This window comes from Marichromatium purpuratum 984 (genome assembly GCF_000224005.2).
GTDB lineage: Bacteria > Pseudomonadota > Gammaproteobacteria > Chromatiales > Chromatiaceae > Marichromatium > Marichromatium purpuratum.
The window spans coordinates 977,780-1,034,352 of record NZ_CP007031.1 but is presented as its reverse complement, the minus strand read 5'-3'; the positions used below and the strand labels follow the sequence as shown (position 1 = coordinate 1,034,352).

Annotated in this window: 50 protein-coding genes (1 of these 50 cut by a window edge); 28 read left to right on the top strand and 22 right to left on the bottom strand. The window is 68.3% G+C overall.

Features of this window, described 5'->3' with window-relative positions; all coding sequences use genetic code 11:
• Both MARPU_RS04740 and MARPU_RS04735 read right to left on the bottom strand, forming a co-directional pair.
• On the bottom strand, positions 1-498 hold the start of the coding sequence (locus tag MARPU_RS04740; protein WP_005220323.1) for a methyl-accepting chemotaxis protein. It extends 1,416 nt beyond the left edge of the window; 498 of the gene's 1,914 nt are visible here — the first part of the coding sequence; the start codon lies at positions 496-498; its stop codon lies beyond the left edge, outside the window.
• A gap of 101 nt (positions 499-599) precedes the next feature.
• The gene (locus tag MARPU_RS04735; protein WP_005220321.1) at positions 600-1,580 is read right to left on the bottom strand and encodes a calcium/sodium antiporter; all 981 of its coding nucleotides are present in this window, start codon (positions 1,578-1,580) and stop codon (positions 600-602) included.
• Between the two features lie 153 nt (positions 1,581-1,733).
• On the opposite strand from MARPU_RS04735, the gene MARPU_RS04730 reads away from it, so the two are divergent.
• The 3 genes from MARPU_RS04730 (at position 1,734) to MARPU_RS16520 (ending at position 4,500) form a co-directional block, all read left to right on the top strand.
• Entirely contained in the window at positions 1,734-2,243 is a 510-nt protein-coding gene (locus MARPU_RS04730) for a disulfide bond formation protein B (RefSeq protein WP_005220319.1), read from the top strand.
• An 84-nt stretch (positions 2,244-2,327) separates the two neighbouring features.
• Positions 2,328-2,984 (top strand): thiol:disulfide interchange protein DsbA/DsbL, encoded by a 657-nt coding sequence (locus MARPU_RS04725; protein ID WP_005220318.1) that lies wholly within the window; start codon positions 2,328-2,330, stop codon positions 2,982-2,984.
• A gap of 451 nt (positions 2,985-3,435) precedes the next feature.
• Positions 3,436-4,500, top strand: a complete 1,065-nt coding sequence (locus MARPU_RS16520) for a DUF3298 domain-containing protein (protein ID WP_005220316.1) — start codon at positions 3,436-3,438, stop codon at positions 4,498-4,500.
• Between the two features lie 94 nt (positions 4,501-4,594).
• Here MARPU_RS16520 and MARPU_RS04715 read toward each other — a convergent pair whose 3' ends face one another.
• Entirely contained in the window at positions 4,595-4,948 is a 354-nt protein-coding gene (locus tag MARPU_RS04715) for an HMA2 domain-containing protein (protein WP_005220315.1), read from the bottom strand.
• Between the two features lie 317 nt (positions 4,949-5,265).
• Here MARPU_RS04715 and MARPU_RS04710 point away from each other — a divergent pair, with 317 nt between their 5' ends.
• Entirely contained in the window at positions 5,266-5,616 is a 351-nt protein-coding gene (locus tag MARPU_RS04710) for a cupin domain-containing protein (RefSeq protein ID WP_005220313.1), read from the top strand.
• A 7-nt stretch (positions 5,617-5,623) separates the two neighbouring features.
• Here MARPU_RS04710 and MARPU_RS04705 read toward each other — a convergent pair whose 3' ends face one another.
• The 5 genes from MARPU_RS04705 to MARPU_RS17480 all read right to left on the bottom strand — a co-directional run bounded on the left by MARPU_RS04705 (position 5,624) and on the right by MARPU_RS17480 (position 9,512).
• Complete coding sequence (locus MARPU_RS04705; RefSeq protein ID WP_005220311.1) at positions 5,624-7,762, bottom strand: heavy metal translocating P-type ATPase; 2,139 nt, start codon at positions 7,760-7,762, stop codon at positions 5,624-5,626.
• A 71-nt stretch (positions 7,763-7,833) separates the two neighbouring features.
• On the bottom strand, positions 7,834-8,259 hold the full coding sequence (locus MARPU_RS17850; RefSeq protein WP_005220309.1) for a hypothetical protein: 426 nt from the start codon (positions 8,257-8,259) through the stop codon (positions 7,834-7,836).
• Entirely contained in the window at positions 8,256-8,432 is a 177-nt protein-coding gene (locus tag MARPU_RS04695; protein WP_005220307.1) for a hypothetical protein, read from the bottom strand. The genes MARPU_RS17850 and MARPU_RS04695 overlap by 4 nt, the downstream gene beginning before the upstream one ends.
• Positions 8,425-8,772, bottom strand: coding sequence for a magnetosome protein MamC (locus MARPU_RS04690; RefSeq protein ID WP_005220304.1), 348 nt, complete (start codon positions 8,770-8,772; stop codon positions 8,425-8,427). Before MARPU_RS04690 ends, MARPU_RS04695 begins: the two co-directional genes overlap by 8 nt.
• Complete coding sequence (locus MARPU_RS17480; RefSeq protein WP_005220303.1) at positions 8,769-9,512, bottom strand: hypothetical protein; 744 nt, start codon at positions 9,510-9,512, stop codon at positions 8,769-8,771. The genes MARPU_RS04690 and MARPU_RS17480 overlap by 4 nt, the downstream gene beginning before the upstream one ends.
• A gap of 267 nt (positions 9,513-9,779) precedes the next feature.
• On the opposite strand from MARPU_RS17480, the gene MARPU_RS17475 reads away from it, so the two are divergent.
• The 4 genes from MARPU_RS17475 (at position 9,780) to MARPU_RS04670 (ending at position 16,094) form a co-directional block, all read left to right on the top strand.
• Complete coding sequence (locus MARPU_RS17475) at positions 9,780-10,283, top strand: HMA2 domain-containing protein (protein WP_156929228.1); 504 nt, start codon at positions 9,780-9,782, stop codon at positions 10,281-10,283.
• A 224-nt stretch (positions 10,284-10,507) separates the two neighbouring features.
• Positions 10,508-12,892, top strand: a complete 2,385-nt coding sequence (locus MARPU_RS04680) for a phosphoketolase family protein (protein ID WP_005220299.1) — start codon at positions 10,508-10,510, stop codon at positions 12,890-12,892.
• Between the two features lie 76 nt (positions 12,893-12,968).
• The gene (locus MARPU_RS04675; protein ID WP_005220297.1) at positions 12,969-15,482 is read left to right on the top strand and encodes a glycogen/starch/alpha-glucan phosphorylase; all 2,514 of its coding nucleotides are present in this window, start codon (positions 12,969-12,971) and stop codon (positions 15,480-15,482) included.
• Positions 15,483-15,668: 186 nt separating this feature from the next.
• Positions 15,669-16,094 (top strand): type II toxin-antitoxin system VapC family toxin, encoded by a 426-nt coding sequence (locus tag MARPU_RS04670; protein WP_005220295.1) that lies wholly within the window; start codon positions 15,669-15,671, stop codon positions 16,092-16,094.
• Between the two features lie 37 nt (positions 16,095-16,131).
• Here the strand turns inward: MARPU_RS04670 and MARPU_RS04665 are convergent, their stop codons facing one another.
• On the bottom strand, positions 16,132-16,449 hold the full coding sequence (locus tag MARPU_RS04665) for a hypothetical protein (RefSeq protein ID WP_005220294.1): 318 nt from the start codon (positions 16,447-16,449) through the stop codon (positions 16,132-16,134).
• A gap of 169 nt (positions 16,450-16,618) precedes the next feature.
• Here MARPU_RS04665 and ruvB point away from each other — a divergent pair, with 169 nt between their 5' ends.
• Positions 16,619-17,659: a Holliday junction branch migration DNA helicase RuvB gene (gene ruvB / locus MARPU_RS04660; protein ID WP_005220292.1), complete on the top strand. Its 1,041-nt coding sequence runs from the start codon at positions 16,619-16,621 to the stop codon at positions 17,657-17,659.
• Positions 17,660-17,696: 37 nt separating this feature from the next.
• Positions 17,697-18,329, top strand: coding sequence for a trimeric intracellular cation channel family protein (locus MARPU_RS04655; protein WP_005220290.1), 633 nt, complete (start codon positions 17,697-17,699; stop codon positions 18,327-18,329).
• On the opposite strand, the gene MARPU_RS04650 is transcribed toward MARPU_RS04655, so the two are convergent.
• Genes MARPU_RS04650 through MARPU_RS04640 form a run of 3 tightly spaced genes read right to left on the bottom strand, consistent with a single transcriptional unit; the run spans position 18,308 to position 21,255 of the window.
• Entirely contained in the window at positions 18,308-18,982 is a 675-nt protein-coding gene (locus MARPU_RS04650) for a uracil-DNA glycosylase family protein (protein WP_005220288.1), read from the bottom strand. The genes MARPU_RS04655 and MARPU_RS04650 overlap by 22 nt on opposite strands.
• Positions 18,983-19,006: 24 nt before the next feature.
• Positions 19,007-19,582: a DinB family protein gene (locus MARPU_RS04645; RefSeq protein WP_005220286.1), complete on the bottom strand. Its 576-nt coding sequence runs from the start codon at positions 19,580-19,582 to the stop codon at positions 19,007-19,009.
• Positions 19,583-19,584: 2 nt separating this feature from the next.
• On the bottom strand, positions 19,585-21,255 hold the full coding sequence (locus MARPU_RS04640) for a glutamine--tRNA ligase/YqeY domain fusion protein (protein ID WP_005220284.1): 1,671 nt from the start codon (positions 21,253-21,255) through the stop codon (positions 19,585-19,587).
• Between the two features lie 513 nt (positions 21,256-21,768).
• Here MARPU_RS04640 and MARPU_RS04635 point away from each other — a divergent pair.
• Positions 21,769-22,074, top strand: coding sequence for a DUF1840 domain-containing protein (locus MARPU_RS04635; protein WP_005220282.1), 306 nt, complete (start codon positions 21,769-21,771; stop codon positions 22,072-22,074).
• Between the two features lie 138 nt (positions 22,075-22,212).
• Positions 22,213-22,962 carry a PEP-CTERM sorting domain-containing protein gene (locus MARPU_RS04630; RefSeq protein ID WP_005220280.1) on the top strand — a complete coding sequence of 250 codons (750 nt, stop codon included), beginning with the start codon at positions 22,213-22,215 and terminating at the stop codon, positions 22,960-22,962.
• A gap of 71 nt (positions 22,963-23,033) precedes the next feature.
• On the opposite strand, the gene gltX is transcribed toward MARPU_RS04630, so the two are convergent.
• On the bottom strand, positions 23,034-24,449 hold the full coding sequence (gene gltX / locus MARPU_RS04625) for a glutamate--tRNA ligase (protein ID WP_005220278.1): 1,416 nt from the start codon (positions 24,447-24,449) through the stop codon (positions 23,034-23,036).
• 279 nt (positions 24,450-24,728) lie between these two features.
• Here gltX and MARPU_RS04620 point away from each other — a divergent pair, with 279 nt between their 5' ends.
• Complete coding sequence (locus MARPU_RS04620; protein WP_025275107.1) at positions 24,729-25,100, top strand: Mth938-like domain-containing protein; 372 nt, start codon at positions 24,729-24,731, stop codon at positions 25,098-25,100.
• Between the two features lie 20 nt (positions 25,101-25,120).
• The gene (locus tag MARPU_RS04615; RefSeq protein ID WP_005220275.1) at positions 25,121-25,819 is read left to right on the top strand and encodes a hypothetical protein; all 699 of its coding nucleotides are present in this window, start codon (positions 25,121-25,123) and stop codon (positions 25,817-25,819) included.
• Here the strand turns inward: MARPU_RS04615 and MARPU_RS04610 are convergent.
• The 8 genes from MARPU_RS04610 to mtnA form a co-directional block, all read right to left on the bottom strand.
• Positions 25,798-26,664: a prephenate dehydrogenase gene (locus tag MARPU_RS04610; protein WP_005220274.1), complete on the bottom strand. Its 867-nt coding sequence runs from the start codon at positions 26,662-26,664 to the stop codon at positions 25,798-25,800. The genes MARPU_RS04615 and MARPU_RS04610 overlap by 22 nt on opposite strands.
• Positions 26,661-27,773: a histidinol-phosphate transaminase gene (gene hisC / locus MARPU_RS04605; protein ID WP_005220273.1), complete on the bottom strand. Its 1,113-nt coding sequence runs from the start codon at positions 27,771-27,773 to the stop codon at positions 26,661-26,663. Before hisC ends, MARPU_RS04610 begins: the two co-directional genes overlap by 4 nt.
• Before the next feature lie 141 nt (positions 27,774-27,914).
• Complete coding sequence (gene pheA / locus MARPU_RS04600) at positions 27,915-29,015, bottom strand: prephenate dehydratase (protein ID WP_005220272.1); 1,101 nt, start codon at positions 29,013-29,015, stop codon at positions 27,915-27,917.
• A 2-nt stretch (positions 29,016-29,017) separates the two neighbouring features.
• Entirely contained in the window at positions 29,018-30,202 is a 1,185-nt protein-coding gene (locus tag MARPU_RS04595; protein WP_005220270.1) for a 3-phosphoglycerate dehydrogenase family protein, read from the bottom strand.
• A 53-nt stretch (positions 30,203-30,255) separates the two neighbouring features.
• On the bottom strand, positions 30,256-31,341 hold the full coding sequence (gene serC, locus MARPU_RS04590; protein ID WP_005220268.1) for a 3-phosphoserine/phosphohydroxythreonine transaminase: 1,086 nt from the start codon (positions 31,339-31,341) through the stop codon (positions 30,256-30,258).
• Between the two features lie 33 nt (positions 31,342-31,374).
• The gene (gyrA, locus tag MARPU_RS04585) at positions 31,375-33,978 is read right to left on the bottom strand and encodes a DNA gyrase subunit A (RefSeq protein ID WP_005220266.1); all 2,604 of its coding nucleotides are present in this window, start codon (positions 33,976-33,978) and stop codon (positions 31,375-31,377) included.
• Between the two features lie 393 nt (positions 33,979-34,371).
• Positions 34,372-35,421, bottom strand: coding sequence for an EAL domain-containing protein (locus tag MARPU_RS04580; protein ID WP_005220264.1), 1,050 nt, complete (start codon positions 35,419-35,421; stop codon positions 34,372-34,374).
• Positions 35,422-35,531: 110 nt separating this feature from the next.
• Positions 35,532-36,587 carry an S-methyl-5-thioribose-1-phosphate isomerase gene (mtnA, locus tag MARPU_RS04575; RefSeq protein ID WP_005220262.1) on the bottom strand — a complete coding sequence of 352 codons (1,056 nt, stop codon included), beginning with the start codon at positions 36,585-36,587 and terminating at the stop codon, positions 35,532-35,534.
• A 70-nt stretch (positions 36,588-36,657) separates the two neighbouring features.
• On the opposite strand from mtnA, the gene MARPU_RS04570 reads away from it, so the two are divergent.
• The 4 genes from MARPU_RS04570 to MARPU_RS16515 all read left to right on the top strand — a co-directional run bounded on the left by MARPU_RS04570 (position 36,658) and on the right by MARPU_RS16515 (position 45,048).
• Positions 36,658-37,974, top strand: a complete 1,317-nt coding sequence (locus tag MARPU_RS04570; protein ID WP_005220260.1) for a TRZ/ATZ family hydrolase — start codon at positions 36,658-36,660, stop codon at positions 37,972-37,974.
• 265 nt (positions 37,975-38,239) lie between these two features.
• A complete protein-coding gene (locus MARPU_RS04565; protein ID WP_005220258.1) occupies positions 38,240-40,396 on the top strand; it encodes a tRNA(Met) cytidine acetyltransferase TmcA in 2,157 nt (718 codons plus the stop codon).
• Between the two features lie 151 nt (positions 40,397-40,547).
• Positions 40,548-41,207 carry a peroxiredoxin gene (locus tag MARPU_RS04560; protein ID WP_005220257.1) on the top strand — a complete coding sequence of 220 codons (660 nt, stop codon included), beginning with the start codon at positions 40,548-40,550 and terminating at the stop codon, positions 41,205-41,207.
• A 175-nt stretch (positions 41,208-41,382) separates the two neighbouring features.
• On the top strand, positions 41,383-45,048 hold the full coding sequence (locus MARPU_RS16515) for an ABC transporter substrate-binding protein (protein ID WP_005220255.1): 3,666 nt from the start codon (positions 41,383-41,385) through the stop codon (positions 45,046-45,048).
• Between the two features lie 7 nt (positions 45,049-45,055).
• On the opposite strand, the gene parE is transcribed toward MARPU_RS16515, so the two are convergent.
• Entirely contained in the window at positions 45,056-46,942 is a 1,887-nt protein-coding gene (parE, locus tag MARPU_RS04545; protein WP_005220254.1) for a DNA topoisomerase IV subunit B, read from the bottom strand.
• Between the two features lie 120 nt (positions 46,943-47,062).
• Between parE and MARPU_RS04540 the strand changes: the two genes are divergently transcribed.
• From MARPU_RS04540 to MARPU_RS04495, 10 genes are all read left to right on the top strand, one after another.
• A complete protein-coding gene (locus MARPU_RS04540; protein WP_005220253.1) occupies positions 47,063-47,305 on the top strand; it encodes an exodeoxyribonuclease VII small subunit in 243 nt (80 codons plus the stop codon).
• Positions 47,298-48,197, top strand: a complete 900-nt coding sequence (ispA, locus tag MARPU_RS04535; protein WP_005220252.1) for a (2E,6E)-farnesyl diphosphate synthase — start codon at positions 47,298-47,300, stop codon at positions 48,195-48,197. Before MARPU_RS04540 ends, ispA begins: the two co-directional genes overlap by 8 nt.
• Before the next feature lie 127 nt (positions 48,198-48,324).
• Positions 48,325-49,173, top strand: a complete 849-nt coding sequence (gene folE2, locus MARPU_RS04530; protein WP_005220251.1) for a GTP cyclohydrolase FolE2 — start codon at positions 48,325-48,327, stop codon at positions 49,171-49,173.
• A gap of 10 nt (positions 49,174-49,183) precedes the next feature.
• A complete protein-coding gene (locus tag MARPU_RS04525; protein WP_005220250.1) occupies positions 49,184-49,906 on the top strand; it encodes an alpha/beta fold hydrolase in 723 nt (240 codons plus the stop codon).
• Entirely contained in the window at positions 49,903-51,105 is a 1,203-nt protein-coding gene (locus MARPU_RS04520; RefSeq protein WP_005220249.1) for a Bcr/CflA family multidrug efflux MFS transporter, read from the top strand. The genes MARPU_RS04525 and MARPU_RS04520 overlap by 4 nt, the downstream gene beginning before the upstream one ends.
• Complete coding sequence (locus MARPU_RS04515) at positions 51,102-51,791, top strand: Crp/Fnr family transcriptional regulator (protein WP_005220248.1); 690 nt, start codon at positions 51,102-51,104, stop codon at positions 51,789-51,791. Before MARPU_RS04520 ends, MARPU_RS04515 begins: the two co-directional genes overlap by 4 nt.
• A 93-nt stretch (positions 51,792-51,884) precedes the next feature.
• The gene (locus MARPU_RS16510; protein WP_005220247.1) at positions 51,885-52,934 is read left to right on the top strand and encodes a DUF1028 domain-containing protein; all 1,050 of its coding nucleotides are present in this window, start codon (positions 51,885-51,887) and stop codon (positions 52,932-52,934) included.
• Positions 52,931-55,111, top strand: coding sequence for a cation:dicarboxylate symporter family transporter (locus MARPU_RS04505; protein WP_005220246.1), 2,181 nt, complete (start codon positions 52,931-52,933; stop codon positions 55,109-55,111). The genes MARPU_RS16510 and MARPU_RS04505 overlap by 4 nt, the downstream gene beginning before the upstream one ends.
• A 20-nt stretch (positions 55,112-55,131) precedes the next feature.
• Entirely contained in the window at positions 55,132-56,175 is a 1,044-nt protein-coding gene (locus MARPU_RS04500; protein WP_005220245.1) for a glutaminase, read from the top strand.
• Positions 56,176-56,244: 69 nt separating this feature from the next.
• Entirely contained in the window at positions 56,245-56,430 is a 186-nt protein-coding gene (locus tag MARPU_RS04495) for a YgaP family membrane protein (protein ID WP_005220244.1), read from the top strand.
• Positions 56,431-56,573: the final 143 nt, after the last annotated feature.

Sequence of the window (56,573 nt, the reverse complement as noted above, 5' to 3'; positions counted from 1 at the left end):
CGGCACGATGCCACGGATCCCCAGCCCGGCGCGCCCCTCCTCCAGACCGCTGACCGGCGCGCGGGTGCGGTTGGCGGCGAGCACGGTGTGGCGAAACCCCGACAGGTCGTCGCCGAACTTCTCGGGCATGTGCAGCCGCAGGAAGGAGGTAGCTGGCGGGGTATGGAACTGGAACTGCACCAGACCGTATTGCTGGTGCATCCGCTCGAACAGCGGCAGGGTGAGTTCGCGCAGCCGCGCGCGATCGCCGGCGGCGAAGGCGGCGCGGACATCCGGGACGTTGGAGACCGCCGCAGCGAGCGAGACGGCGCGTGCCGCCTCCTCATCAAGCGCCGTACGCAGGGTGAGGAAGAGGTCCTGGAGCCGGCGTTGCTCGGCGCGCTCGGAAAGCGCGCCGAGGTTGTGGAAGACGCTGGGCAGGATCAGCGCCACCGTGACCAGGATCGCCGCCATGCCGCCAACGGCCAGCTGCACACTGATGCGGACTCTGCTCAGCACATCGCCCTCCTCGCGGTTTCGTCAGTACCACAGGGTTATGCTGGCGCAACATACACGAAAAGCGTACTCAAGCGATCAAAACACGATTATTCAAGCGGTATTCAGGCTACCCCGAAACCGCCCACCGTGACGAACAGATAGCCCATGTAGGTGAGATAGCAGCCGATCAGCACCGTTCCCTCGACCCGGTTGATCCGGCCCTGACGACGCCAGCCATAGCCGAACACGAACAGCGACAGGGTCAGCAGCACCATCACCGGTATGTCGCGCGAGAGCACCTCGGGGGCGATTGCGGTCGGCTGGATGGCGCCGGCGATACCGACCACGGCAAGGGTGTTGAACAGGTTCGAGCCGATCACGTTACCGAGCGCGAGATCATGTTCGCCCTTGCGCACCGCGGCGATCGAGGAGGCCAGCTCGGGCAGCGAGGTGCCGATGGCGACGATGGTCAGCCCGATCACCAGATCGCTGACGCCGAAGCCGTGGGCGATCTCGACCGCCCCCCACACCAGCAGCCGCGAGCTGGCCAGCAGGACCACCAGCCCCAGCGCGAGCAGCCACAGGGCGCGACCGAGCGGCAGCGGATGACACTCGAGTTCCTGCGCCATCTCACCGCCGAGCGCATCGCCACGCCCGCGCATCCCCTGCACGATGGTCCAGCCCATCACCAGCGCGAAGACCGCGAGCAGCCCCCAGGCATCGAACCGCGAGAGTTCGCCGTCCCACAACTGATAGACCGCCAGCGCGGTGATCAGCGCCAGCAGCGGCAGCTCGCGACGCAGCAGCCGCGAGTGCACCGCGATCGGGCTGAGCAGCGCGGTGATACCGAGGATCAGCGCGATATTGGTGATGTTCGAACCATAGGCGTTGCCGAGCGCGAGTCCCGGATTGCCCTGGGCGGCGGCAAAGCCCGAGACCACCATCTCCGGGGCCGAAGTCCCGAACCCGACCACCACCATGCCGATCAGCAAGGCCGGCATCCCCAGATGGCTCGCGGTCGCCGCGGCCCCCTCGACGAACCGATCCGCGCTCCAGACCAGGAGCGCCAAACCGGCAATGACAGCGACAAAGGCCAAACTCATCAGTCTCTCTCAGACCTCGCAATCGTCTTCCGGTGATGCGCAAACGCGCCCGTACCGGGTTTTCGGTATGATTTCGACGTCCGGTCACGACACTGATCCACCCACGCGACCGGCCAAGCGCATCATTTTCTCATACGCCGAGGAGTCATCGCGATGTTTCGCCCCACGCCCCGCTCGATCTGGTTCATCCTGGCGATCGGGGGCCTCGGCGTGGCCACATTCAGCGTGGCGCTCACCGAGTGGTTGCTGCTCGACCCCTGTCATCTGTGCATCTTCCAGCGCCTGCTGTTCGCCCTCGCCGGACTGTTCGCGCTCGCCGCGGCGCTGGGCGTGCGCGTTTCGGGTTATCTGACGGTGGTGAGCGCGCTCGGCGGACTCTGGAGTTCGCTCTATCAGAGCTGGCTGCAACTGCAGCCGCCCGGCGCGGTCAATTGCATCGGCAGCGAACTCGGCCCCGTCGAGCGCCTGATCGAGTGGCTGGGCCAGCAGGCCCCCGAGCTGTTTCTCGCCACCGGCTTCTGTGAGGACCCGGGGCTGGAGATCCTCGGGCTGTCGCTGGCCAACTGGGGGGCGATCGCCTTCGCCCTCGGAGCCATCGCCGCCGCCTGGGCGCTCGTTGCGAGCGCCTCGCGCCCCCCGGCCCGCGCCGACGGGGACGACTGATCGCGCCGGGAGCCTCCCGGACATCCCGACACCCAGAAGGCGGACGCATCGGACGTCCGCCCACCACCCTGGAGACCCTGATCGATGCCGCTGAGCCGCAGACACTTCAACTTCATCCTGATGGGCACGCTGGGCGCCCTCACCGAGCCACTGCCGGCCCGCTCGGCGCCATTGGCCGAGGGACGGGACTGGCGCCCCATCGACCCACCGCAGCCGGGTGACGTCCCGGGCAAGATCGAGGTGCTCGAGTTCTTCTCCTACGGCTGTCCGCACTGCAGCGACCTCAACCCGATCGTCAAGGAGTGGGCCGGCCGACAGCCCGAGGACGTCGCCTTCCGCCGTGTCCCGGTCACCTTCGGGCGCACCGCCTGGGCCAATCTCGCCCGGCTCTATTACGCTCTGGAGGCCTCGGACGCACTCGAACAGCACGACCAGGCGGTGTTCGACGCACTGCACCGCGAGCGGCGCCGACTCTACAGCCCGAACGCCATCCTCGACTGGGTCGAGGCGCGCGGACTCGATCGCGCCGCCTTCGCCGCGCTCTTCGACTCCTTCGACATCCAGGCCAAGATCGCGCGCAGCGACCGCCTGGTGCAGCGCTACCGCATCCAGGCCGTGCCGCGGGTGACGGTCGCCGGTCGCTATGCGGTGCTCGGCAAGGAGGTGAGCAGCTATCGCGAACTGCTCGGTATCGCCGAGACCCTGATCGAGCAGACGCGCGAACAAGGCCTGGCAGGCTGACCCGAGCGACGCGGGAGGTGTCGGGCGAAGCGCGCGAATCAACGCCCGCCACACCCCCGGACAGCTGGCGCGGCCGCGGCGGCTTGGGTACACGGGCATCCATCGCCACCGGACAGGTCTCGCGGTCACTCGCCCCGACGTTGACGGTCATCGTCACGATCGCGCCCCGACGTCGGACTCCCGCGCCCGCAGCTGGCACGGTGCCGCAAACCCATCGAGCACCGACACATGGTGGAGCAGGTCCGACGCGGACCGGGATTACACACAACCTTGCTCGGGCCAGCACGGCATCATGGGGCTGGCGCTGGAGAGCATCGCGGAATTCGAGCACTCCGCCCGCCATTGCCCGACGACCGCGCGGTCTCCACCGAGGCACGCTCGAGCCGCTATATTCAGGCCACCGACCGAGCCCGCGAGAGGCTCGACACACGGCAATGAAGGAGTCGATCGAATGTCTGTAAAGCGCTACTGCACCGCCGCGCTACTCGGTATCGCGCTCCTGCCGACGCTCGGTGCCGGCGCCGGCTTTGACTGCAACCGCGCCTCGACCCCGCTCGAGCACACCATCTGCACCGATGCCGGACTCGACGCGCTCGACGCCCAACTCACAGAGCGCTACTACGCAGCGCGCGAGGGACTCGCACCCACCGAGCGCGAGGCGTTGCTCCAGACCCAGCGCAGCTGGCTCGCCGCACGCAACCGCTGCGGCCCGGACCGGGACTGTCTGCGCGAGCGCTATCGACAACGCATCGAGGAACTCGCCTCGCCACGGGCTCACATCGCCCACAACGGCCCGTACCGCCTCGAGGCCAGCGACCCGGTCCTTGCCGATCGCACGGAGGCGGCGAATCAAAAGATAACCGAACGCTTCCAGAGTCAGCTCGAGGCGCCCGCTCCATCAAGGGCGCAGATCACCCGCAGCGGCCCGCACTACCAGCTCGAGGCCAGCTATCCGGTGTTCACCGGCGCGCCGGAGGCGATCAACCGCGCGGTGCGTACATTCGTCCAGGATCAGGTCAACGCCTTCCTCGCCAACACCGAGGAACGCCAGACCGATCCCGAGCCGCCGCTCGGACCGGCATGGTCGTTCGCGCTCGAGGGCGAGGCCGGCCACCGCACCAAGACGCTGCAGGTTATCGCGTTCGAGGGTTATGCCTATTACGGCGGGGCGCACGGCATGCCACTGTTCGCGCCGCTGCTGCTGGATCTGTCCGAGGCCCGTGCGCTCGACCCGACGGAACTCTTCCGCGCCGACAGCGACTGGCTCGTCCGGCTCGCCCGACTCAGTCGCGCAGCACTCGCCGGACGCGACCTGCTCGGCGCCGATGCCGACTGGGTCAACCAGGGCACAGCGCCGGTGGCGGAGAACTATCAACTGTTGTTGCCAGGCCCCGATGGGCTCACGGTGATCTTCCCGCCCTACGCCGTCGCCGCCTATGCCGCCGGCGCACAGCGGGTGCTGATCCCCTATGCCGAGATCGACGACCTGCTCGCACGCCCCCTGCGCGCGCATTGAGGAGGGCACCGACCGCGGGAGTCGGACGATGGCGCGGGTCGAACCCGAGCGCCCCGCCGTCACTGCGACGCCGACGGCGGAGCGGCCATGGGGATCAGAGCAGCACGCTCACCAGCTTGTAGGCCGAGCGCTCCACCGCCTTGTTGACGAAGGCGCCGACGAGCGCCTTGCCGAACAGGGTGCCGGCCCTGGTCGCCAGCTTACCCGAGCGTGACTCGACCTCGACGCAGCCATGACGCTCGAGGGCCTCGAACAGCTGGGCACGACCGATGCGTGCCGGATCATAGAGCAGGGTCAGGCTCGCGGCGCGCGGATTGAAGCGCACCTCAGTCACCCCTTCGAGTGCCTGCAGCTCACGCCGCGCCTCGCCGTCGAGTAGCGAGCGACAGCGCAATGCCGCCGAGCGGATGCGCAGTCGCCCTGGAACATGATGGATGTAGTGACTCATGGAACCCTCGGTACTCTCGTCGCTGGAAGGTCGTCGATGTGCCTGGCCTGTCGCCGGCGCCCACCGGCCCGGGAACAACCGAATCCGTGCCGCTTCGCGTCGCTGCCGTACTCTTGCAACGGCTCGTCGGGGTGTCGTCGTCCCGACGCTCATCGCAAACGCGAACGGTTATCGATAATAGTTCTCGATCAGGGATTAAGCAAGGGTTGCACGCGTTTGTTTCTTGCCGACAACCTTGCTATTTTCGATTGAATCAGCGGGATCGCCCGCCCTCTTCCCTCTTCCATCTCAAGCTCGCGGAGCGTTAGAACGATTTCATGAAAGAAGCAGACTGGCTCCTCTTCCAGCTCGACGACCTGGTCTCGAGCGTCGATCGTAACGGTGTCGCCTTCAAGGAATTCCTGCGCACCCCCTCGCTCTCCTGCTCGGTCTATCACCTCCCGGCGGGCTCCAAGGACATGGCCAGCGCCCATGAGGAGGATGAGCTTTATCTGGTGCTCGAGGGACGCGCGCAACTGCGAGTCGGCGACAGTGTACGACTGGTCGAGAAGGGCACGCTGATGTACGTGCACGCCGCCTGCAGTCACGCCTTCTTCGACATTGAGGAGGATCTCACCGTACTGGCCTTCTTCGGCGCCCCGGTGCGCGCGCACCTGCAGCGCGGCTGACGCCGTCTCAGTCGTCGGCCGGCGGCGCGAGACGACGCTCCTCGACACCATCGAAGTCCACCCCACGCAGGGCATTGAGCAGCACCGCCAGGGTGGTACCGTTGTGCAGCACGGCACTGGCCAGCGGCGAGACTCGACCACTCGCCGCGCCGACCAGAATCGCGGTATTGATGCCGACGGCGGCGCGGAAGTTGGTACGGATCAGTCGCATGGTGCCGAGCGCCAGGGCACGCGCGTCGGCCACCGCGTCGAGCCGGTCTTCGGTGAGCAGGATGTCGGCGGTGGCGCGGGCGATGTCGGCGCCGCGCGGCATGGCGATACCGACATCGGCGGCGGCCAGCGCCGGACCGTCGTTGACCCCATCGCCGACGAAGGCGACCTTGGCCCCCGCATCCTGCAGCCGCATCAGGATCGCCGCCTTGTCCTCGGGCGCGACCTCGGCGTGCACGGCGTCGAAACCGAGTTCACGCCCCAGCGCCTCGGCCTTGCTGCGCCGGTCGCCGCTGATCATCACCAGCCGCTCGATGCCGAGCGTGCGCAGCCGCGCCAGCGTCTCCGGGGTCTCCGGACGCAGGGTGTCGCGTAGCGCGATCAGCCCGACCGGGCCCTCGCGGTTGGCGACGAAGAGCAGAATCTTGCCGGCGTCGTGGAAACTCGAGATACGCGGCTCGAAAGGCGAGAAGTCGATGCCCTCGTGCTCCTCGAGATAGTGACGACTGCCGATCATGATCCGCCCCCCGGCGACATCGGCCGAGAGTCCGTGGGCGACCAGATAGTCGACCTCGCCGTGGCTGATGTGCTCGAGTCCGCGCGCCTGCGCGGCATCGACCACCGCGCTGGCGATCGGATGCGAGGCGTGCTCCTCGATCGAGGCGACCAGCGCGAGCAGGTCACACTCGTCGCACCCCGGGTGGCTGGCGAGCACCTCGACGTCGGTGACCGCCAGCTCGCTGTGGGTCAGGGTACCGGTCTTGTCGAACACCAGGGTATCGATCCCGGCGAGCTGCTCAATGGCCTCGCCACCACGCATCAACACCCCATTGCCCGCCGCGCGCGCCATCCCCGACTTGATCGCCACCGGGGTGCCGAGCTTGAGCGCGCAGGCGTAATCGACCAGGAACACCGACTGCACCCGACGCAGGTCACGGGTGGCGGCATAGACCGCAGCACCCGTGCCCAGGGTCAGCGCGACGCGCTGATCGGCGAGCCGCTCGGCCTCGCTCTGGGTGACCGAGCGCTTGGTGAGCGCATCACCGATGAAGCGCGCCACCCGCGCCGAGGTGGTCTCGGCGCCAACCTGGGTGGCCTCGATGCGCAGCCGTCCCTCGACCAGCACCGAGCCGCAGATCACCCGACGGTAGACCGACTTGCGCACCGGTACATCCTCGCCGGTGACCGCCGACTGATCGACCAGCGCCACCCCGTCGATGACCCGACCATCGACTGCGATGCGCTCACCCGGTCCGACCTGAACGATCTCGCCGACCTCGACCTGATCGCCGGGCACGCGCACCAACTCGCCGTCGCGCTCGACCCAGGCCGGCGCGGGGTCCGGACGCAGCAACCGCGCCAGCATGCGATCGGAGCGGCGCGCGGTGCGCTCCTCGAGATAGGCGCCGAGACGCAGCAGCAGGTCGGTAACGGTAGCGGCATAGACCTCGCCGCGCGCCGCCGAGAGCCCCACCGCCACGGCATCGAGCACTTCGACCTTGACCCCTTCGTTGACCAGGGTATCGACCCCGCGCGCCAGCGTCGGCGCGGCACTGGTCACCGCCAGCGCCAACCGCCAGCCCGGCGGCAACAGCGGCAGCAGCGCCAGCGCCAACAGCGAGGTCGCCACCGGCGCCAGCCCCGAGTCGGATTCGCCGGCGGGCACCGGCAGCGCGTCGTGACCGACATGGGGCACATAGGCCCGCAGCCGCTCGATGACGCGGGCGTGCGCCTCGGGCGTGGGCGTGAACTCGATCACCAGTGAACCCGTTGCCACTCCGGCGCGCACCTCGCGCACCTCGGGCAGGGCATCGAGCCAGAGTTCGAGCGTGTCCGAGGCATAGCCGGGGGCACCGAGGGCGGGAAGACGCAGCCGCAACCGACCGGGCAGCTGGTGAACGACGCGATAGCGCAACGCGGGCAAGGAAGGGGTCACGAGATCAGGATCCTGAACTGGGCGTGGACGGACGAGATCGCCCGCCCACGCGGGCTGAGGGAGAACGGCGCTCAGGGATCCTGGCGCTGCGAGGCGTGACGCAGCTCGGCCTCGGCGTCGCCGAAACGCTCCTTAATCTCCTCGACCCCGCCCTGGACCATCGCCCAGGCGCGTACCATGCCGTTGATCGCGGTGCGCTGCACCTGCTCGTTGGTCAGCAGATAGGTGGCCGCGGCGCCGATCACCAACCCCTTGAGGAAGCGGTCACGCGACAGCGTCGCCAGCGTTCCCTGCTGATACTGAGGATTCCACTGGGGCTGTTGCATCGCCATGGGCGCATGATAGCCCTGGTAATAAGAGGCCTGCCCCTGCGAGGGGATACCCGCAGCCTGACCCTGGTGATACTGCTGATACTGTCCACCCTGGGCCTGCCCCTGGGGGGCGCCCGCCGATTGGCCCTGGGTGCCCTGCCCCGGATAGCCGTATTGATTGCTCATGCCGAATCTCCTGTGGTCGGTCGTGCATTGTTCGGTGCCGGTTGCCGGTTGCTGCGTGCCTTGACCAGGCCACGCAGCAACATCACCAGTGCCGCGCCGGTGATCAAACCGCCGATACCCTCGGCGATGTTCTTTGTGACCCCGTGCTGATGACGTTGACGTTGATCAGTCATGCATATCCCCATCGGTCCATTGACGCAACCCGTAGAAAACCGCCGAGCCGGCCAAGAACATCAGCCCGAGCCGCAGCGCTCCCTGATCGGCAACGGTGGAGGCCACGGCACCGGCGGCGGCAGTGGCCACACCCGCAGCCACCGCGCTCTTGCCGGTTTCGACCAGGGCCAGGTTGGGGAGCTGCTCGCCGGCCTGGATGCGATCGACCTGACGGGCCGCGGCGAGACTGCCGCCGATCACCGCGCCGAGGGTAGCCAGCCGCACCAGTGAACCGCAGTCGCTGCTGATCGCCGGGGCAATGGGCGCGGTGCCCGGCCAGACGACGGGAGGCTGGCTCATGCCTTCTGCTCCTCGGCGTCATCCTGCCCCTTGGCGCCACCGAAGAGGGTGCGCTGGACCGAGCCGTTGGTGAACACCAGCACGGCAGCGGCGCCGAGCAGCGCGCCCTTCCAGAAATCGGTATCGTTAAAGTCGATCAGCTTGGAGAGGCTGTTGAGCCCGTTGCCACCATTGGCCAGCTCATCGACCAGCTCCGCCACCCCGGCGCCAGCGCCGTGCTGGGCACCGAAACCCTGATGCGTTCCGCCCCCCGGGGGATAGCCACCCGGCACCGCGCCATGACCGGCCCACTCCGGCTGCCCGCCCTGGTGCGGCGCGCCTTGGTAAGGCATGGCTCCAGGTGGCATGCCAGCGGGCTGATAGCCGTACTCGGGCTGATAGCCGTACTGAGGTGGCTGCCCCGGATACGGCTGCTGCGGGTACGGCTGCGGCGGCGGCATCCCCGGCATCCATTGCGCTTGACCGCCGGCCTGAGCCCCATACCCACCCTGAGTGGTCTGTGGCCCCTGGGGCTGAGCTGCGGCGGCGCCCTGCGACGGCGCACCCCAGGCCGACTGCGGGGCCTGCTGTTGCCCGGCATGCATACCCATACCAGGCTCCTGCCCCTGTGGCGACCAGGCGGCTTGGGTGCCCTGTCCCGCCGCGCTGTCGCGGCCCTCGGCCTGCCGCGCCGGCGCACCTTCCTGGCCGCCTCCGGACATGTCCGGTCGCGCCTGCGCCTCTGACTTGTGTTCGCTCATGGTGACTCCGCTATGGATGGATGGATTGCGACACCGCACTCGAGGCGGCGCCCATCGGCGCCCTCGACCTCACGATGCACGGACCGCCCGGTTGACACCGGAGCGGTGGGGACAGCGCAATGCCACGGCGGACGGTCCCGACTGGACAGTAAAGTTAACGCAGCCGTCCGTCGTAAACAATAACGATTTACGTTTGCATAAGGAGGGATCCGAGGTTAGACTCGAAGGGTCTGGAGATGGTTGGAGTATTCCCCGGAGGAACCAGCGATGCCGTCCGTACCCGCAGCACACCAGGGGCAATTGCCCCCGATTTCGATCTGCCACCAGGTACCGGGACGCGTGCGGCTGCGCGTACCGCTGCTGCTCACCGAACCCGCCGCAGCGTCGACACTGGTCAAGGCGCTGCGCGCCCTGCCCGGAGTAGAGGGCGTACGCAGCAACCCCGCCTGCGCCAGTCTGGTGGTACGCCATCACGCGTCCCAGCCACTGCCGACGAGCGCCATTCTTTCCACCCTGACCCCATTGATCCATCAATCGCGCCCCTCGGCGACTTCTGCTGCCATTCATCCTATACGAAAAACGCCAAAGGGGAATAGAGCGCATCCCCAGCGCGTGCAACGCCGACGCCCGCGCGGCGACTGTCCACTGTGCCGACTCAAGCTCAAGGCGGCGCGCTGGATCATGGCCGACGTCTGGCGCTGCTGGCAGGAGCGCACGCGCGCACGCGTTCGCACCCTCATGGTTACGGCATTCTCGCCGCTGCGCCACTGAGCGAACACACGCACCTCGCCCGCGCGCCCGGATGTCGCGCGCCATAAAATTTTAATATTCAATGCATTATCAGGCGACATCAAGGCGGTTGCGTGATATCGCGGCGCCGTGGCGCTCTCACTCCCCGGCCGGTCCCCCACTCGGCCATCCCGCCTGGCCTTCCCCCCGACCATCGACTATCGTGATCCCCTGAACTCACGCAATCACCGATTGAGGAGTCTGCAATGGTCACCCCCGTCGCGCATCCTGACGCGAACCTGTCCCCAGAGCTTTTGAAGCGGATCGACGCCTACTGGCGCGCCTGCAACTACCTGGCCGTCGGCATGATCTATCTGCGGGACAACCCGCTGCTGCGCGAACCGCTGCGCGAGGAACACCTCAAGCAGCGCCTGCTCGGTCATTGGGGCGCGAGTCCTGGACTGTCGTTCATGTACGTCCATCTCAACCGCATCATCAATGCCTACGACCAGCGCGCCATCTTTCTCGCTGGCCCGGGTCACGGCGCCCCCGGGGTGCTCGCCCCGGTCTATCTCGAGGGCACCTACTCCGAGGTCTACCCGAACAAGAGCGAGGATGAGGAAGGTCTGCGCGCCTTCTTCAAGCAGTTCTCCTTCCCCGGCGGCATCGGCTCGCACTGCACGCCCGAGACCCCCGGTTCGATCCACGAGGGCGGCGAGCTGGGCTACTCGATCTCGCACGCCTTCGGCGCCGCCTTCGACAACCCGGACCTGTTGGTCGCGGTCGCCGTCGGCGACGGCGAGGCCGAGACCGGACCGCTGGCCACCTCCTGGCACTCAAGCAAGTACCTCAACCCGATCCGCGACGGTGCGGTGCTGCCGATCCTTCATCTCAACGGCTACAAGATCAACAACCCCACCCTGCTCTCGCGCATCCCCAACGAGGAACTGAGCAACCTGATGCGCGGCTACGGCTGGACTCCGCACTTCGTCGAGGGCGACGACCCGATGGCGATGCACCAGCGCATGGCCGAGACACTCGATCGCTGCCTCGCCGAAATCCGCGGCTTCCAGCAGCAGGCACGCGAGAGCGGCCAGGCCAGCCGCTGCCACTGGCCGATGATCGTACTGCGCACCCCCAAGGGCTGGACCGGGCCGAAGACGGTCGATGGCAAGCGTGTCGAGGGTTTCTGGCGCGCCCACCAGGTGCCGCTCTCGGGGATGCACGGCAACCCTGCCCATCTCGAACAACTCGAGGCGTGGATGCGCAGCTACCGCCCCGAGGAGCTGTTCGACGAGCAGGGCCGATTGCGCCCCGAACTCAAGGCCCTCGCGCCCAGCGGCGAGATGCGCATGAGCGCCACTCCCCACGCCAACGGCGGCCTGCTGCGCCGCGCGCTGCGCCTGCCCGACTTCCGCGACTACGCCCAGCCGATCGGCCGACCGGGTACCGAGCGGGCGATGAACACCCGCCCCCTAGGGGCGATGCTGCGCGACGTGATGGCGCGCAACGCGGACAACTTCCGTGTCTTCGGCCCGGACGAGAACACCTCCAACAAACTCGACGCCATCTACGAGGTGAGCAAGAAGCTGTGGCTGTGCGACTATCGCGAGGAGGACGCCGACGGCGGTGAACTCTCACCCGACGGTCGGGTGCTGGAGATGCTCTCCGAGCACACGCTGGAGGGCTGGTACGAGGGCTATGTGCTCACCGGTCGGCACGGCTTCTTCGCTACCTACGAGGCCTTCGTCCACGTCATCGACAGCATGTACAACCAGCACGCCAAGTGGCTGTCGATCTGCGAGGACATCCCCTGGCGCGCCCGCATCTCCTCGCTCAACCTGCTGATCACCTCCACCGTCTGGCGCCAGGACCACAACGGCTTCACCCATCAGGACCCGGGCTTCCTCGACGTGGTGGTCAACAAGAACCCCGAGGTCACGCGGATCTATCTGCCGCCGGACGTCAACACCCTGCTCTCGACCGTCGACCACTGCCTGCGCAGCCGCGACGACATCAACGTGATCGTCGCCGACAAGCAGAACCACCTGCAGTACCTGGACATGGACGCGGCCATCAAGCACTGCACCAAGGGCATCGGCATCTGGGAGTGGGCGAGCAACGACCAGGGCGGCGAGCCCGACCTGGTGATGGTCGGCTGCGGCGACATCCCCACCAAGGAGGCGCTGGCGGCCACCGCGCTGTTGCGCGAGCACTTCGCCGACATCCGCATCCGCTTCATCAACGTCGTCGACCTGTTCCGTCTGCAACCGGCCGGCGAGCACCCCCACGGGCTCGACGACGCCGACTTCGACAGCCTGTTCACCAAGGATCGGCCGGTGATCTTCAACTTCCACGGCTATCCCTGGCTGATCCACCGTCTCGCCTACCGTCGCACCAACCACAGGAACCTGCATGTGCGCGGCTACAAGGAGAAGGGCAACATCAACACCCCGCTGGAGCTGGCGATCAACAACGAGATCGACCGCTTCAGCCTCGCCATCGACGCCATCGACCGCGTGCCGCGGCTACAGGTGGCCGGCGCTCACGTCAAGGAGCGGCTGCGCGACATGCAGATCGAGTGTCGCAACTACGCCTTCGAGCACGGCGTCGACAAGCCCGAGGTCGACGATTGGACCTGGCCTTATTGAGCTGATCCGACCGGGGCGCGTGAGCGCGCGCCCCGCCCCGACGCATCTCCCTTCTCCCCACACTGAGGCGTCACCGATGAGCAAGGCGCAACGACCCAAGTCACCCTGCGAGCCCCGCGAGCCGACCCGCACCGGGATGTCGAAGGAGGCGTTGAAGCAGGCCTATATCGACAACCTGTTCTTCATCCAGGGACGCTTTCGCGAGGTCGCCACCCCTCACGACCTCTACATGGCCGCGGCCTTCACCGCGCGCGACCGGTTGCTCGAGCGCTGGGTGCGCTCGGCGCAGCTGTTCAAGTCGAGCCATGCACGCACCGTCTGCTATCTCTCGGCCGAGTACCTGCTCGGCCCGCACCTGGCCAAGACGCTGATCAATCTCGGCATCACCCAGGCGGCGCGCGAGGCGGCCGAGGAACTCGAACTCGACTTCACCGCGGTGCTCGAGGAGGAGGAGGAGCCGGGACTCGGCAATGGTGGGCTGGGGCGACTGGCGGCCTGCTTCATGGACTCGCTCGCCACCCTGCGCATCCCCGCCATCGGCTATGGCATCCGCTACGAGTTCGGCATCTTCGACCAGCGCATCGAGGACGGCTGGCAGGTCGAGGTCAGCGACAACTGGCTGCGCAACGGCAACCCCTGGGAGATCCCGCGACCGAAGATCTGCTTCCCGGTCTGCTACGGCGGGCACACCGAGCGTTATCGCGACGCCGATGACCAGTGGCGCACCCGCTGGGTACCGGCGATGGTGATCCAGGGCATGGCCTACGACACCCCGATCCTCGGCTTCGGCACCGACAACGTGAACCTGTTGCGGCTGTGGAAATCGGAAGCGGCCGAGTCGCTCGACTTCCAGGCCTTCAACATCGGCGACTACTACGGCGCGGTGCACGCCAAGATCGAAGCCGAGACCATCTCCAAGATCCTCTATCCCAACGACGAGCCCGAGGCGGGCAAGGAGTTGCGACTCAAGCAGCAATACTTCTTCGTCTCCTGCTCGATCCAGGACATGATCCGGCTGCATCTCAACACCGTCGGACCGATCGAGCGATTCGACCGCAAGTTCGTCGCCCAGCTCAACGACACCCACCCGGCGCTGGCCATCGCCGAGCTGATGCGGCTATTGCTCGACGAACACGGGATGGACTGGGAGCAGGCCTGGGGGATCACCCACCGCACCTTCTGCTACACCAACCACACCCTGCTGCCCGAGGCACTCGAGACCTGGCCGGTGGCGCTGCTCGAACGGCTGCTGCCGCGCCATCTGGAGATCATCTACGAGATCAACCAGCGCTTTCTCGATCAGGTGCGGATACGCTTCTTCGCCGACGACGCGCGGGTGGCGCGGATGTCGCTGATCGGCGAGGACGGCGAACGCCAGGTGCGCATGGCGCACCTGGCGGTGGTCGGCAGCCACCAGGTCAACGGGGTCGCAGAGCTGCACTCGGAGTTGGTGCGCACCACCATCCTGCGCGACTTCCACGATCTCTGGCCGGAGCGCTTCACCAATGTCACCAACGGGGTCTCGCCGCGACGTTTCATCATGGTCAGCAACCCGCGGCTGGGGCGGCTGATCAGCGAGGTCTGCGGCAACACCAGCTGGGCGCGCGACCTCGAGCAGCTGCGCCGGCTCGAGGAGCACGCCGACGACCCCGCCTTCCAGGCCCGCTGGCGCGAGATCAAGAGCGCCGCCAAGCGCGATCTGGCCGACTGGATGGCCGCGCGCACCGGGGTCGATCTCGACCCGGTGCAGCTCTTCGACGTCCAGGCCAAGCGCATCCACGAGTACAAGCGCCAGCACCTCAACGTGCTGCACATCATCCGCACCTACCAGCGCATCAAGCAGGACCCCAATCACGACCTGGTGCCGCGCGCCTTCATCTTCGGCGGCAAGGCCGCACCCGGCTACTTCGCCGCCAAGCTGCTGATCAAGCTGATCAACGCCGTGGCCGAGGTGATCAACCACGACCCCGAGGTCAACGGCACCATCCGCGTCGCCTTCATGCCCGACTTCAACGTCAAGAACGGCCAGCGACTCTACCCCGCCGCCGATCTCTCCGAGCAGATCTCGCTCGCCGGCAAGGAGGCCTCGGGGACGGGCAACATGAAGTTCTCGATGAACGGAGCACTGACCATCGGCACTCTCGACGGCGCCAACATCGAGATCCGCCGCGCCGTGGGCGAGGAGAACTTCTTCCTCTTCGGCATGGACGCCGAGACCGTGGCACATCGCCAGGCCGAGGGCTACCGTCCCTGGGATCATTATCACGGCGACCCCGAGCTGCGCGCCGATATCGACCTGATCAACTCGGGGCTGTTCTCGCACGGCGACACCAGCCTGTTCCGCCCGCTCACCGACCAGCTGGTCAACCACGACCCCTTCATGGTGCTGGCCGACTATCGCGCCTACCTGGAGGCGCAGGAGCATGTCAGCAGCGCCTACCGCGACCCCGCGCGCTGGACGCGGATGTCGATCCTCAACGTCGCGCGCATGGGCCACTTCTCCTCCGATCGCGCCATCCGCGAATATGCCGAACGGATCTGGGCGGTCGAACCGCTGCCGGTGGAGAGCGGGCAGGAGACGGAGCACTGACCATTCGTCCGAGCACAAAATGTGACGCTTGTCACGCCAGCAGGTCTTGACTTATAAGGGTTTCCTGATCGAAAGCCCCGTACCCGCAGGTGCGGGGCGCGTCGGCATGGACCGCGACGCCGGGCATCCACTCGGCATGCCGACCACTCGACGGCCATGACAGGCGACTACCACAGGGAACGAATGATGTCCGACACCCCCAAGGCGCTCTTCGATGTCACCGTGCTGACCGCGGCCATGACCACGGAGAGCGCCGGCAATGATCCGGCACGCGCGGCCTTCACCCTGGTCACCGATGGTCGCGTACGCGGCTATGTCTGTGCCAGCGCGATCGACGCGCTGCACGACTTCCTCGCCCGCTCCCAGGGACAGCGCCAGGCGCGCGGCGCACTCGACCGGCTGCGCACACTCTTCGAGATCGCCCCGGTCGACGCCGGCATCGTCGACGCGGCCATCGGTCTCGGCTGGGACTATTTCGACGATGCCCTGACCCACGAGTGCGCGCGCGCCCAGGGGCTCGACTACCTGATCACCGTCAACCCCGAGGACTTCCCCGGCAGCGCGCTCAAGGTCCAGCCGCCCGAGGCCTTCGTACGCGAACTCCACGGCTGACCCCGTCTCGGCGACGGTCTGCTCCAGTCACCCTGAATCAGCGCTTGCGCACATCCAGATACTCACGCTCGATCGCCGTCTCCAGCGCCTGCATGCCCTTGACCAGTTCCTCGTAGCGCATCCGCAACGCATGCAGCCGCGCCACTCCCTCCTTGCCCGGCAGCTCGCCGTTGCTCTTGGTGGCGATCTCGAACAGCGCCTGCAGATAGCTCGCGCGCGCGCGCGCCACCATCTCGATCACCGGATTGAGATCCGTCAGGGTCAGCTCCGAGATCGCCGGATTGATGTGGCGGCGGTTGATCTCGCGGATCGCAGCGTCGATCTCCAGCAGCAGTCGACTGTTTTCGTTTGGCATGCTTGCTCCTCAATTCGCTCACTGAAAGCGTCCCGCTTCTCGCCTGCGCGAGGACCATACGCCACGCCGGCGCACACGTCGATCGAGGCGCGATCTCCGGCACGAAGATGCTCGCATCCCCTATCATAGGCGCATCTGACCAACTCCCTGCCTCCCCTCGCCGTCCGACATGACTGACCCAGACCGCATCATCAGCCCTCAGGCCGCCACCGACGACAATGCGCTCGATCGCGCCATCCGCCCCCGCACGCTCGCCGACTATGTCGGCCAGCCGGCGGTCTGCGACCAGATGGAGATCTTCATCGGCGCGGCCCGGGCGCGCGCCGAGGCGCTCGATCACGTGCTGATCTTCGGCCCCCCCGGTCTCGGCAAGACCACGCTCGCCCACATCATCGCCCAGGAGATGCAGGTCAACCTGCGCCAGACCTCGGGACCGGTGCTGGAGAAGCCCGGCGATCTGGCCGCGCTGCTCACCAATCTCGAGGAGGGCGACGTACTCTTCGTCGACGAGATCCACCGTCTCAGCCCGGTGGTCGAGGAGGTGCTCTACCCGGCGATGGAGGACTACCAGATCGACATCATGATCGGCGAGGGGCCGGCGGCGCGCTCGATCAAGCTCGACCTGCCGCCCTTCACCCTGGTCGGCGCCACCACCCGCGCCGGATTGCTGACCTCACCGCTGCGCGACCGCTTCGGCATCGTCCAGCGGCTTGAGTACTACTCCCCCGCCGACCTCACCACCATCGTCGAGCGTTCGGCGCGACTGCTCGGTATCGCCACCGACACCGCCGGCGCCGGTGAGATCGCGCGCCGCTCGCGCGGCACCCCACGCATCGCCAACCGGCTGCTGCGCCGGGTGCGCGACTATGCCGAGGTGCGCGCCGACGGCCATATCGACGCCGCCGTCGCCGATCGCGCGCTGGAGATGCTCAAGGTCGACGCCCAGGGCTTCGACCACATGGACCGGCGGCTACTCGAGGCGGTGATCGAGAAGTTCGACGGCGGCCCGGTCGGGGTCGAGAGCCTGGCCGCGGCGATCGGCGAGGAGCGCGGCACCATCGAGGACGTGCTCGAACCCTACCTCATCCAGCAAGGCTTCCTGATGCGCACCCCGCGCGGGCGCATGGCCACCCAGATCGCCTACGACCACTTCGGCCTGCGCGCGCGCCGCGACGTCGAACCCGGGCTGTTCGATCAACCGACGGAATGAGACGGCCCGCCCTCTTGGCGACGGAATCAGTGACGACATGCCCCAACTGCACATCCCGCTCGATCTACTGATGTACTGCACCAGCCTCGCTGCGGTGGCAATGATGGCCGCCGCCGCAGTGCTCGAGGCCGGGCGCAAGCGCTTCGATCTGTTCGGCATGGTGGTGGTGGCGCTCGCCGCAGCGCTCGGCGGCGGCTCGCTGCGCGACCTGTTGCTCGACCGTCCGGTGTTCTGGATCGCCGACCAGACCTACTCGATCGTCGCCCTCGGCGCGGCGCTCTTCACCTTCTTCCTGGCGCGGGTGTTCTCGCTGCCGGCGCGGCTGTTCCTGATCCCCGACGCGCTCGGGCTGGCGCTGTTCACCGTCACCGGCACCAAGGCCGCGCTCGCCTGGGACGCGCCCTGGCTGGTGGCGAGCTTCATGGGGGTGATCACCGGGGTGGTCGGCGGCATCCTCCGCGACGTGCTCTGCAACGAGGAACCGCTGGTGTTCCAGGGCACCCTCTACGCCACCGCCTCCTGGCTCGGCGCACTGGTGCTCCTGGCGATGCTCGAACTGGAGATCAACCCCAGCATCGCCGCCGTCACCGGCGGCAGCCTGGTGTTCCTGCTCCGGCTGGCAGCGATCCGCTGGGAGATCAGCCTGCCCTACTTCACCACCAAGGAGTGATCGGCGCGCAGCGCGCGCCACGCCGGGTGCGCCTCGATCAGCGCCAGCGCTTCGGCCAGCAGGGTCTTGCCCGGCTCCATCTTGAACCAGGTCGAGGCCCCAGAGGAGTGCGGCAGCGGGATCATGTCCGCCTCCCAACCGGCCGGGTCGCGATAGCGCCACTGCTGACCGACCACCTCGTTGAGCCGTTTGAAGTCCATCAGCTGGGCGATGGCGAGCTTGCCCACCGGGATGATCAGCCGTGGGCGCAACAGCGCCAGCTCGCCGCGCCACCACTCGGCGCAACGCACGATCTCCTCGCCATCCGGCACTCGGTCCCCGCCCTTCGGGTTCTTGCCCGGGAAGCAACGACACACGGCGCTGATCAGCAACCGCTCACGACAGACCGGTTCGTCCATGCCGATCGAGCCGAGCCAGCGAAACAGCGTCTTGCCCGCGGTCCAGCAGAACGGCAGCCCCTGCTCGATCTCGCGGGTACCCGGCGCCTGACCGACCAGCATCACCGGCGAGATCAGGGTGGCGCTGTGTACCGAGGGGCCGAACATCGCCGGACAGCGCCGACAGTCCTCGAGCGCGTGGTGCAGACGGGTGAGAGCGACGAGCCGGTCCGCCGGAGTGGCGGCGGCAGGAACGGGAGGAAGACTTGAGGACATCGGATTCCTGGAAAGGGACTGGGTTCAGTCGAAACGACGGGCGATCCGCTGCAGCTGCACGCGATGGGTGCGGTTGTGCAGCGCCGCCAGGGCATGCCACTGGCGCGCGTCGAGCGGACCGAACCAGGGATGGGGATAGACCGCGTGAGCATTGAGCGGGCCGAGTCGCTCGATCACCTCGGCATGACGCTCGACGCTGGCGCGCAACGCGTCGATCCGGTCTGGACCGGCGTCGACGTGCGGGGTGACATCGGCATGGCCGATCTCGATGCGCTGGCCGTGGGTGACGCAGAGCGCGTGGACCAGCGCGGTGATGGCGGCATTCACCATCACCAGGTGATCGAGCACCATGTAGACCGACCAGTCACGCCCACCGGGCTCGAGACCGATCACCCGCCGTACCCGCGCGGCGCACCGTCCCTGCTGCTCGTCGAGCCGGGCAGCGATGGCGCAGGCCTGCTCGGCCTCGGCGCGAAACAGGCGCAGCACCGTCGCCGGCGAAGCGAACGCGACATAGGCCCGCATCCCGAGATCGACCATCAGGCGCTCATGCGCCGGGAGCTGATATCGGTTCGCATCGGTCGCGTCGCGCTCGGCCATGGCTACTTCCCCTTGCCCCAGCTGTCGCGCAGCCCCACGGTACGATTGAACACCGGACGCTGCGCCGTTGAATCGGGATCGACGACGAAATAGCCCTCACGCTCGAACTGGAAGCGCTCGCCCGATTGCGCCCCGCCGAGGCTCGGCTCGAGCATGCACCCGACCAGCACCTCGAGCGAGTCGAGATTGATGTCGTCACGATAATCCTGCCCCTCGGCGCCAGGCATCGCAACCCGGAACAGACGGTCGTAGAGGCGCACCTCGGCGGACACCGCGTACTCGGCGGCGACCCAGTGGATCACCCCCTTGACCTTGCGCCCCTCGGGCTTGCAGCCGAGGGTGGCGGGATCGATGCTCGCGCGCAGCTCGACGACCTCACCGGCAGCGTCCTTCACCACCTCGTCGCAACGGATCACATAGGCGTTGCGCAACCGCACCTCGCCGCCCGGCACCAGCCGCTTGAAGCCCTTCGGCGGCACTTCGGCGAAATCCGCGCGATCGATATAAAGCTCGCGCCCGAAGGGGATCTCGCGGCTGCCCTGGGTCTCGTCCTTGGGGTGGTTGGCCGCGCTGATGTTCAGCACCTCGTCCTCGGGGTAGTTGGTCAGCACCACCTTGAGCGGGCGCAGCACCGCCATACGGCGGGGCGCGTGGGCGTCGAGATCGTCGCGGATGGCGCTCTCGAGCATCGCCATCTCCACCCGGTTCTCCGACTTGGTCACGCCGATGCGCTCGCAGAACTCACGCAGCGCCGCCGGGGTATAGCCGCGCCGACGCAGCCCGGCAATGGTCGGCATGCGCGGATCGTCCCAACCCTCGACGTGCCCTTCGGCGACCAGCTCGGTGAGCTTGCGCTTGCTGGTGACGGTGTACTCGAGGTTGAGCCGGCTGAACTCGATCTGACGCGGCCGGCTCGGCACCGAGACATGCTCGACGCACCAGTCGTAGAGCGGACGGTGGTCCTCGAACTCGAGGGTGCAGAGCGAGTGGGTGACGCCCTCGATGGCGTCGCTCAGCGGATGGGTGAAGTCATAGGTCGGGTAGAGACACCAGGCATCTCCGGTCTGGTGATGGATCACCCCGTGCTTGATGCGATAGAGCACCGGATCGCGCAGATTGATGTTGGGCGCGGCCATGTCGATACGCGCGCGTAGGGTGCGCGAGCCGTCGGGGAACTCGCCGGCGCGCATCCGCGCGAACAGCTCGAGGTTCTCCGCCACCGGACGATCGCGCCACGGGCTCGGGCGACCGGGTTCGGTGAGGGTGCCGCGATACTCGCGCATCTGCTCGGCGTCGAGTTCACAGACATAGGCCAGCCCCTGCTCGATCAGCTCGACGGCGAAGCCATGGAGCCGCTCGAAGTAGTCGGAGGCAAACCGCGCCTGCCCGCCCCACTCGAAGCCGAGCCAGCGCACGTCGGTCTTGATCGCCTCGACGAACTCGAGGTTCTCCTTGTGCGGATTGGTGTCGTCGAAGCGCAGGTTGCACTGCCCGCCGAGCGACTCGGCCAGCCCGAAGTTGAGCGCGATCGACTTGGCGTGGCCGATGTGCAGATAACCATTGGGCTCGGGCGGGAAACGGGTCACCACCCGGTCGTGGGTCCCGGCGGCCAGATCCGCTTCGACGATCTGGCGAATGAAGTTGGTGCGGGTCGGCTCGGCAGCGTCGGTCATGATGTCTCGGGGAGTCGAAGGGTTGGACGGCAAACAGGATATTTTATCGCGCGCGCCCCTGGGCGTCAGCCTGACTGATCGATCGACAGCGGGCAGCACTCAGCCGCCAGCCGCCAGCCGCCAGCCGCCAGCCGCCAGTGGGCGCATAGACCCGACGAACGCAGCGGGCACGAACCACCCCACGCCGCCTCTCGCTGTCAGCCCCAAAACACAGCAGGACCTGCGTGATGCTCTTGCTGTTGATCTGCTCACCACCACCCACCGAGAGCGCCCCCCTTCGCGATTTTGCGATCCGCGCTCCAGCTGCCACCATCCAGCTGAAGGCTGAAGGCTGAAGGCTGAAGGCTGAAGGCTGGAGGCTGGAGGCTGGAGGCTGGCGACTGGCGACTGGCGACTGGCGACTGGCGACTGGCGACTGGCGACTGGCGACTGGCGACTGGCGACTGGCGACTGGCGACTGGCGACTGGCGACTGCTAGCCTAGCCCTTCATCCGCCCATCACCGGAGCCGATCATGCTCGTTCATTTCCAGACCAGCGCCTATGCCACCATCACCATGTTCGGCGAGGTCGCCGTGCCCCTGATCAAGCTGATGGGGCACAGCGGCAGCGTGCCCGGCGCGCTGCTCGCCGCCGATGTGCCCCGGGCGCTGGAGCGACTGCGCACCGGGGTCGCGGAGCACCCCGGGCTTCGTCTCGACCCGCGGCGCGATAACGACGACGAGCGCCGCCATGTCAGCCTCGCCCATCGTGCCCTGCCGCTCATCGAACTCCTGGAGGCGGCCGCGGCCGCCGAGGCCAATGTGATGTGGGACCACTGAACGAGCACTGGCGCACTCAAGGCCGCACGCCCGGAGTGGTAATCTGATCCGTTCTGGAGGGATTCCAGGCACGGGCGCGAAGGCGCCCGGTCCCCACCGCCGGGACCGGTCGGCGGCGATCACGACAACCATAAGCACATGCGCACGCACAGCAGACGACTTCTCGGCCTCACCCTCGGGCTCACCAGCCTGTCGGCGCTGGCCACACCGATCGATCTTTCCGGCTGGCAGGCCGAGGGGCCCGGCAAGTGGCAACTCGGCGCCCCGGGCAGCGTCACCCAGACCCGCAACGAGGCCCCCACCGTCTTCTTCAGCAGCGACCCGGCCCAGGGCTTGAGCCTCTCCGGACAGCTCCAGGTCGACTACGCCAAGGACAACGATGTCATCGGCTTCGTCCTCGGCTATCAGGCCGGTGATCTCGGCGCCAGCGACGTCGACTATCTGCTGATCGACTGGCGCCGCTCGGACCAGAGCCGCTACGGCGGGCGCGCCGAGGGCGGTCTGGCCATCTCGCACGTCACCGATCGGCTCGACGAGAACAGCGGCGCCTGGTGGCACGACCCGGCTCAGGGCGTCGAGGAGCTGGCGCGCGGGCTCACCCTCGGCGACACCGGCTGGGACCCCTACACCAGCTACGACTTCGACCTGCACTTCACCGCCACCGGGGTCGAGCTGTTCATCGACGGCATCAAGGAACTCGATCTGGCGGGCAACTTCGCCGACGGCGGGATCGGCTTCTACAACTACTCGCAGCGCAACGCGATCTACTCCGGGCTGCAGTTCACCGCGCTCGCCGCGGACGACAGCGGTAGCATTCCGGCGCCGACGAGCCTCGCCCTGCTGCTCGCGGGCGTCCTCGGGCTGGGGCTGAGTCGCCGCAGGCGCTGAGCCCGAACGCAAGCGCGCCGGGGCCCGCGAGGACCCCGGCGCGCGGGTCGTTCGAGCCGACGACGGACCGATCAGGCGGCGCCCTCGCGCTCGGCGATATAGGCGAGCGCCTTGTCGATACGACGCAGCGTCGCCTCCTTGCCGACCAGCATCAGCGTCTCCTCGATCCCCGGGGAGGCGGCGCGACCAACGATGGCCACGCGCAGCGGCTGGGCGACCTTGCCCATCTTCACCTCCAGCTCCTCGGAGACGCGCTCGACCACGCGCTTGAGATCGTCCGGGTTCCAGTCCTCGTAGGCCATCATCTCGAAGGCGGCGCGCAACCGCTCGAGCGCCTCGCGCGCGACCGGGCGCAGATGCTTCTTCGCCGAGGTCTCGTCGAATGCCTCGAAGTCCTGGTAGCAGAAGGCGCTGATCTCGGCCAGCTCGGCGAGGGTCTTGGCGCGCGCGGCCTGGGCCTTGACCACCTCGGCCAACTCCGGGCCGGTGCTGGGATCGATCCCCAGTCGCCCCATGTGCGGGCTGAGCAGACGGGCGATGCGGGAAGGCTCGGCATGGTGCAGATAGTGCTGGTTGAGCCAATCGAGCTTGTCGGTGTTGAAGGCCGAGGCGGCCTTGTTGACCGCACCGATGTCGAACAGCTCGACCATCTCCTCGAGCGAGAAGATCTCCTGGTCGCCATGCGACCAGCCCAGGCGCACCAGATAGTTGAGCAGCGCCTCGGGCAGATAGCCCTGATCGCGATAGGACATCACCCCCACCGCGCCGTGACGCTTGGACAGCCGCGCGCCGTCGTCGCCGAGGATCATCGGCACATGGGCGTACTGCGGCACGTCGCGACCGAGCGCGCGCAGGATGTTGATCTGGCGCGGGGTGTTGTTGATGTGGTCGTCGCCACGGATGACATGGGTGATGCCCATGTCGGCATCGTCCACCACCACGGTGAGGTTGTAGGTCGGCGAGCCGTCGCTGCGACGGATGATCAGGTCGTCGAGTTCGGCGTTGTTGAACGGCATCCGTCCGCGGATCATGTCGTCGACCACCACCACGCCGTCGGCGGGGTTCTTGAAACGGATCACATGCGGCTTGTCGGGGTCGACCTGACGGTTGCGGCAGCAGCCGTCATAGCGTGGCTTGACCTTGCGCGCCATCTGGTCCTCGCGCAGCTTGTCGAGTCGCTCCTTGGGACAGTCGCAGCGATAGGCCAGGCCCTTGTCGAGCAGCTCGTCGATGACCTGGTTGTAACGGTCGAAGCGCTGCGTCTGGTAGAAGGGCCCCTCGTCATACTCGAGCCCGAGCCAGGTCATGCCCTCGAGGATCGCGTTGACCGACTCCTCGGTCGAGCGTTCGAGATCGGTGTCCTCGATCCGCAGCACGAACTGCCCACCGTGCCTGCGGGCGAAGAGATAGCTGAACAGCGCGGTACGAGCGCCGCCGACGTGCAGATAGCCGGTTGGAGACGGTGCGAATCGGGTACGAACGGTCATGGGATTCCGGATCGGTTGTGATGGGAGTGAGCGCAGATTCTAGCAGAGCCGATCGCCGCGAACGCGGGTGGCGCGGGTCGGCGGAGAATCGAGACGAGCGGAGCGCAAATGATACGACCGACCTCCAGCCGCCAGCGTCACGCCGAGCGCGCTGCGGCTGGAGGCTGGAGGCTGGAGGCTGGAGGCTGGAGGCTGGAGGCTGGAGGCTGGAGGCTGGAGGCTGGAGGCTGGAGGCTGACAGCTTGTCCCCTCCCCGAGCCCTGGGGTATGGTCCGAGACATGAAATTCGCCCAGACAGAAGACGCCGACAGCAACCGGGTACAGGGTTACGGTCCCCAGGGGACCCAGATCCGCGACCGGCGCTACACCCATGCCCTGCTGGTCTCGGCCGAACGGCTCGACCCCGACTGGGGACCGGCGCGCGCCGAGGCGCTCACCCCCGAGCACATCGCCGCGCTGCTCGAGGGCGATCCCCAGGTCATCGTCATCGGCACCGGGGCGCGTCAGGTCTTCCCCGACCCCGCGGTCTATCGCGAGGCGATCGCGCGCGGGGTCGGCGTCGAGTTCATGGACACCGGCGCGGCCTGCCGCACCTTCAACATCCTCCTCGCCGAGGACCGGCGAGTGGTGGCCGGGCTGCTGCCCTACTGACCCGCACCGGAGCACACGCCATGGATCGCGCCCTGGTCCCCGGTCTCCTCATCGCCGCCCTGCTCGCCATCCTCGGACTGGCGCTGCTGATGCCCGACCCGCCGGCGCCCGCCGGTGCGCGCCTGCCCTGGCAGGTGAGCCTCAGCGCCGACGGCGCCACCGAGGTCTTCGGTCTGACCCTCAGCACCAGCACCCTGGCCGATGCCCGCACGCTGTTCGGCGAGTCGGGCGAGCTGAACCTGTTTCGCGCAGGCACCGAGCAGGCGCCGCGCCTGAGCGTCGAGGCCTATTTCGCGCGCCTGCACCTGCACCGGCTGCGCGCCGACTTCATCCTCAGTCTGGCGATCCCGCCCGAGCGGTTGACCGCGGCCTATGCCCGCGGGCTGCGCATCAGCCAGCTGCCGAGCGGCGACAAGAAGGTCCGTCTCGCCCCCGAGGACGAGCGCGCATTCGCCGCCGCGCCGATCCGCGCCATCACCTACCTGCCCCAGGCGCGGCTCGACCCGGCGCTGATCGAACGCCGCTTCGGCCAACCGGCGCGGCGGCTCGTCGAGCCCGAGGGCGGCATCGTCCACCACCTCTATCCCGACCGCGGCATCGACATCGCCCTCGCCGCCGACGGCGAGACCGTCATCCAGTACGTCGCCCCGGCGGCCTTCGACACCCTGCTCGCGCCGCTCGAGGCGCGCGCGTTCGATCAGCGCACGCCGTCGATGTAGCGGTCGCGCGCCTCGCGGGCGCGCGCGAACAACGCCAGCAGCTCGTCGCCGTCCTCCTCGCGGATCAACCGCGCGAGATCGGCCAGCTCGACGCTGAAACGCCCGAGCATCGCGCTCAACGCCTCGCGGTTGGCCAGACAGATGTCGCGCCACATCTCCGGGCTGCTCGAGGCGATACGGGTGAAGTCGCGAAAGCCGCCGGCGGCGTAGCGGAAGATCTCGTCGTTCTCGCGCATCCGCGCCAGGGTGTCGACCAGACCGAAGGCGAGCATGTGCGGCAGGTGGCTGGTCGCGGCCAGCACCTCGTCGTGGTGGGAGACGTCCATCCGCGTCACCTCGGCCCCGCAGGCCCGCCACATCGCCTCGACCCGATCGACCGCCTCCGGCGCGGTCTGCTCCACCGGGGTGAGGATCACCCGACGATCGCGATAGAGTTCGGCGAAGGCGGCCTCGACCCCGCTGCGCTCGGTGCCGGCGATCGGGTGTCCCGGCACCAGGAACGGCGGCGGCGCGCCGAACACCGCGCCGGCATCGGCTACCACGCTGCCCTTGACGCTACCGCCATCGGTGACCACCGCCCCCGGCGCGAGCGCCGGGGCGATGGTCTCGAGCACCCCGCGCATCGCCCGCATCGGCACGGCGAGGAAGACCATGTCGGCGCCGACGACGGCCTCGGCCGGATCCTGGCTGAAGCGATCGATCACCCCCAGCTCGCGGGCACGCTCGAGGTTGGGCAGCGAGCGGCCGCAGCCGACCACCTCGCCGACCGCCCCGGCCTCGCGCAGCGCACGCGCCAGCGAGCCGCCGATCAGCCCGACGCCGATGACCGCGAGCCGCGCGATCATCGGTCCAGCACCTGCTCGAGCGCGGCGATGCAGCGGGCGTTCTCCGCCTCCAGCCCGATGCTGACGCGCAGGTGATTGGGCAGCCCGTAGTTGGCCACCGGACGCACGATCACCCCCAGGCGCAGCAGGGCGTCGTTGACCGGCCCGGCTGGACGACCGACGTCGACGGTGATGAAGTTGCCCACCGAGGGGATGAAATCGAGCCCCAGACGCGCGAAGGCCTCGGTGTACTGGCGCATCCCGGCGCGGTTGAGCTCGACCGAAGCGCGCACGTGCTCGCGATCGTCGAGGGCGGCGACCGCTGCGGCCTGAGCCAGGGCGTTGACGTTGAACGGCTGGCGCACCCGGTTGAGCAGGTCGGCGACCTTGGGGTGGCTCAGCCCGTAGCCGACGCGCAGCGCCGCCAGCCCGTGGACCTTGGCGAAGGTGCGGGTGACGATCAGGTTGGGGTGCGCCTCCAGCCACAGGGTGGCGTCGGGGAAGTCGGGCTCGCTGACATAATCGGTATAGGCCTCGTCGATCACCACCAGACAGGTGCGCGGCAGCGCCTCGATGAAGGTCTTGAGCGTGGCGGCGTCGAGCCAGGTACCGCTGGGGTTGTTGGGATTGGCGATCCACACCACCCGGGTACGCTCGTTGACCAGTGCGGCCATCGCCTCGAGGTCGTGACCGTAGTCGCGCGCCGGAGCGATGCGCGCGCGCGCGCCCACCGCCTGGGTCGAGATGGCATAGACGGCGAAGGCGTGCTCGGAGAATACCGACTCGGTGCCGGGCTGGAGGAAGGCACGCGCGATCAGGTCGAGCACGTCGTTGGAGCCATTGCCGAGGGTCACCGCGCTCGGCGAGACGTCGTGGTGGGCGGCGAGCGCCATGCGCAGCGCGAAGCCACCGCCGTCGGGGTAACGACCGAGGTCGCCACAGGCCTCGGCGATCGCCGCGCGCGCCTTGGGCCCGGGACCGAGCGGATTCTCGTTGGAGGCGAGCTTGACCGCGTCGGTGATGCCGAGTTCACGCTCGAGTTCGGCCATCGGCTTGCCGGGGACATAGGGCGAGAGACCGGCGACCCAGGGCGCGGCGATCTCGAGGAAGGGATTGTCTTGATTGGGCATGATGCTGACTCGCGATGTTCTCGTCCTGATCGTCCCGGATGACGGGACGAGGTCCGTGTATTGATGGCCGGAGGCCGGGCGGCGCACGCTCGCCCGGTGCAATCTCGACCGACGCAGGGGCTGCGCCGGGATCGGTCGCGGCTAGAGCACCGCCACCGGATAGGAGCCGAGCACCTTGAACAACTGCGCCTCGCGCTCCAGGTGTTCGAGCGCCGCGGCGACCGGCAGGTCGTCGCGGTGACCGATGATGTCGACGAAGAAGACATAGTCCCAGATACCGCGTCGCGAGGGCCGTGACTCGATCCGGGTCATGCTGATGCCGTGAGCGGCCAGCGGCATCAGCAGCGCATGCAACCCGCCGGCCTTGTTGCGACACGCAAGCAGCAGACTGGTCTTGTCCTCGCCGCTCCGCGGCGCGTCCTGCTTGCCGATGACGAGGAAACGGGTGGTGTTGCCCGGCTCGTCCTCGATGCGCTCGGCGAGCACTTCCAGGTCGTAGATCTCGGCGGCCTGATAGCCGGCCACCGCCGCCGCACCCGGCTCCTTGGCGGCGGTGCGCGCCGCGTCGGCGTTGCTGCCGACGGCCACCCGCTCGGCGTGCGGCAGATAGCGATCGAGCCACTCGCGACACTGGGCGAGCGACTGCTGGTGCGAATAGACGGTGCGGATCGCGCCGAGTTCGGTCTCGGCGCTCATCAGATGATGATGGATGCGCAGCGTGACCTCGCCGGTGATCGCCAGCGGCGAGGCCATGAACAGGTCCAGGGTGTGGCTGACCACGCCCTCGGTGGAGTTCTCCACCGGCACCACGCCGAAGTCGCAGGAGCCGGCCTCGACCTCGCGGAAAATCTCGTCGATGGTGGCCATCGCCCGGGTCACCACCGAGTGCCCGAAGTGCTTGATCGCCGCGGCCTGGGTGAAGGTACCCTCGGGACCGAGGAAGGCGGCCTGCAGCGGGCGCTCGAGCGCCAGACAGGCGGACATGATCTCGCGAAACAGCCGCGCGACTTCTTCGCCGTCGAGCGGGCCGGGGTTGGCCCCCTTGACCCGGCGCAGGATCGAGACCTCGCGCTCGGGGCGATAGAACTGCACCGCGCGACCGTCGACCTCGGTCTTGATCTGGGCGACGCGCTGGGCACAGCGCGCCCGCTCGCTGATCAGATCGAGCAGTTCCTGGTCGATGGCGTCGATCCGTCCACGGACCTGATCGAGCCCGTCCTGCTCATGTGTGTTATTGGCCATGGTCAGCACGCCTCCGGCAGCGGGTCGAGCGCGCGCGCCGAGCACACCCCGTCGATCGCCGCCAGGGCGGCGAGCGTCTCCGGCGGACAACACCGGTCGACGTCGATCAGGGTCACCGCGATGGTCTCGCGCGAGCGGTTGAGCATATCGAGGATATTGAGCCCGGCGGTGCCGAGATGGGTCGAGATCTGACCGACCATGTTGGGCACATTGTTGTTGACGATGGAGATGCGTGCGCCGCCGTTGCGCGGCAGCACGATCTCGGGAAAGTTGACCGAATGGGTCACGTTGCCGTTCTCCAGATAGTCGCGCAGCTGTTCGGCGACCATCACTGCACAGTTGTCCTCCGCCTCCCGGGTCGAGGCACCCAGATGCGGCAGCACCACCACCTGCGGGTGGGCCTTGAGCTGGTTGTTGGGGAAATCGCAGCAATAGCCGTGGAGGCGCCCCTCATCGAGCGCCGCAAGCACCGCCGCGTCGTCGACGATGCCGCGACGCGAGAAGTTCAGCAACAGCGCCCCGTGACGCATGCCGCGGAGACGCGTGGCATCGATCAGGTGACGGGTGTTCTCGGTCAGCGGCACGTGCAGGGTGACGCAATCGGCGCGGGCGAGCACCTCATCGACGCTGTGCGCGGCCTCGACGTCGTGTTCGAGTTGCCAGGCGCGAGCCACGGTGATGGTGGGGTCGTAGCCGATCACCCGCATCCCCAGCGCCCGCGCCGCATTGGCCACCTTGACCCCGATCGCGCCGAGCCCGATCACCCCGAGGGTACGCCCCGGCAGCTCGAAGCCGACGAAGGCACGCTTGCCCTGCTCCACCGCCTGCTCGATGGCGGCATCGTCGCCATCGAGCCCCTCGACGAAGCGCAGCGCCTGGGCGATGTTACGCGAGCCGATCAGCAGCGCCGCGAGCACCAGCTCCTTGACCGCGTTGGCATTGGCCCCCGGGGTGTTGAACACCGCCACCCCGCGCGCGGTCAGTGCCGCCACCGGGATGTTGTTGGTACCCGCCCCGGCGCGCCCGACGGCGCGCACCGAAGACGGCACCGCCGCAGCCTGCAACGGCGCCGAGCGCAGCAGGATGGCATCGGGGTGGACGATCTCCGAGGCCACCTCGTAGTGCTCGCGCGGCAAGCGCTCGAGCCCGGCCACCGCGATCTGATTCAAGGTCTGAATCCTGAACATACCCGCTCGGCCTCCCGCATGGTGACGGACGCGCACCGACGCCCGGACGCGCCTCAGCCGTGACGACGCTCGAACTCGCGCATGAACGCGACCAGCGCCTCGACCCCGGACTCGGGCATGGCGTTATAGATGCTCGCGCGCATCCCGCCAACCAAGCGATGCCCCTTGAGTGCGGTCAGCCCCGCGGCCGCGGCCTCTTCGAGGAAACGTCCGTCAAGCGCCGGATCGGCCAGGGTGAAGGTGACATTCATCCACGAGCGCGACCCCGGGTCCACCGGATTGTGGTAGAAGTCGGACGCGTCGATGGTGCCATAGAGCAGCGCCGCCTTGCGGGCGTTGATCTCGGCCATCGCGCCCAGCCCGCCGTTTTCCCGGAGCCACTGGAACACCAGTCCGGCCAGGTACCAGGCATAGGTCGGCGGGGTGTTGTACATGGAGTCGGCGTCGGCGTGGACCTTGTAGTCGAACATGGTCGGGGTCGCCGCCTGCGGCTGGCCGAGCAGGTCGTCGCGCACGATGACGATGGTCAGCCCCGCCGGGCCGATGTTCTTCTGCGCCCCGGCATAGATCAGCCCGAAGCGCGAGACGTCGATCGGACGCGACAGCAGGGTCGAGGACATGTCGGCGACCAGTGGCACCGCACCGGTCTCGGGAACATAGGGGAACTCCACCCCGGCGATGGTCTCGTTGGGGGTGTAGTGGACATAGGCCGCGCGCTCACCACTGAGCGCCAGCTCGTGCTGCGCCGGCGCCCGTCCGAGCGGCTCGCCGAGGGTGTCGGCGACGACGTTCACCGCGCAGTAACGGCGCGCCTCGGCGATCGCCTTCTTCGACCAGGTGCCGGTATTGACGTAGTCGGCCTCGCCCTTGCCGCGCAGCAGGTTCAGCGGCACCATCGCGAACTGGCTCGAGGCGCCGCCCTGGAGGAACAGCACCCGATAGTTCTCGGGAATGCCCAGCAACGCGCGCAAGTCGGCCTCGGCGCGCTCGGCGATAGAGACGAAGGCCTTGCCGCGGTGGCTCATCTCAGCCACGCAGGTCCCCGTACCCTGCCAGTCGAGCATCTCCTCGCGGGCCTGCTGCAGCACCGCCTCGGGCAGCATCGCTGGCCCGGCGCTGAAATTGTACACTCGAGCCATTCTCACTCTTCCCCTAGCACAGAATCAGGATTGTCAGTCGCGCGGCTCGGCATCCGCGCCCGCCTCGTCGGCAACATCCGAGGCATCGGCCTCGGCCTCCTCCTCATCGAGCGCGACCACGCGCTCGACATAGGCCAGCCGCTCGCCGTCGCCGAGATTGATCAGCTTGACGCCCTGGGCATCGCGTCCGACTACCGGGATCTCGTCGACCGAGGTGCGGATCAGGGTGCCGTGCTCGGTGATCAGCATGATCTCGTCGCCCGGCAGCACCAGCACCGCGCCGACCTGCTCGCCGTTGCGCTCCGAGGTGCGGATGGCGATCACGCCCTGGGTCCCGCGCCCCTTGGTCGGGAATTGGTCGACCGTGGTGCGCTTACCATACCCGTTTTCAGTGACGCTGAGCACGGTACCGGGCTCGGGCACCACCAGCGAGATGACGCGCTGATCGGGCTGCAGCTTGACCCCGCGCACGCCGTGCGCGGTCCGCCCCATCGCCCGCACCTGGTCCTCGGAGAAGCGCACCGCCTTGCCCGCGGAGGTGAACAGCATCAGGTCCTGATCGCCGTCGGTGATCGCCACCCCGACGAGATACTCGTCCTCGTGCAGGTCGATGGCGATGATGCCGCGCGAGAGCGGGCGCGAGAAGTCCCGGAGCGGCGTCTTCTTGACCGTGCCGGCGCTGGTGGCCATGAACACGAAATAGCCGTCCTCGTACTCGCGCACCGGCAGCATCGCGGTAATGCGCTCGCCCTGCTCGAGCGGCAGCAGGTTAACCATCGGTCGACCGCGTGCGCTGCGTCCGCCCTGGGGCAACTCGTAGACCTTGATCCAGTAGACCCGGCCACGGCTGGAGAAGCAGAGCACGGTGTCGTGGGTGTTGGCCACGAACAGCCGATCGATGAAGTCCTCCTCGCGGAAGGAGGTCGCGCTCTTGCCGCGCCCGCCACGGTGCTGGGCCTGGTAGTCGCTGAGCGGCTGGGCCTTGACGTAGCCCTGATGGGAGAGCGTCACCACCAGGTCCTCGGGGGCGATCAGGTCCTCGAGGGTGAGGTCGGTGTGGTCGACCTGGATCTCGGTGCGCCGCGCGCTGCCGAACTGCTCGCGGATCGCCTCCAGCTCCTCGCGGATCACCGCCATCAGTCGATCGGGGTCGCCGAGGATCGCCAGCAGCTCGCCGATACGGGCGAGGATCTCCTCGAACTCCTTGAGGATCTTCTCCTGCTCGAGCCCGGTGAGCCGATGCAGCTGCAGCTCGAGGATCGCCTTGGCCTGGCGCTCGCTCAGTCGGTAGCCTTCATCGGTCATGCCGAAGCCGGGATCGAGCGTCTCCGGGCGGGTCTGCTCGGCCCCGGTGCGCGACAGCATGTCGCTGACCGCACCCGGCGCCCAGGCCCGCATCATCAGTCGCTCGCGCGCCTCGGCCGGGCTCGGCGAGGCCTTGATGGTGGCGATCACCTCGTCGATGTTGGCCAGGGCGATGGCGTAGCCCTCGAGCACGTGGGCGCGATCGCGCGCCTTGCGCAGCTCGTAGAGGGTGCGGCGGGTGACCACGTCGCGCCGGTGACGCAGGAAGTATTCGAGGATCTGCTTGAGATTGAGGGTGCGCGGCTGACCGTCGACCAGGGCCACCATGTTGATGCCGAACACCTGCTGCATCTGGGTGTGCTGGTAGAGGTTGTTGAGCAGCACCTCGGGGTGGGTGTCGCGCTTGAGTTCGATGACGATGCGCATGCCGTCCTTGTCGGACTCGTCGCGCAGCCCGTCCTGGGCGATGCCCTCGATCTTCTTCTCCTTGACCAGCTCGGCGATGCGTTCGAGCAGCCGCGCCTTGTTGACCTGATAGGGCAGTTCGGTGACCACGATCGCCTCGCGACCGCTGCGACTCTGCTCCTCGATGTCGGCGCGCGCGCGCATCACCACCCGGCCCCGCCCGCTGCGATAGGCCTCGCGAATGCCATGCACCCCGTTGATCAGGGCACCGGTGGGGAAGTCCGGGCCGGGCACCAGCTCGATCAGCTGCTCGAGATCGACCATGGGGTCATCGATGATCGCCAAGCAGGCGTCGATCACCTCGTTGAGGTTGTGCGGCGGGATGTTGGTCGCCATGCCCACGGCGATACCCGAGGAGCCGTTGACCAACAGGTTCGGGAAGCGCGCCGGCAACACCGTCGGCTCCTGCTCGGTGTTGTCGTAGTTGGGCGCGAAGTCGACCGTCTCCTTGTCGAGGTCGTCGAGCAGCGCATCGGCGATGCGGGTCATCCGCACCTCGGTGTAACGCATCGCCGCCGGCGGATCACCGTCGACCGAACCGAAATTACCCTGACCGTCGACCAACAGGTTGCGCATCGAAAACGGCTGGGCCATGCGCACCATGGTGTCGTAGATGGCAGAGTCGCCATGGGGGTGGTACTTACCCATGACGTCACCGACCACGCGCGCCGACTTGCGATAGGCGCGATTCCACACGTTGCCCTGCTCGTGCATCGAGAAGAGCACCCGGCGGTGCACGGGCTTGAGACCGTCGCGGACATCCGGCAGCGCGCGCCCCACGATCACGCTCATGGCGTAATCGAGATAGGACTGACGCATCTCGTCCTCGAGATTGATGGGCAGGACTTCTCTGGCGAATTCTGGCATGGGTGTGGTGAACCGGCTGTAAGCGTGCTTGAGGGAACCTCAGAGCGAGGCCCCTGATGCGTGTTCTGAACCTGTCGATTCTACCACGCCGCGCCAAGCCACGCTGGAGACGATCCGCTGGGCGGGGAAGCAGCGACCAGGGAAGATCGAACCGCCGAGAGGATCGAACCGCCAAGGCGCGAAGGGCGCGAAGATGGAGAAAGGCTTCCAGCCGCCAGCTTCCAGTGAAGGGGCTGGGTTGTCTCGTCGCATCGCAGTTGACCGCAAACCGACACTGGAGGCTGCTTGCTGAAGACGGGTCGCTTTCTTCGCGCACTTTGCGGCTTTGCGGTTCAATCTCCTGGCGGCTGGCGGCTGGCGGCTGGCGGCTGGCGGCTGGACGCGACCTTGCGTTCAGCTACCAGCCACCTCGGGACCGGGCCGTCCGAACAGATAGCCCTGAGCCAGGTCGGCGCCATGGCGGCGGACGTAGTCGAGTTCGGCCTCGGTCTCGATGCCCTCGGCGAGGAGTTCGATGCCGAGTTCGGCGGCGATGCCGGCGAGGGCGCGATAGATCGACTGGCGGGCGGGATCGCGGTCGATGTCGCGGATGATCTCCATGTCGATCTTGATGATGTCCGGGCGCAGCTGGGCGAGCAGGTTGAGTGAGGCGTAGCCACTGCCGACATCGTCGAGCGCCACCCGGTAGCCGGCGGCGCGATAGTAATCAAGGATGCGCTTGAGGTGCTCGATGTCGCCGACACGCTCGGTCTCGACGACCTCGAAGACGATCCGAGCGGGATCGATGTCGAGCTTGCGCGCCCAGTTGACGGTGCTGCGCAGACAGTGCACCGGGTCGTAGATGGCCGTCGGCAGGAAGTTGATGAACAGCAACCCGTCGAGTCCTTGGGCGGCGGCGCAGTGCAGCGCCGAGGCACGCGCCTGGCGATCGACCTGGAACAACAGATCGTTGGCCGCGGCGAGCGAGAAGATCTCGCCCGGAAACATCAGCTCGCCGTCCGGCAGCCGCCCGCGCAGCAGCGCCTCGTGCCCGACCACGGCGCCATCGGCGATCGAGACGATCGGTTGGAACCAGCTGACGAAGCGCTGCGCCTCGAGGATCTCGAGCAACGGACGCGCCGCCAGCAGGGCGAACCAGTGCTCCAGCGAGTGGGCACGGGTGAAGGCATTAAAATCCAGATCCTCGCCGGGGGCGAGCAACAGCGCCAGGATGCCCTCGCGCTCAAGGATGTTGAACGGCGCATCGGCACGCAGCCGCTCGAGGAAGCCGAGCAGACTGGTGTCGGGCAGGCGCACCACCATCCCCTCGACCCGATGGACTAGCATCGCCCGTTCGAGATAGTCGAGACACTTGTCGCGCAGCTCGCGCACCGCAAAGGTCAGCAACAGCTCGCCCCGCGCCGAGGCCGTCAGGGGCAGTGTCTGACAACGCGGACAGGCCATGAGGATCTCCATCTGTGAGGACCGCGGATCAAGGACCGGGCCACAATGGGCCCGGCCCCTTGATCTATGGATAACAGGCGCGCGGCCCAAGGTCCAACCCGACGCCCGCCTCAGCCCATCAGCGCACGCATCCGTTCAGGGGTCGGTTCGAGCACCACCCCGCGCTCGGTGACGATGGCATCGACCAGTGCCGCCGGGGTGACGTCGAACACCGGGTTGCGCGCCGCGCAGCCTGCGGGCGCCACCGGGTTGCCGCCGCAGCCGAGCAGCTCGGCCGGATCGCGCTCCTCGATCGGGATCTCGGCACCGGTGGCCAACCCCATGTCGATGGTCGAGGTCGGCGCCGCGACCATGAAGCGGATGCCGTGATGACGCGCCATCACCGCCAGACCGTAGGTGCCGATCTTGTTGGCGACGTCGCCGTTGGCGGTAATGCGATCGGCGCCGACCACCACCCAGCCGACCCGCCCCTGGGCCATCAGGCTGGCGGCCGCGCAGTCGGCCTGGAGGGTGACCGGGATGTCGTCCTGCATCAGCTCCCAGGCGGTCAGCCGCGCGCCCTGCATCCACGGCCGGGTCTCGTCGGCATAGACCCGCTCGACCTTGCCCGCGGCGTGCGCAGCACGCACCACGCCGAGCGCGGTGCCATAGCCCCCGGTGGCCAAGGCGCCGGCGTTGCAATGGGTGATGATCTCGGTCGGCGCGGTGATCAGCGCGGCGCCCAGCTCGCCGATACGACGATTGGACGCGCGGTCCTCCTCGTGCACCGCGCGCGCCTCGGCGAGCAGCGTGGCGAAGGGATCGGCGGCATCCAGGGTGGCGATCAGCGCGCGCATTCGCCGGATCGCCCAGAACAGGTTGACCGCCGTCGGCCGCGACCCGGCGAGCCGCTCCAGATCGGCTTCGATGGCCTGCTTCCAGTCCGCCCCGGCGGCAGCGAAGGCCGTGCGCCCGGCCAGCGCCACGCCATAGGCCGCGGCGACACCGATCGCCGGCGCGCCCCGTACCACCATGTCGCGGATCGCCTCGGCGACGGCGGCGGCATCGTCGTAGGCCAACACCTCGATGCGCGCGGGCAGCACCCGCTGATCGAGCAGATAGAGACGATCGTCCTGCCAGCGCACGGCGTCATCGGGGGTGGGGACGAACGGGGTTGCAGTTTCCATCGAGGGCTCCTTGTGGCATTTTGCGCGCATTGTCCCCGATTTTGCCGCAGTCACCAAAGGACCCCAATCGATGCAAGCCGAACTCCTCATTCATGCTTCCTGGATCCTCCCGGTCGACGCTACCGACAGCCAGCTCGACGACCACGCGATCGCGGTATCCGAGGGACGCATCCAGGCGGTGTTGCCGTCGAGCGAGGCGCGCGCGAGCATCGAGGCGCAGCGGGTGGTCGAACTCCCGGAGCACGTCATCGTCCCCGGCCTGATCAACGCCCACACCCACGCGGCGATGAGTCTGATGCGTGGACTGGCCGACGACCTGCCGCTGATGACCTGGCTGCACGAGCACATCTGGCCGACCGAGCAGCGCTGGGTCGACCCCACCTTCGTCGCCGACGGCACCCGGTTGGCGGTGCTCGAGATGCTGCGCGGCGGGGTGACCTGCTACAACGACATGTACTTCCACCCCGAGGTCAGTGCCCAGGTCACCGCCGAGGCCGGGATGCGCGCGGTCGTCGGCATGCTGGTGATCGACTTCCCCTCCAGTTACGCCGTCGACGCCGACGGCTACATCACCAAGGGGTTGGCGCTACACGAGCAATACCGTGATCACCCATTGATCCGCGTCGCCTTCGCCCCGCACTCGCCCTACACCGTCTCCGACGCCCCGCTAACCCGGGTACGCACCCTTGCCGACCAGCTCGGCATCCCGATCCACATCCACGTCCACGAGACCCGCGACGAGGTGGTGCAATCGTTGCGCGACCACGGTCAGCGTCCGTTCGCGCGGCTCGACGGGCTCGGCTTCCTCGACCCGGCGGTGCTGGCGATACACATGACCCAGCTCGAGGACGACGAGATCGAACGGCTCGCCGCCACCGGCACCCACGTCGTCCACTGCCCCGAGTCCAACCTCAAGCTCGCCAGCGGCTTCTGCCCGGTCGCCAAGCTGCTCGACGCCGGGGTCAACGTCGCCCTCGGCACCGACAGCGCGGCCAGCAACAACGACCTCAACATGCTCGGCGAAATGCGCACCGCCGCGCTGCTCGCCAAAAGCATCTCCGGTTCGGCCGCCGCCGTCCCGGCGAGCGCCGCGCTGCGCATGGCCACCATCAACGGCGCGCGCGCCCTCGGGCTCGATGAGGAGATCGGCTCGCTCGAACCCGGCAAGGCCGCCGACATCGTCGCCCTCGACCTCGGCGATGCCCACACCCAACCGGTCTACCACCCCATCTCGCAGCTGGTCTACGCCGCCAGCAGCAGCCAGGTGCGCCAGGTCTGGATCAACGGCCGCCAGGTGCTGCGCGACGCCACCCCCACTCAGATCGACATCGCCGATACCCTGAGCCGCGCGCGCGACTGGGGCAAGCGCCTGGCCGCAAGCGACTGAGCGCAGGATCGAGCCACCAGTTGACAGCCACCAGCCTCCAGCAGGGGGCAGCGACCAACCGCCACCACCTTCCCCCGCCGGACGCAGGAGGCAGGCAAAGTGGACACAGCGGCGTGCTGCTCACCCTCTCAAGCCGGGGTCAGGATCAACGCGAGGACGCACCGGCATGCACTGCCCACAGCAGATCAATCGATACTGCCAACCCCACCCGACAAGCCGGCGGCTGGCGGCTGGCGGCTGGCGGCTGAAGGCTGAAGGCTGAACCATGCCGACCCCGGACCCGTCACCACAAGCAACGGCCATCACCGCGCTGGCGCGGGCGCTGCGCGCCGAGGCGCTGGGGTGTCGACAACGGCGGGTGTTGCTGATCAGCGGCGAGGTCGGCTGGTGTGAGCGTCAGGCGCTGGCGGTGCTCGTGGCACTGCCGGGGCTGGCGACGACCTGGCTCTCGGCACGCGCGAGCCCACCCCAGTCCGAGCCGCTGAGCGCTGCCCGCAAGCTGCTCGGGGGCGAGCTGGCGCTGCTGGTCTACGACGCCCACGGCGGCTTCGACCCCGATGCCTTCGGCGCCGCCACCGGCGCGCTGGTCGGCGGCGGGCTGTTGCTGCTGCTGACCCCGTCGCCGGCCGACTGGTCGGCCCTGACCGACCCGCAGACGGCACGACTCACCCCCTGGCCCCATCCGCCACAACCGGGCGGGCGCTTCATCGCGCGGCTGGCGCGGGAGCTGGCGAGCGACCCCGCGCTGGTCCACATCGACCAGTCGCAGCCCCCCGCCCACTGGCCGCGGCTCGACACCCCCGCACCGGCCCCGGCCCCGCCACCAGCGCCCGACGCCGAGGGTGCGGCGAGCGCCGATCAGGCGCGGGCGATCGCTGCGGTGCTGCGGGTCGCACGCGGGCGCGCCCATCGCCCGCTGGTGCTCAGCGCCCATCGCGGACGCGGCAAGAGCGCGGCGCTCGGCATCGCCGCGCGGCGGCTGCTCGCCGAGGCCGAGGACTATCGCATCCTCGTCACCGCGCCCAACCGGGGCGCGGCGGCGACCCTGCTCGGACACGCCGGCAGCCACCCGGGGTTCGACTTCGTCGCCCCCGCCGACCTGCTCGACCGCCACCCCGCCGCCGATCTGGTGCTGGTCGACGAGGCCGCGGCGATCCCCGCGCCCCTGCTCGAGAGGCTGCTGCACCGCTACCCGCGACTGGTGTTCGCCGCCACCGTCCACGGCTACGAGGGCACCGGACGGGGCTTCGCGCTGCGCTTTCGCGACGCCCTCGATCGCCTCACGCCGGGGTGGCGGCTCGAACGGCTCGAACAACCGATCCGCTGGGCCGCGCACGACCCGCTCGAGACATTGGGCTTCCGCGCCCTGCTGCTCGATGCGGCCATCCCCGCGATCGACCCGCCGACCAGCGCGACGCTCGCGGACATCACCTGCGAACGTCTCGATCGTGACACCCTGGCCGCAGACGAGACCACGCTGGCGGCGCTGTTCGGACTGCTGGTCCAGGCCCACTACCAGACCCGCCCGGCGGACCTGCGGATGCTACTCGACGGCCCCGGGGTGCGGGTCTATGCCTGTCGACTCGCGGGCCGGGTGGTGGCGACCCTGATCGCCAGCGCCGAGGGCGGCATCGACGACCCGGCACTGCGCGCGGCGATCTTCGAGGGACGCCGTCGCCCGCGCGGCCATCTGCTGCCGCAGACCCTCTCGGCCCATGCCGGGCTGGCCGAGGCCCCGGCGCTGCGCGCGCTGCGGGTGGTGCGCATCGCCACCCACCCGGCGCTGCGACGGCACGGGCTGGGCACGCGACTGCTGACGACCCTGCAAGACGCGGCGCGCGCCGAGGGCCTCGATCTGATCGGCACCAGCTTCGGCGCCACCCCCGAGCTGCTCGCCTTCTGGCGCGGTCAGGGCTGGCGACTGGCGCAGGTCGGCACCAGCCGTAACGCCGCCAGCGGCGAGCACGCGGTGGTGTTGCTGAGCGCCAGCTCCACCGCCGGCGCGCACCTGACCCAGCGTGCCGAACGACGCCTCGGCGAGCGGATCGGGACACTGCTCGCCGGGCCGCTGCGGATGCTCGACCCCGAGGTGGCGGGCGCGCTGCTCGCCGCCCTACCGCCAGCACCCAGCGCCCCCCTGGACGAGGTCGCGGCCGAGCTGCGCGCCTTTGCCACCGCCCACCGCACCCTGGAGTCAAGCCTCGCGCCACTGGCCGGAGCGGTGCGCGCGCGACTCGCCGAGGCGCTGCGCGCGGAGCGGATCGAGCCACGCGAGGCCGCCTTGCTGATCGCCTGTGTATTGCAGATGCGGCCGCCGACACGATTGGCGGCGTATTCCGGGGACGCCGGTCGCGAGGCTCTGCTCACCCGACTCAGAGACATCACGACGCGCCTGCTCGGCGAGCTGATCGATTCACCCTGACGATCAATTGATAAAAATCAATCTTCAAAAACGATCAATTTGATCCATACGAACGATTTCCCCTGAAAACCGAGGGACACTAATCTGGAACCCGTCCCCGGCACCGCCGGCAATCAACGGATCAAACCGCTTTAGTCAGGAGCAACCCGAAATGACCACCGAGAACCAGACCACTCCCGCACCGGCCATGCCCCGTCTCAACGAACCCGCGCCGGCCTTCGATGCCGTCACCACCCACGGCCACCGCACCCTCGAGGACTACCGTGGTCGTTGGTTGGTGCTGTTCTCGCACCCGGCGGACTTCACCCCGGTGTGCACCACCGAATTCATGGCCTTCGCCAAGCGGCAAGCCGACTTCCAGGCGCTCGACTGCGAATTGCTCGGGTTGTCGATCGACAGCCACTTCAGTCACGTCGCCTGGACGCGCAACATCCAGGAGCGCTTCGGCGTCGAGATCGGCTTCCCGATCATCGCCGACCTGTCGATGCGGGTCGCTCACGACTACGGCATGATCCAGCCGGGCGCGAGCGACACCTCGGCGGTGCGCGCGACCTTCGTCATCGATCCTCAGGGGGTATTGCGCGCCATGCTCTACTACCCGATGAGCAACGGCCGCTCGGTCGAGGAGATCCTCCGACTGTTGCGTGCCTTGCAGACCAGCGACGAGCACGGTGTCGCCACCCCGGAGAACTGGCGCCCGGGTGAGGCGGTGATCGTGCCGCCGCCCGCCACCGCCGAGGAGGCTGAGCAACGGGTCAGCGACGGCGACTGTGAGTGCACCGACTGGTACTTCTGCACCAAGCACCTCTGAACCCACCTCGCCCCCGGTGCACATCCGCGCCGGGGGCTCGGCGTCTCGCGGAGTCGGCGAGGAAGACCCTCCTCGCCCCCGTGGCGCCGGACACCGGCACCGCGATACCATCTACACTGCCAGAGAGCACGGGGCCCCTCGGCCACCGTTTCGTTCACGCTCGACCTGGATTCGCATGTCGGACAGTATCGCTACCCCGATCCGAATTGGCCTGATGCCGCCGCTCACCGGCCTGGTCTCGCTCTACGGCCCGGAGATCTCCTGGGCCGGGCGCATCGCCTGTGCCGAGATCAACGCCGCCGGCGGGGTACTCGGTCGCCCGCTCGAACTGGTGATCATCAACGATGGCAGCCAACCCGAGACCGCGGTACCGGCTGCAGCCCGACTGATCGACACCCATCGCTGCGTGGCACTGATCGGCAACCTGCTGTCGAACTCGCGCATCGCCGTGGCCGGGCAGGTCTCGCTGCCACGCCGCGTGCCCTATCTCAACTTCTCCTTCTACGAAGGCAGCATCCACCACCGTTATTTCTTCAATTTCGCCGCCCTGCCCAACCAGCAGATCGGGCACATGATCCCCTACATGACGCGGCAGGCCGGTCCCAAGATGTTCTTCGCCGGCAACAATTACGAGTGGCCACGCGGTTCGATCGACGCGGCCAAGCGCGCCCTCGCCGCCTGCGGCGGTGAGGTGGTGGGAGAGGAATACCTGCCCTTCGGCAGCGCCCGTCTCGGCGCCCTGCTCAGCCGGGTCGCACGTTCCGGCGCCGATGTCTTCGTCCCCTACTTCGCCGGCACCGATCAGATCGAGCTGCTCACCCGCTTCGATCAGCTCGGACTCAAGCCACGCATGGCGGTGGTCATGGGGCACTTCGACGAGGCCATGGCCGCACGCCTCGCCCCCGAGGTCCGCGAAGGCTTCTACTCGAGCAACACCTATTTCATGGGCCTCGACACCCCGGCCAATCAGCGCTATCTGCGCGCGCTCGCCGCCCTCCCCGAGGTCGAGGCGCTGCACCCCGAGGGGCGCGGCGTGCTGACCAACTTCGGCGAGGGGACCTATGTCTGCGTGCACGCCTTCGCCCAGGCGGCTAATTGCGCCGGCTCGGTCGAGACCGAGGCACTGATCGAGGCGCTCGAGCGGGTCGTCATCGAGGCGCCCCAGGGAGAGGTGCGGATGGACCCGACCACCCATCACGCGGCGGTCAACGGCCACCTGGCACGTTGCGACTTCGCCGGGCGCTTCGAGATCATCGAGTCCTTCGGTCGCACCGACCCCGAGATTCCCGAGCGCTACTCCTATCTGCTGCCGCGGCCACAACCCGACAACACCGGTGACAACTCCGATGACCACGAGCGCGAGGCCAGGGCGGTGGTCCCTCAGGTCGCCGTGGTCGGCGTCGACGACCGCGACCGCATCGAATACGTCAACCGCGCCCTGCTCAAACTCTGGGGCATCGCCGAGGAGTCCGAGCTACTCGGCGAGTCGATCACCCGACTCTGGGCCGAGGCCGACGCATCACTGGCCGAGGCGCGCCGCGACCTGGCCGAGCGCGACGAGTGGCACGGCATGCTGCAGGCGCGCCTGAGCGACGGTAGCCTGCGCCAGCTGGCCGTGGCCGCCGAGCCAACGCTGCGCGCCGACGCCCGCGCCGGCTATACCCTGGCCTGCATCGACACCGAGCCGTCATCGCTGAGCCAAGCCTCGCCCTTCGGCCCCGAGCAGATGCTGTCGATGGCCGATGTCGCGGTCCTGGCCATCAGCGCCGAGTCGGTGGTGATCGAGGCCAACCGACGCGCCGCCGAGCTGTTCGGCTACCGGAGCGACGAGATGGTCGGGCTGGCGCTCGAGCAACTCATCCCGCCGCAATACCGTCAGCGTCACGCCCAGCTCATCCAGGAATTTCTTCACGGGGCGGAGTGCGAACGGCGGATGGGCATGCGCGCCGAGATCAGCGGTTACCGCAAGGATGGCTCCCCCTTCCCCGCCGCGGCCTCGATCTCCAAGGTGATGAGCAACGGCGAGTGGGTGCTGGTCGTCACTCTCAGCGACATCACCGAGCGTAAGGTGGCCGAGGAGGAGCTGGAGTGGCGCGCCTCGCATGACACCCTCACCGGACTGCCCAATCGCACGCTGATCCGCGAGCGACTGATCCACGCGCTGACCCGGTCACGCACCCAGGGACATGGGGTGGGCGTGCTGTTCGTCGACCTCGACGGCTTCAAGCTGATCAACGACAGTCACGGTCACGCCACCGGCGATGCCTTGCTCAAGGGCATCGCGCAACGACTGGTGAACCACGTCCGGCCCGGCGATACCGTAGCGCGACTCGGTGGTGACGAGTTCGTGGTGCTCTGCGACCGCGTCGACACCCCGGCAACCCTCAGCGCACTCGCCGAGCGCATCAACGACCTGCTGCGCGAGCCGCTACGGCTCAATCAGCACCAGCTGTTCACCACCGCCAGCATCGGCGTGGCGCTCGGTCACGGCACCACCCACAATGCCGACGATCTGCTGCGCAACGCCGACGCGGCGATGTATTCCGCCAAGGAGCAGGGACGCGACAACGCGCGGCTGTTCAGCGAGGAGATCCACGAGCAGGCGCGACGACGCTTCGACATCAGCAACGGGCTGCGCCAGGCGATCGAGCGCGACGAGCTGGAGGTTCGCTTCCAGCCGATCCTCAGCGTCGACACCCAGCAGATCCGTGGCGCCGAGCTGCTGCTGCGCTGGTTCCCGAGCGCCGGCGAGGTCTCGCCCGCGCACTTCGTGCCGATCGCCGAGATGAACGGCTCGATCGTGCCGATTGGCAAGTGGGTCTTCCGTCAGGCCTGTCTGGCCGAGGCCGAGTGGCGCGCGAGCTTCGGCCAGCGCGCCCCTTACGTCAGCGTCAACGTCTCGGCGCGCCAGCTCAACGACGTCACCCTGGTCGATGACTTCGTCGCCATCCTCGAGGCCACCGGCGCGGATCCCGAGCGCATCCTGCTGGAACTCACCGAGACCTCGCTGATGAGCAACGTCAACTTCAACCTCGGCATGTTGCGCCAGCTCGCCGAGCGCGGGCTGCGGGTGGCCGTCGACGACTTCGGCACCGGGTACTCGTCGCTCGCCCAGTTGCTGCGCCTGCCGGTGAGCAGTCTCAAGATCGATCGCGAGTTCGTCGACGGGCTCGACAAGCGCCACGACAGCCGCGCCATCGTCTCGGCCGTCTGCAGCATGGCGCGCGCCATGGGTCTCGGGGTGATCGCCGAGGGGGTGGAGAATCCCCGCCAGTTCGACTATCTGCGCGACATGGGCTGCGACCACGTTCAGGGCTACCACTTCTATCGCCCGCTGAGCGCGCAGATGATGCGCGAGCTGCTCGGCGCCACGCCGCCCGAGGCCACGGTGCTCGCCGAGCACGATCTCTACGCCTTGCTCTATGTCAGCCAGTCCGCCGAGCCGATGAGTCCACGCGAGCTACAGGAGCTGCTCAAACAATCGCGTGAGGCCAACCGACGCCAGGGGCTCACCGGCTTCCTGCTCTATCTCAACGGCAGCTTCATGCAGCTGCTCGAGGGCAGCCGACCGCGCCTCATGCGGTTGCTCCAGCAGCTGCGCGAGGACCCGCGCCACCATGGCGTGCGGGTGGTCTACGAAGGAGCGCTGAAGCAGCGCATCTTCGCCGACTGGAGCATGGGCTTTCGCGATCTCGAACACCTCGAGGGCGATTACGACTTCGCGCGCTGGCGCGCGCGCACCCTCAACTTCGTCGACATGTCCGAAGACGCACGCGCCTGCTTCAACCTCATCGCCGCCTTCGCCACGTCGGCGCAGGAGCAGTCGCGCCGCGCGCGCTGAGCCGGCCTCAGAACTCAGCCAGGTCGCCCTTGCGCTGCAGCCAGCGGCGTCGATCGGCGGCGCGACGCTTGGCCAGCAGCATGTCGAGCAGCTCGCCGCTGCCGTCCTCCGGGTCGACGGTGAGCTGCACCAAGCGCCGGGTGTCCGGGGCGATGGTGGTCTCGCGCAGCTGCGCCGGGTTCATCTCGCCGAGTCCCTTGAAACGCTGCACACCGACCTTGCCGCGGATGCCCTCGGCGGCGATGCGATCGAGCACCCCACGCTTCTCGTCCTCGTCGAGGGCGTAGAACACCTGCTTGCCAACATCGATGCGATAGAGCGGAGGCATCGCCACGTAGACGTGCCCCTCGGCGACCAGTCGGGGGAAATGACGCAGGAAGAGCGCGCACAGCAGGGTGGCGATATGGGCACCGTCGGAATCGGCGTCGGCGAGAATGCAGACCTTGCCGAAACGCAGCCGCGAGAGGTCCTCGCTGCCCGGATCGACACCGATGGCCACAGCGATGTCGTGCACCTCCTGCGAGGCGAGCACCTCGGCGGGGTCGACCTCCCAGGTGTTGAGGATCTTGCCGCGCAGCGGCAGGATCGCCTGGAACTCGCGATCGCGCGCCTGCTTGGCCGAGCCCCCGGCCGACTCGCCCTCGACCAGGAACAGCTCGCTACGCTCGGGGTCGGTGGCGGTGCAGTCGGCGAGTTTGCCCGGCAGTGCCGGCCCCTGGGTGACCTTCTTGCGGGTGACGGTGCGCCCGGCGCGCAACCGCGCCTGGGCCGCACCGATGGCCAGCTCGGCAATACGCTCGCCGGCCTCGACGTGCTGGTTGAGCCACAGGCTGAAGGCGTCCTTGACCACCCCGGAGACGAAGGCCGCGCATTCACGCGAAGACAGTCGCTCCTTGGTCTGGCCGGAGAACTGGGGGTCGATCAGCTTGACCGAGAGGATGTAGGCGATGCGGCTCCAGACATCGTCCGGGGTCAGACGCACGCCGCGCGGGAGCAGATTGCGGAACTCGCAGAACTCGCGCACCGCCTCGGTCAGGCCGGTGCGCAAGCCATTGACATGGGTGCCGCCCTGCAGCGTCGGGATGAGGTTGACATAGCTCTCGGCCACCGGCTCGCCGCCCTCGGGCAACCACACCAGCGCCCAGCTCGCCGCCTCATTGGTACCCTGCATGTCGCCGACGAAGGGCCGCTCCGGCAGCCGCTCGGTGTCGCCCAGTGCCTGGCACAGATAGTCCTCGAGTCCGTCCTGATAGCACCACTGATATTCCTCGTCGGCGGCCTCGTCGCGCAGCCGCACCTCGAGTCCGGGGCACAGCACTGCCTTGGCGCGCAGCAGATGGATCAGTGCGCGCACCGCGATCCGGGGGCTGTCGAAGTACTTGGGGTCGGGCCAGAAGCGCAGCCGGGTGCCGGTATTGTTGCGCCCGACAGGGCCGACCACGGCCAGCTCGCTGACCTTCTCGCCGTCGGCGAAGGCCATGTGGTACTCCTGCCCGCCGCGACGCACCCATACCTCGAGGCGGTTGGCGAGGGCGTTGACCACCGAGACGCCGACCCCGTGCAGGCCGCCGGAGAAACGATAGCTGCCGCTGCCGAACTTGCCCCCGGCATGGAGCTTGGTGAGGATCACCTCGACGCCCGGTTGGCCGAGTTGGGGGTGCAGATCGACCGGCATGCCACGACCGTCGTCGGCGACCTCCAGCGAGCCGTCGGCGAACACCACCACCTCGATGCGCCTGGCATGGCCGGCGAGCGCCTCGTCGACGCTGTTGTCGATCACCTCCTGGGCGAGGTGATTGGGGCGGGTGGTGTCGGTGTACATCCCGGGGCGCTTGCGCACCGGGTCGAGACCGCTAAGGACCTCGATGGCTGAGGCGTCGTAGTTGCCGGTCATGGCCGTGCTGGATCTTCCTGTGGCGGGGTGATGGACGAGAATGGGCGGTGCGCAAGACGCGCTGGTTTGACCACTCAACCGACCTACGGTACCGTACCTGCAAACACCGGTTCAAACCCGATGACGAAAGCCCCCGAGCACTCCCCGCCAACCTTCGAACAGGCACTCGCCGAACTGGAGTCGATCGTCGACGCCCTCGAGCAGGACGAGATGACGCTCGAGCAGTCACTCGACGCCTTCGAGCGTGGCATCGGCCTCACCCGCACCTGTCAACAGGCACTGGAGACGGCCGAGCAACGGGTGCGCATCCTCACCGACACTCGGCCGGACGCCGAGCCAGAAGCCTTCGACACCCATGACTGAGACCAATCTGGACGCCTTCCGCTCGCGCTACCAGGCGCGCGTCGAGAACACGCTCGAGCAACTGCTGCCGAGCACCAGCGTGGAGCCGGCTCGCCTGCACGAGGCCCTGCGCTATACCGTGCTCGGTGGCGGCAAGCGCATCCGCCCGCTGCTGACCTACGCCGCCGGCGAGGCGCTCGCCATCGACCCCGAGCTGCTCGACCGACCGGCCTGCGCGGTGGAGCTGATCCACGCCTACTCGCTGATCCACGACGACCTCCCGGCGATGGACGACGACGACCTGCGTCGCGGCCAGCCGACCTGTCACCGCGCCTATGACGAGGCCACCGCGATCCTCGCCGGCGACGCCCTGCAGACGATCGCCTTCCAGGCGCTAGCCGAGGCCCCGGGACTCTCCGCCGCGAGCCGGGTGGGCATGGTCGCGGCGCTGGCGCGTGCCAGCGGCTCGCGCGGCATGGTCGGGGGCCAGGCGCTCGACCTCGCCGCCGAGGGCGAGGGCACCCAGCTCGACGTCGCCATGCTCGAGCACATCCACATCCACAAGACCGGCGCACTGATCCGCGCCTCGGTGCAGATGGCCCTGCTCGCCCGCAGCGATGCCACCGACGACCAGCGCGAGCGGCTCGATCGCTATGCCAAGTGCATCGGCCTGGCCTTCCAGATCCAGGACGACGTGCTCGACGTCGAGGGCGACACCGCGCTCATCGGCAAGACCGCCGGACGCGACCAGGTGCTCGAGAAGGCCACCTATCCGTCGCTGGTCGGACTCGCCCAGGCCAAGGCGATGGCCCGTGAACTGACCGACGAGGCACTCTCGGCGATCAGCATCTTCGGCGCGCGCGCCGCCGCGCTCACCGCCATCGCCGAGGGGCTGAGCACCCGGCGCAGCTGAGAAACCCGTCACCGCCCGGGGCCGTCCCGGGCGACTGTCGACACCAGACCCATTGTCTTGTCGCCGCAACACCCCCACGGTTTGCGGTGATACCTCTTTTCCGCCGATCCGTCGAGGAAGCGAACCCATGGAGCATGTGCTCGAGTCCAACCGTTGCAACGCGACTGCCGATATCGCCGACGTCCAGGGGAGCGCCGATACCCGTCGCATCGCCATCGACAAGGTCGGCATCAAGGACATTCGTCACCCGGTGCGGGTGCGTGACCGCAGCGGCAGTGAGCAGCACACGGTGGCGACCTTCAACATGTACGTCTACCTGCCTCACGATTTCAAGGGCACGCACATGTCGCGCTTCGTGCAGGTGCTCAACAACCACGAACGCGAGATCAGCATCGCCTCGTTCAAGGAGATGCTGATCGAGATGTCGACCCGGCTCGAGTCCGAGGCCGGGCACATCGAGATGCGCTTCCCCTTCTTCATGAGCAAGCGCGCGCCGGTCTCCGGGGTGGAGAGCCTGCTCGACTACGAGGTCACGCTGATCGGCGAGATCCGCGACGGCGAGCCGGCGCTGCAGGTCAAGGTGGTGATCCCGGTCACCAGCCTGTGCCCTTGCTCGAAGAAGATCTCGGCCTATGGTGCACACAACCAGCGCTCGCACGTCACCCTGCAGGTACGCATGCGCGACTTCATCTGGATCGAGGAGCTGATCGAGATGGTCGAGGCGGAGGCCTCCTCCGAGCTGTTCGGCCTGCTCAAGCGCCCGGACGAGAAGTACGTCACCGAGCACGCTTACGACAACCCGAAGTTCGTCGAGGACCTGGTGCGCGACGTCGCCAAGCGCCTCAACGAGGACGATCGCATCCTCTACTACGTGGTCGAGGCGGAGAACTTCGAGTCGATCCACAACCACTCGGCCTATGCCCTGATCGAGCGCGACAAGGAGGCCGAGGCCCGCACCGCCGAGGCCTCGCTCTGACCATTCCGGCGTGAGCACACCGCGTCGCCTGCTGCTACACGGCTTCACCGGCACCGCCGCCGACTGGGCGACGCGCTGCGCGCGCGACCCCGAGGCGCTGGCCATCGACCTCCCCGGTCACGGCGCCGCCCCGCCCCCACGGGGCGACTTCGCCAGCACCATCGCCGAGCTGCTCGCGCAGCTACCGCCCTCGATCGACGAGCTGATCGGCTACTCGCTCGGTGGCCGGGTCGCACTCGGCCTGCTCCAGGCCGCGCCCGAGCGCTTCCGTCGCGCCACCCTGATCTCCGCCCATCCCGGACTCACCGACCCGGCGGCACGCGCGCGCCGTCGCGCCGCCGACCGGCGCTGGATCGAGCTGCTGCGCCAACAGGGTATCGGCGCCTTCGTCGAGGCCTGGGAGCAGCTGCCGCTGTTCGCCACCCAGGCCCGTGTCGCGCCCGCCGCGCTCGCCCGTCAGCGCGACCGGCGTCTCACCCAAGACCCCGAGGGGCTGGCCGCCGCGCTCGCCGTACTCGGACTCGGCGAGATGCCGCCGACCTGGCGCACCCTCGCCCGTCACCCCGGTCGGCTGCGCTGGATCGTCGGCGCGCGTGACGCCAAGTTCCTCGCGCTGGCGCGCCGGGTGGCGACACTGCGCCCCCGACTCGAACTCCTGGTCGTCTCCGGCGCCGGACACAACCCGCTGATCGAGACCCCGACGCGTCTCGATGCATTGCTCGCGCCACGATGAACCGCGCCATCGCCCCGACCAGCCCCGCGCTCATCCTCCCCCTCGCGCTGCTCGCGGCGCTGACCCCCTTCGCCATCGACATGTACCTGCCCGGGCTGCCCGAGATCGCCCGTGCGCTCGACGGACCAATCGCACTGGCGCAGCTCAGCGTGGCCATCTATCTCGGTGTCTTCGCCTTCGCCCAGTTGGTCATCGGCCCGCTCTCCGACGTGCTCGGTCGGCGCCTGATCATCAGCGCCGGACTGGGGCTGTTCATGACCGCGGCGCTCGGCTGCGCCCTGGCACCGAGCCTGCCGGTGCTGATCGGCGCGCGCGCATTCCAGGCCCTCGGCGGCGCAGCGGTGGCGGTCACGGTGCCGGCGCTGGTGCGCGATCTCTACGACAAGGAGGACTATGCCCGCGTCATGGCGCTGATCATGCTGGTGATGTCCTTCGCACCGCTGGTCGCCCCCACCCTGGGGGCGCTGGTGATCGGTCTCGGCGGCTGGCGCGCGGTGTTCATCGCGCTGCTGGCGATCGGCGCGGTGGCGCTGGCGCTGTTCCTCGCGCTGATCCCCGAGACCCTGCCCCGCCAGCACCGTCACCGTCTCGACCTCGGCCACATCCTGCGCAATTATCTGCGGCTGTTCGGCCATCGCGCCGCACTCGCCTACCTGCTCGCCGGCGCCAGCAGCTTCTCCGGGATGATGGTGTTCATCGTCGCCTCGCCCTATGTCTATATCGAGTATTACGGTCTCGGTGCCGGCCAGTTCGGGTTGGTGTTCGCCGCCAACGTCGCCCTGACCATGGTGACGGCGACCCTCAATGCCCGACTGATCCCCCGACTCGGCGCCGATCGTCTGCTCGGCTTCGGACTCGCCACCCAGGCAACGGTGGCGCTGGCGGCGCTGGCGCTCGTCGTCCACGGCGCGCCACCGATCTGGTTGCTGGCACCGACCACCGCGCTCTATCTCGGCATGATGGGGCTGGTGCTAGGGAACGCCACCGCCGGCTTCATGAGCTTCTTCCCGCGTCTGGCCGGGACCGCATCGGCGCTCGCCGGTGCCGCGCGCTTCGGCGCCGGCGCCGCGGTGGCCACCCTGATCAGCCTAGTCCACGACGCCAGCCCGACGCCACTGCTGCTGGGCATGGCCGGCAGCGGACTGGGCGCGCTGCTGTTGTTCCATCTCATCCGTCCGCGCCAGGCTCTCCCGTCATGATCCAGGATCCTCGACAACGGGCACGACTGCTCGAACACTTCGCCTTTCTACGCACCGCCGAGCGCGATTTCCGCGAGGGCTTCTTCGGCCGCGCCGTCACCGCGCGGCTACCGGCCGGGCACATCATCTGTCACGACGGCGGCAGCTGCGCGCAGCTGGCGCTGGCCTTGGCGGGCACGGCCCGGATCTACAAGCTCGGCGAGAACGGCCGCGAGGTCACTCTCTATCGCATCGGTCCGGGCGAGAGCTGCGTGGTCACCGCTGCCTGCATCCTCAGCGAACGCCCTTTCCCCGCCTTCGCGGTGTGCGAGACCGAGATTGAGGCGGTGGTCGTCGGCGCCGCCGATGTCCGGCGCTGGATGGCCGTCTCGGCGCCCTGGCGTGAGTTCGTCTTCGGGCTGGTCGCCGATCGACTCGGCGAAGTCTTCGGGGTGCTCGACGCGATCCTCTTCAAGCCGCTCGACCAGCGCCTCGCGGCCTTGCTGCTGCATCGCTGGCACGCCGCCGGACGACCGGCGACGCTGCACACCACTCACCAGGCGCTGGCCGTCGAACTCGGCAGCTCGCGCGAGGTGATCACCCGACTGCTCGGCGAACTCGAGGAGCGCGGCGCGCTGCGTACCGGACGCGGGCGCATCGAGCTGCTCGAACCCCGTCTGCTCGAGGCACACGACACGATGGACTAAGGACTCCGGCCTGGATCGGCACTCGGCAACCCGGACACAAAGCGTTACTATCTGGACTCCATCGACGCTGACACGCCAGGACAGACGCCCCTCATGGCTCGCTTCCTCCCTGCTCCGGCCCGCGCTGGTCTCTCGCTCGTCTCGCTGATGCTGGGACTCGGCATCGCCCTCCCGACCGAAGCCACCTTCTCGATCGTCGCCCGTGACCCGGCGACCGCGACGCTCGGGGTCGCGGTGCAGTCGAAATACTTCGGCGTCGGCACCGTCGTCCCTCATGCCCGCGCCGGGGTCGGCGCCCTGGCCACCCAAGCCCGGGGCAGCCTGGAGCACGGTCGCCGTGGCCTGGCACTGCTCGCCGAAGGGGTCGGCCCGACCGAGACCCTGCGCCGACTGCTCGCCGACGACCCGCTGCGCGCCGAGCGCCAGCTCGGCATCATCACGCCCCAGGGCACACCACTGACCCACAGCGGCGACCAAACCCTGCCGTGGTCGGGCGGGCGCACCGGCATGCACTATGCCGTACAGGGCAACCTGCTCGCCGGTCCCGAGGTGGTGGCGGCGATGGCCGCCGCCTTCGAGTCGACCCCGGGCGCCCTGTCCTCACGACTGGTCGCCGCACTCGCCGCCGGTCAGGCCGCCGGCGGCGATCAGCGCGGACGCCAGTCCGCGGCGTTGCTGGTGGTGCGTGCCGGGGCCGGCTATCAGGGCGAGAGCGACCGCCTCGTCGACCTGCGTGTCGACGACCACCCGGCGCCGATTCGCGAACTCGGACGCCTGCTCGACATCCGTCTCGCCCAGCTCGCCCTCGCGCGCTGTCAGGCACTTCTCGGCGCGGGCGAGGCGACCACCGCCGAGGACCTCGCCCGAGCCCATGCCGAGGCCCTGCGCGCGACCCGGCTCGACCCTCGCAACGATAACGCCTGGCTCACCCTGGCGATGCTCGAGACGGCCCGCGGGGCACCGGCGGCGGCGGCCGCGGCGGGCCGTCACGCGCTGCTGCTCAACCCGCTGCTCAAGCGGCGGCTCGACGCCGCTGGCGGTGAGCACGGCCTCCCGCCGACCTTGCTCCAACGGCTGCTCGAGAACCCCGGATTCCACGACCTGTGGAGCGCATTGCCAAGCCCCGAGGAGTCGGCGCGATGAACCGACGCAGACGCCAGCTCCCGCGGCTCGGGCTCTCCACCCAGGTGATCATCGGGCTGGTGACGGGCATCCTCGCCGGGCTGTTCTTCGGCGAGTCGGTGGCAGTCGTCGAGCCGCTCGGCACCATCTTCATCGGCCTGCTGCAGATGACGGTGATCCCTTACATCGTGGTCTCGCTGATCGCCGCCATCGGCCGTCTGCGCATGCCACAGATCCGCCTGCTCGCGCTCAAGGGCGGCGGCTTGATCCTGGTGTTCTGGGGACTGATCCTGGCGGTGGTGGCACTGATGCCGCTGGGTTATCCCGACTGGGTCTCGGCCTCCTTCTACAGCTCCACCCTGCTCGCCGAACCACCACCGACCGACCTGCTCGCGCTCTATATCCCCGCCAACCCCTTCGCCTCGCTCGCCGAGGGGGTAATCCCGGCGATCGTGCTGTTCAGCATCGCCATGGGGCTGGCCACGGCGATGCTCGACGACAAGCAGCTGGTGGTGCAAAGCCTCGAGCAGTACGCCCACGCGCTGATGCTGATCGCCCAGTTCGTCGCCCGCCTGGCGCCCATCGGGGTGTTCGCGCTGACCGCGGTCGCCGCCGGCACCATCAGCATCGAGGAGTTCGGCCGTCTCCAGGTCTATATCGTCACCTATATCGCCATGGCCCTGCTGCTGAGTCTGTGGGTGGTGCCGGGGCTGGTCTCGGCGCTGACCCCGTTCGGCTTCGCCGAGACCCTGCGCAGCACCCGCGACGCCCTGGTGACCGCCTTCGCCACCGGCTCGCTGCTGATCGTGCTGCCGCTGCTCGCCGAGTCGACCAAGGACATCCTCGAGCGTGCCGGGGTCGATCGCGAGCGCGCCTCCGGGGTGGTCGACGTGATCACCCCGATCAACTTCAACATCCCCAACCTCGGCAAGCTGATCGCGCTCTCCTTCGTGCTCTTCGCCGGCTGGTTCGCCGGCAACGACATCGCCCCGGGACACTATCCCGAGTTCCTCGCCTCGGGGCTGCTGAGCTTCTTCGGCGAGGTGGTGATCGCCCTGCCCTTCTTGCTCGATCTGATGCAGATCCCGGCGGACATGTTCAACCTGTTCGTCACCGTCGACGTCTTCACCGGGCGTTTCGGCACCCTGCTCGCCGGTGTCCACACGGTGGCGCTGTCACTGCTGGTGACCGCCTCGGTGGTCGGCATCCTCAAGGTCCGCTGGCGCCGGCTCGGGCTCTTTCTCGGCGCCACGGCGGTGTTGCTGAGCGCCACCCTGATGGCGATCAACCTGTTCTTCACCCACTTCGTCGAGAACCGCTACACCAAGGACGACGCGGTGCGCACCATGCCTCTGATGGAGGCCCCCTGGCCGAGCACCGAGGTGTTCGGGCGCGATGAGGCGGACGCGCCACCGCCCTCCACCAGCGCCGGGTCGACGCTCGATCGCATCGAGGCGCGCCAGCTGCTGCGCGCCTGCTACGTCCCCGAGCTGCTACCGCAGTCCTATCGCGGCGCCGACGGCACCCTGATCGGTCACGACATCGAGCTGATGCACCGTCTCGCCGCCACCCTGGGGGTCAAGCTCGAACTGATCGCGATCGAGCGTACCCGTTTCATCGAGCGACTCGACAGCGGTTGGTGCGATCTCATCGGTACCGGACTGACCATCACCCCGGAGCGGGCGCGCCGGGCGAGTTTCACCACGCCCTATGTCACCGACGGACTGGCCTTCGTGGTCCCGGACCAGCAGCGCAAGCTGTTCGCCAGCGTCGAGCAACTGCGCGAGCAGCCCGGACTGCGCATCGCCGTACTCAGTGGACTGGGGCTCTACGAGTCACACATCCGCCGTCTGCTGCCCGAGGCCGAGATCGTGCGTCTGCAACGCATCGAGGATTTCTTCGCGGCATCCGACCAGGCGCATGCCCTGGTCACCCTGGCGATGATCGGCTCCAGCCACACCCTGCTGCACCCGAGCTACAGCCTGGTGGTCCCCAAGCCGGTGGCGCGTATCCCGCTGGCCTTCGCGCTCGCACGCAACGACACCCTGTTCAAGGCCTATCTCGACAACTGGCTGCTACTGCAACAGCAGGGCGGAGCGCTCACCCGTCTCTACGACTACTGGGTGCTCGGCCACGGGGTGGCCGAGTCGCGCGAACGCTGGTCGATCGCGCGCGATCTACTCGGCTGGATCGACTGATGAGACCACGGAGGTCATCGATGCGCGCACTGTCGGCCCTCGTCCTCGCGCTGTTGCTCGGCGGCTGTGCCGCACCGACACAACCGCCCGCGACATCGGAGACGATCCCAGCGCCAAGCGCACCGACACCGGCCCAGCCCCGGCTCGCCGCCGATCTGCGCGCGGTCGCCGCCGACCTGCGCGACAACCATGATGGCGAGGTCTATGCCGGAGCGGTGGCGGGAACCCGCGCCGAGGACCTGGCGATCGCGCTGACCCTGGTCGACGGTCGCACCCTGGAGGTCGGCCGTACCGACACGCGCTTTCCGCTGATGTCGGTCTCCAAGCCTTTCACCTACGCCCTGGCGCTGGAGCAACGCGGCGCCGGGTTCATGCGCGCGCGGATCGGCACCAATGCCACCGGCCTGCCTTACAACTCGCTGGCCGCCGGCGCGATCCGCCCGAGCACGGCGCAGAACCCGCTGGTCAACGCCGGTGCCATTGCCACCCACAGCTATCTGCGCGGCCCCGATCCGGCCACCAAGCGCGCCCGGCTGCTCGAGTTCTACGCGCGACTGGCCGGCCGCCCACTGGCCATCGAGTCGGCATGGCGCGCCACGCCACGCGCCCAGACCTACGCCCTGGCCTATCAGATGCAGGCGGCCGAACGCCTCGAGGGCGAGGTCGAGGATGCCGTCTCGCGTTATCTCGAGGCCTGTATCGTCGCCGTCGACGTCGCCGCACTCGCCCACATGGGCGCGACCCTGGCCAACGCCGGGATCGCGCCTGGCGGGGATGAGCGCATCATCACTGCCGCTCATGCCCGCGACGTCCTGGCGCTGATGACGATCGCCGGGATGTACGAGGACAGCGGCCGCTGGTGGCAGCGGGTGGGGCTGCCGGCCAAGAGCGGGGTGAGCGGCGCGATCCTCGCCGTGGTCCCCGGCTGGGGGGCGATCGCCGCCTACTCGCCGCGGCTCGACGCTGCGGGCAACAGCGTGCGCGCGGCACTCGCCATCGAACAGCTGGCCACCCGCTGGCGGCTCCACGGTGTCGAGCGACTGCTCGCCGCCCCCGCTCGGTGACATAGTCACAGAGCACCACGAGGCCGCGCGTTAACCTCTCGACCATCAACCCATCGACGAGGTAACGACATGACCAAGAACATCGGCTCCACCGACCGCAACATCCGTCTGGCCATCGGCGCAGTGCTGCTGCTCTGGGGCCTGTTCACCCTGAACTGGCTCGGCGCCATCGGCCTGGTACCGGTGGTCACCGCACTGATCGGCTGGTGCCCGGCCTACGCGCCCTTCGGCATCAACACCGCCGCCAAGGACTGATCGTCGGCGACAACACCCGGATCGGGGTCACGGCATCAGGCGCCGGTTGATGCACCTGACCCCGATCTCACGTATCCTGTAGCTGTCAACCCGGTCAAACACGATCGATGGACGCCACGGGAGATGCGAGGACACCGGCCAGC

What these genes read in the sequence shown, in the direction of transcription:
- MARPU_RS04735 (WP_005220321.1), bottom strand. Translation starts at nt 1,580, where the DNA reads ATGAGTTTGGCCTTTGTCGCTGTCATTGCCGGTTTGGCGCTCCTGGTC.
- MARPU_RS04730 (WP_005220319.1), top strand. Translation starts at nt 1,734, where the DNA reads ATGTTTCGCCCCACGCCCCGCTCGATCTGGTTCATCCTGGCGATCGGG.
- MARPU_RS04725 (WP_005220318.1), top strand. Translation starts at nt 2,328, where the DNA reads ATGCCGCTGAGCCGCAGACACTTCAACTTCATCCTGATGGGCACGCTG.
- MARPU_RS16520 (WP_005220316.1), top strand. Translation starts at nt 3,436, where the DNA reads ATGTCTGTAAAGCGCTACTGCACCGCCGCGCTACTCGGTATCGCGCTC.
- MARPU_RS04715 (WP_005220315.1), bottom strand. Translation starts at nt 4,948, where the DNA reads ATGAGTCACTACATCCATCATGTTCCAGGGCGACTGCGCATCCGCTCG.
- MARPU_RS04710 (WP_005220313.1), top strand. Translation starts at nt 5,266, where the DNA reads ATGAAAGAAGCAGACTGGCTCCTCTTCCAGCTCGACGACCTGGTCTCG.
- MARPU_RS17850 (WP_005220309.1), bottom strand. Translation starts at nt 8,259, where the DNA reads ATGAGCAATCAATACGGCTATCCGGGGCAGGGCACCCAGGGCCAATCG.
- MARPU_RS04695 (WP_005220307.1), bottom strand. Translation starts at nt 8,432, where the DNA reads ATGACTGATCAACGTCAACGTCATCAGCACGGGGTCACAAAGAACATC.
- MARPU_RS04690 (WP_005220304.1), bottom strand. Translation starts at nt 8,772, where the DNA reads ATGAGCCAGCCTCCCGTCGTCTGGCCGGGCACCGCGCCCATTGCCCCG.
- MARPU_RS17480 (WP_005220303.1), bottom strand. Translation starts at nt 9,512, where the DNA reads ATGAGCGAACACAAGTCAGAGGCGCAGGCGCGACCGGACATGTCCGGA.
- MARPU_RS17475 (WP_156929228.1), top strand. Translation starts at nt 9,780, where the DNA reads ATGCCGTCCGTACCCGCAGCACACCAGGGGCAATTGCCCCCGATTTCG.
- MARPU_RS04680 (WP_005220299.1), top strand. Translation starts at nt 10,508, where the DNA reads ATGGTCACCCCCGTCGCGCATCCTGACGCGAACCTGTCCCCAGAGCTT.
- MARPU_RS04675 (WP_005220297.1), top strand. Translation starts at nt 12,969, where the DNA reads ATGAGCAAGGCGCAACGACCCAAGTCACCCTGCGAGCCCCGCGAGCCG.
- MARPU_RS04670 (WP_005220295.1), top strand. Translation starts at nt 15,669, where the DNA reads ATGTCCGACACCCCCAAGGCGCTCTTCGATGTCACCGTGCTGACCGCG.
- MARPU_RS04665 (WP_005220294.1), bottom strand. Translation starts at nt 16,449, where the DNA reads ATGCCAAACGAAAACAGTCGACTGCTGCTGGAGATCGACGCTGCGATC.
- ruvB (WP_005220292.1), top strand. Translation starts at nt 16,619, where the DNA reads ATGACTGACCCAGACCGCATCATCAGCCCTCAGGCCGCCACCGACGAC.
- MARPU_RS04655 (WP_005220290.1), top strand. Translation starts at nt 17,697, where the DNA reads ATGCCCCAACTGCACATCCCGCTCGATCTACTGATGTACTGCACCAGC.
- MARPU_RS04650 (WP_005220288.1), bottom strand. Translation starts at nt 18,982, where the DNA reads ATGTCCTCAAGTCTTCCTCCCGTTCCTGCCGCCGCCACTCCGGCGGAC.
- MARPU_RS04645 (WP_005220286.1), bottom strand. Translation starts at nt 19,582, where the DNA reads ATGGCCGAGCGCGACGCGACCGATGCGAACCGATATCAGCTCCCGGCG.
- MARPU_RS04640 (WP_005220284.1), bottom strand. Translation starts at nt 21,255, where the DNA reads ATGACCGACGCTGCCGAGCCGACCCGCACCAACTTCATTCGCCAGATC.
- MARPU_RS04635 (WP_005220282.1), top strand. Translation starts at nt 21,769, where the DNA reads ATGCTCGTTCATTTCCAGACCAGCGCCTATGCCACCATCACCATGTTC.
- MARPU_RS04630 (WP_005220280.1), top strand. Translation starts at nt 22,213, where the DNA reads ATGCGCACGCACAGCAGACGACTTCTCGGCCTCACCCTCGGGCTCACC.
- gltX (WP_005220278.1), bottom strand. Translation starts at nt 24,449, where the DNA reads ATGACCGTTCGTACCCGATTCGCACCGTCTCCAACCGGCTATCTGCAC.
- MARPU_RS04620 (WP_025275107.1), top strand. Translation starts at nt 24,729, where the DNA reads ATGAAATTCGCCCAGACAGAAGACGCCGACAGCAACCGGGTACAGGGT.
- MARPU_RS04615 (WP_005220275.1), top strand. Translation starts at nt 25,121, where the DNA reads ATGGATCGCGCCCTGGTCCCCGGTCTCCTCATCGCCGCCCTGCTCGCC.
- MARPU_RS04610 (WP_005220274.1), bottom strand. Translation starts at nt 26,664, where the DNA reads ATGATCGCGCGGCTCGCGGTCATCGGCGTCGGGCTGATCGGCGGCTCG.
- hisC (WP_005220273.1), bottom strand. Translation starts at nt 27,773, where the DNA reads ATGCCCAATCAAGACAATCCCTTCCTCGAGATCGCCGCGCCCTGGGTC.
- pheA (WP_005220272.1), bottom strand. Translation starts at nt 29,015, where the DNA reads ATGGCCAATAACACACATGAGCAGGACGGGCTCGATCAGGTCCGTGGA.
- MARPU_RS04595 (WP_005220270.1), bottom strand. Translation starts at nt 30,202, where the DNA reads ATGTTCAGGATTCAGACCTTGAATCAGATCGCGGTGGCCGGGCTCGAG.
- serC (WP_005220268.1), bottom strand. Translation starts at nt 31,341, where the DNA reads ATGGCTCGAGTGTACAATTTCAGCGCCGGGCCAGCGATGCTGCCCGAG.
- gyrA (WP_005220266.1), bottom strand. Translation starts at nt 33,978, where the DNA reads ATGCCAGAATTCGCCAGAGAAGTCCTGCCCATCAATCTCGAGGACGAG.
- MARPU_RS04580 (WP_005220264.1), bottom strand. Translation starts at nt 35,421, where the DNA reads ATGGCCTGTCCGCGTTGTCAGACACTGCCCCTGACGGCCTCGGCGCGG.
- mtnA (WP_005220262.1), bottom strand. Translation starts at nt 36,587, where the DNA reads ATGGAAACTGCAACCCCGTTCGTCCCCACCCCCGATGACGCCGTGCGC.
- MARPU_RS04570 (WP_005220260.1), top strand. Translation starts at nt 36,658, where the DNA reads ATGCAAGCCGAACTCCTCATTCATGCTTCCTGGATCCTCCCGGTCGAC.
- MARPU_RS04565 (WP_005220258.1), top strand. Translation starts at nt 38,240, where the DNA reads ATGCCGACCCCGGACCCGTCACCACAAGCAACGGCCATCACCGCGCTG.
- MARPU_RS04560 (WP_005220257.1), top strand. Translation starts at nt 40,548, where the DNA reads ATGACCACCGAGAACCAGACCACTCCCGCACCGGCCATGCCCCGTCTC.
- MARPU_RS16515 (WP_005220255.1), top strand. Translation starts at nt 41,383, where the DNA reads ATGTCGGACAGTATCGCTACCCCGATCCGAATTGGCCTGATGCCGCCG.
- parE (WP_005220254.1), bottom strand. Translation starts at nt 46,942, where the DNA reads ATGACCGGCAACTACGACGCCTCAGCCATCGAGGTCCTTAGCGGTCTC.
- MARPU_RS04540 (WP_005220253.1), top strand. Translation starts at nt 47,063, where the DNA reads ATGACGAAAGCCCCCGAGCACTCCCCGCCAACCTTCGAACAGGCACTC.
- ispA (WP_005220252.1), top strand. Translation starts at nt 47,298, where the DNA reads ATGACTGAGACCAATCTGGACGCCTTCCGCTCGCGCTACCAGGCGCGC.
- folE2 (WP_005220251.1), top strand. Translation starts at nt 48,325, where the DNA reads ATGGAGCATGTGCTCGAGTCCAACCGTTGCAACGCGACTGCCGATATC.
- MARPU_RS04520 (WP_005220249.1), top strand. Translation starts at nt 49,903, where the DNA reads ATGAACCGCGCCATCGCCCCGACCAGCCCCGCGCTCATCCTCCCCCTC.
- MARPU_RS04515 (WP_005220248.1), top strand. Translation starts at nt 51,102, where the DNA reads ATGATCCAGGATCCTCGACAACGGGCACGACTGCTCGAACACTTCGCC.
- MARPU_RS16510 (WP_005220247.1), top strand. Translation starts at nt 51,885, where the DNA reads ATGGCTCGCTTCCTCCCTGCTCCGGCCCGCGCTGGTCTCTCGCTCGTC.
- MARPU_RS04505 (WP_005220246.1), top strand. Translation starts at nt 52,931, where the DNA reads ATGAACCGACGCAGACGCCAGCTCCCGCGGCTCGGGCTCTCCACCCAG.
- MARPU_RS04500 (WP_005220245.1), top strand. Translation starts at nt 55,132, where the DNA reads ATGCGCGCACTGTCGGCCCTCGTCCTCGCGCTGTTGCTCGGCGGCTGT.
- MARPU_RS04495 (WP_005220244.1), top strand. Translation starts at nt 56,245, where the DNA reads ATGACCAAGAACATCGGCTCCACCGACCGCAACATCCGTCTGGCCATC.